The organism is Nostoc sp. CCY 9925 (assembly GCF_963920935.1).
Lineage (GTDB): Bacteria > Cyanobacteriota > Cyanobacteriia > Cyanobacteriales > Nostocaceae > Nostoc.
Genome location: NZ_CAWUDO010000043.1, coordinates 1 through 57,671 on the forward strand (window position 1 = coordinate 1; position 57,671 = coordinate 57,671).

General features: G+C 41.5%; 46 protein-coding genes, 2 tRNA genes and 1 pseudogene (1 of these 49 running past the window's edge). 21 read left to right on the forward strand and 28 right to left on the reverse strand.

Features of this window, described 5'->3' with window-relative positions; genetic code table 11:
* From ACM0OY_RS20980 to ACM0OY_RS21010, 7 genes are all read right to left on the reverse strand, one after another.
* On the reverse strand, positions 1-769 hold a 769-nt coding region (locus ACM0OY_RS20980), incomplete at its 3' end, for a hypothetical protein (protein WP_414570782.1).
* Between the two features lie 159 nt (positions 770-928).
* The gene (locus ACM0OY_RS20985) at positions 929-1,807 is read right to left on the reverse strand and encodes a M48 family metallopeptidase (RefSeq protein ID WP_414570783.1); all 879 of its coding nucleotides are present in this window, start codon (positions 1,805-1,807) and stop codon (positions 929-931) included.
* A gap of 385 nt (positions 1,808-2,192) precedes the next feature.
* On the reverse strand, positions 2,193-3,569 hold the full coding sequence (murA, locus tag ACM0OY_RS20990) for a UDP-N-acetylglucosamine 1-carboxyvinyltransferase (protein ID WP_414570832.1): 1,377 nt from the start codon (positions 3,567-3,569) through the stop codon (positions 2,193-2,195).
* Positions 3,570-3,967: 398 nt separating this feature from the next.
* On the reverse strand, positions 3,968-4,879 hold the full coding sequence (locus tag ACM0OY_RS20995) for a bestrophin family protein (RefSeq protein WP_414570784.1): 912 nt from the start codon (positions 4,877-4,879) through the stop codon (positions 3,968-3,970).
* 420 nt (positions 4,880-5,299) lie between these two features.
* Positions 5,300-5,701 carry a VOC family protein gene (locus ACM0OY_RS21000; RefSeq protein WP_414570785.1) on the reverse strand — a complete coding sequence of 134 codons (402 nt, stop codon included), beginning with the start codon at positions 5,699-5,701 and terminating at the stop codon, positions 5,300-5,302.
* 710 nt (positions 5,702-6,411) lie between these two features.
* Positions 6,412-7,251, reverse strand: coding sequence for an SIMPL domain-containing protein (locus tag ACM0OY_RS21005; protein WP_414570786.1), 840 nt, complete (start codon positions 7,249-7,251; stop codon positions 6,412-6,414).
* A 230-nt stretch (positions 7,252-7,481) separates the two neighbouring features.
* Positions 7,482-7,859 carry a hypothetical protein gene (locus ACM0OY_RS21010; protein ID WP_414570787.1) on the reverse strand — a complete coding sequence of 126 codons (378 nt, stop codon included), beginning with the start codon at positions 7,857-7,859 and terminating at the stop codon, positions 7,482-7,484.
* 955 nt (positions 7,860-8,814) lie between these two features.
* Between ACM0OY_RS21010 and ACM0OY_RS21015 the strand changes: the two genes are divergently transcribed.
* The 8 genes from ACM0OY_RS21015 to ACM0OY_RS21050 all read left to right on the forward strand — a co-directional run bounded on the left by ACM0OY_RS21015 (position 8,815) and on the right by ACM0OY_RS21050 (position 19,117).
* Positions 8,815-9,657 carry a hypothetical protein gene (locus tag ACM0OY_RS21015; protein ID WP_414570788.1) on the forward strand — a complete coding sequence of 281 codons (843 nt, stop codon included), beginning with the start codon at positions 8,815-8,817 and terminating at the stop codon, positions 9,655-9,657.
* On the forward strand, positions 9,639-10,985 hold the full coding sequence (locus ACM0OY_RS21020) for an O-antigen ligase family protein (RefSeq protein WP_414570789.1): 1,347 nt from the start codon (positions 9,639-9,641) through the stop codon (positions 10,983-10,985). Before ACM0OY_RS21015 ends, ACM0OY_RS21020 begins: the two co-directional genes overlap by 19 nt.
* Positions 10,986-11,372: 387 nt before the next feature.
* Positions 11,373-11,597, forward strand: coding sequence for a hypothetical protein (locus ACM0OY_RS21025; RefSeq protein ID WP_414570790.1), 225 nt, complete (start codon positions 11,373-11,375; stop codon positions 11,595-11,597).
* Between the two features lie 185 nt (positions 11,598-11,782).
* Positions 11,783-12,304 (forward strand): Ycf51 family protein, encoded by a 522-nt coding sequence (locus tag ACM0OY_RS21030; protein ID WP_414570791.1) that lies wholly within the window; start codon positions 11,783-11,785, stop codon positions 12,302-12,304.
* 694 nt (positions 12,305-12,998) lie between these two features.
* Positions 12,999-14,192, forward strand: coding sequence for an iron-containing alcohol dehydrogenase family protein (locus tag ACM0OY_RS21035; RefSeq protein ID WP_414570792.1), 1,194 nt, complete (start codon positions 12,999-13,001; stop codon positions 14,190-14,192).
* Positions 14,189-15,400: an aspartate aminotransferase gene (locus ACM0OY_RS21040; RefSeq protein WP_414570793.1), complete on the forward strand. Its 1,212-nt coding sequence runs from the start codon at positions 14,189-14,191 to the stop codon at positions 15,398-15,400. Before ACM0OY_RS21035 ends, ACM0OY_RS21040 begins: the two co-directional genes overlap by 4 nt.
* Before the next feature lie 25 nt (positions 15,401-15,425).
* Positions 15,426-15,713, forward strand: a complete 288-nt coding sequence (locus ACM0OY_RS21045; RefSeq protein ID WP_414570794.1) for an ArsR/SmtB family transcription factor — start codon at positions 15,426-15,428, stop codon at positions 15,711-15,713.
* A gap of 449 nt (positions 15,714-16,162) precedes the next feature.
* Positions 16,163-19,117 (forward strand): lamin tail domain-containing protein, encoded by a 2,955-nt coding sequence (locus tag ACM0OY_RS21050; protein WP_414570795.1) that lies wholly within the window; start codon positions 16,163-16,165, stop codon positions 19,115-19,117.
* A 141-nt stretch (positions 19,118-19,258) separates the two neighbouring features.
* Here ACM0OY_RS21050 and ACM0OY_RS21055 read toward each other — a convergent pair whose 3' ends face one another.
* On the reverse strand, positions 19,259-19,519 hold the full coding sequence (locus ACM0OY_RS21055) for a MoaD/ThiS family protein (RefSeq protein WP_414570796.1): 261 nt from the start codon (positions 19,517-19,519) through the stop codon (positions 19,259-19,261).
* A gap of 398 nt (positions 19,520-19,917) precedes the next feature.
* On the opposite strand from ACM0OY_RS21055, the gene ACM0OY_RS21060 reads away from it, so the two are divergent.
* Positions 19,918-22,281 (forward strand): ABC transporter substrate-binding protein, encoded by a 2,364-nt coding sequence (locus ACM0OY_RS21060; RefSeq protein ID WP_414570797.1) that lies wholly within the window; start codon positions 19,918-19,920, stop codon positions 22,279-22,281.
* Positions 22,282-22,501: 220 nt separating this feature from the next.
* On the opposite strand, the gene ebsA is transcribed toward ACM0OY_RS21060, so the two are convergent.
* Positions 22,502-22,876 carry a type IV pilus biogenesis protein EbsA gene (gene ebsA, locus ACM0OY_RS21065; protein WP_414570798.1) on the reverse strand — a complete coding sequence of 125 codons (375 nt, stop codon included), beginning with the start codon at positions 22,874-22,876 and terminating at the stop codon, positions 22,502-22,504.
* A gap of 609 nt (positions 22,877-23,485) precedes the next feature.
* Between ebsA and ACM0OY_RS21070 the strand changes: the two genes are divergently transcribed.
* Complete coding sequence (locus ACM0OY_RS21070; RefSeq protein WP_414570799.1) at positions 23,486-24,892, forward strand: glycosyltransferase; 1,407 nt, start codon at positions 23,486-23,488, stop codon at positions 24,890-24,892.
* Between the two features lie 70 nt (positions 24,893-24,962).
* Here the strand turns inward: ACM0OY_RS21070 and ACM0OY_RS21075 are convergent, their stop codons facing one another.
* On the reverse strand, positions 24,963-27,068 hold the full coding sequence (locus tag ACM0OY_RS21075; protein WP_414570800.1) for a DNA polymerase III subunit gamma/tau: 2,106 nt from the start codon (positions 27,066-27,068) through the stop codon (positions 24,963-24,965).
* 23 nt (positions 27,069-27,091) lie between these two features.
* Positions 27,092-27,238 carry a hypothetical protein gene (locus ACM0OY_RS21080; RefSeq protein WP_414570801.1) on the reverse strand — a complete coding sequence of 49 codons (147 nt, stop codon included), beginning with the start codon at positions 27,236-27,238 and terminating at the stop codon, positions 27,092-27,094.
* A gap of 245 nt (positions 27,239-27,483) precedes the next feature.
* On the opposite strand from ACM0OY_RS21080, the gene ACM0OY_RS21085 reads away from it, so the two are divergent.
* Positions 27,484-28,182 carry a hypothetical protein gene (locus ACM0OY_RS21085; RefSeq protein WP_414570802.1) on the forward strand — a complete coding sequence of 233 codons (699 nt, stop codon included), beginning with the start codon at positions 27,484-27,486 and terminating at the stop codon, positions 28,180-28,182.
* Here ACM0OY_RS21085 and ACM0OY_RS21090 read toward each other — a convergent pair.
* A complete protein-coding gene (locus tag ACM0OY_RS21090) occupies positions 28,179-28,454 on the reverse strand; it encodes a hypothetical protein (RefSeq protein ID WP_414570803.1) in 276 nt (91 codons plus the stop codon). The genes ACM0OY_RS21085 and ACM0OY_RS21090 overlap by 4 nt on opposite strands.
* Before the next feature lie 266 nt (positions 28,455-28,720).
* On the opposite strand from ACM0OY_RS21090, the gene ACM0OY_RS21095 reads away from it, so the two are divergent.
* Positions 28,721-32,590 (forward strand): CHAT domain-containing protein, encoded by a 3,870-nt coding sequence (locus tag ACM0OY_RS21095; RefSeq protein WP_414570804.1) that lies wholly within the window; start codon positions 28,721-28,723, stop codon positions 32,588-32,590.
* Between the two features lie 129 nt (positions 32,591-32,719).
* Here ACM0OY_RS21095 and ACM0OY_RS21100 read toward each other — a convergent pair whose 3' ends face one another.
* From ACM0OY_RS21100 to psbZ, 7 genes are all read right to left on the reverse strand, one after another.
* On the reverse strand, positions 32,720-34,291 hold the full coding sequence (locus ACM0OY_RS21100; protein ID WP_414570805.1) for an alkaline phosphatase D family protein: 1,572 nt from the start codon (positions 34,289-34,291) through the stop codon (positions 32,720-32,722).
* A gap of 298 nt (positions 34,292-34,589) precedes the next feature.
* Positions 34,590-35,855, reverse strand: a complete 1,266-nt coding sequence (locus ACM0OY_RS21105) for a glutamate-5-semialdehyde dehydrogenase (RefSeq protein WP_414570806.1) — start codon at positions 35,853-35,855, stop codon at positions 34,590-34,592.
* A 4-nt stretch (positions 35,856-35,859) separates the two neighbouring features.
* Positions 35,860-36,267 (reverse strand): hypothetical protein, encoded by a 408-nt coding sequence (locus tag ACM0OY_RS21110; protein ID WP_414570807.1) that lies wholly within the window; start codon positions 36,265-36,267, stop codon positions 35,860-35,862.
* Positions 36,268-37,121: 854 nt separating this feature from the next.
* On the reverse strand, positions 37,122-37,277 hold the full coding sequence (locus ACM0OY_RS21115) for a hypothetical protein (protein WP_414570808.1): 156 nt from the start codon (positions 37,275-37,277) through the stop codon (positions 37,122-37,124).
* Positions 37,278-37,478: 201 nt separating this feature from the next.
* Positions 37,479-37,550, reverse strand: a tRNA-Gly gene (locus ACM0OY_RS21120).
* Between the two features lie 160 nt (positions 37,551-37,710).
* Positions 37,711-38,289: a 6,7-dimethyl-8-ribityllumazine synthase gene (gene ribH, locus ACM0OY_RS21125; protein ID WP_414570809.1), complete on the reverse strand. Its 579-nt coding sequence runs from the start codon at positions 38,287-38,289 to the stop codon at positions 37,711-37,713.
* A gap of 236 nt (positions 38,290-38,525) precedes the next feature.
* Entirely contained in the window at positions 38,526-38,714 is a 189-nt protein-coding gene (psbZ, locus tag ACM0OY_RS21130; protein WP_073640643.1) for a photosystem II reaction center protein PsbZ, read from the reverse strand.
* Positions 38,715-38,864: 150 nt separating this feature from the next.
* Between psbZ and ACM0OY_RS21135 the strand changes: the two genes are divergently transcribed.
* On the forward strand, positions 38,865-41,570 hold the full coding sequence (locus ACM0OY_RS21135) for a CBS domain-containing protein (protein WP_414570833.1): 2,706 nt from the start codon (positions 38,865-38,867) through the stop codon (positions 41,568-41,570).
* Between the two features lie 103 nt (positions 41,571-41,673).
* Here ACM0OY_RS21135 and ACM0OY_RS21140 read toward each other — a convergent pair.
* Positions 41,674-41,823: pseudogene (locus ACM0OY_RS21140) on the reverse strand (Uma2 family endonuclease); the annotation flags it as partial.
* A 420-nt stretch (positions 41,824-42,243) separates the two neighbouring features.
* Positions 42,244-42,867, reverse strand: a complete 624-nt coding sequence (gene pyrE, locus ACM0OY_RS21145; RefSeq protein WP_414570810.1) for an orotate phosphoribosyltransferase — start codon at positions 42,865-42,867, stop codon at positions 42,244-42,246.
* Between the two features lie 101 nt (positions 42,868-42,968).
* On the opposite strand from pyrE, the gene ACM0OY_RS21150 reads away from it, so the two are divergent.
* Positions 42,969-43,403 carry a hypothetical protein gene (locus ACM0OY_RS21150; protein WP_414570811.1) on the forward strand — a complete coding sequence of 145 codons (435 nt, stop codon included), beginning with the start codon at positions 42,969-42,971 and terminating at the stop codon, positions 43,401-43,403.
* Positions 43,404-43,501: 98 nt separating this feature from the next.
* On the opposite strand, the gene ACM0OY_RS21155 is transcribed toward ACM0OY_RS21150, so the two are convergent.
* Positions 43,502-43,574: transfer RNA gene (locus tag ACM0OY_RS21155), tRNA-Ile, on the reverse strand.
* A 297-nt stretch (positions 43,575-43,871) separates the two neighbouring features.
* On the opposite strand from ACM0OY_RS21155, the gene ACM0OY_RS21160 reads away from it, so the two are divergent.
* On the forward strand, positions 43,872-44,573 hold the full coding sequence (locus tag ACM0OY_RS21160; protein ID WP_414570812.1) for a hypothetical protein: 702 nt from the start codon (positions 43,872-43,874) through the stop codon (positions 44,571-44,573).
* A 100-nt stretch (positions 44,574-44,673) separates the two neighbouring features.
* On the forward strand, positions 44,674-46,065 hold the full coding sequence (locus ACM0OY_RS21165) for a hemolysin family protein (RefSeq protein ID WP_414570813.1): 1,392 nt from the start codon (positions 44,674-44,676) through the stop codon (positions 46,063-46,065).
* Between the two features lie 317 nt (positions 46,066-46,382).
* On the opposite strand, the gene ACM0OY_RS21170 is transcribed toward ACM0OY_RS21165, so the two are convergent.
* Positions 46,383-47,225, reverse strand: a complete 843-nt coding sequence (locus ACM0OY_RS21170) for a CHAT domain-containing protein (protein WP_414570814.1) — start codon at positions 47,223-47,225, stop codon at positions 46,383-46,385.
* Between the two features lie 288 nt (positions 47,226-47,513).
* On the opposite strand from ACM0OY_RS21170, the gene ACM0OY_RS21175 reads away from it, so the two are divergent.
* Positions 47,514-48,251, forward strand: a complete 738-nt coding sequence (locus tag ACM0OY_RS21175; protein WP_414570815.1) for a hypothetical protein — start codon at positions 47,514-47,516, stop codon at positions 48,249-48,251.
* Positions 48,252-48,270: 19 nt separating this feature from the next.
* On the opposite strand, the gene ACM0OY_RS21180 is transcribed toward ACM0OY_RS21175, so the two are convergent.
* From ACM0OY_RS21180 to queC, 5 genes are all read right to left on the reverse strand, one after another.
* On the reverse strand, positions 48,271-50,550 hold the full coding sequence (locus ACM0OY_RS21180; protein WP_414570816.1) for a pentapeptide repeat-containing protein: 2,280 nt from the start codon (positions 50,548-50,550) through the stop codon (positions 48,271-48,273).
* Entirely contained in the window at positions 50,547-52,193 is a 1,647-nt protein-coding gene (locus ACM0OY_RS21185; protein ID WP_414570817.1) for a hypothetical protein, read from the reverse strand. Before ACM0OY_RS21185 ends, ACM0OY_RS21180 begins: the two co-directional genes overlap by 4 nt.
* On the reverse strand, positions 52,183-53,124 hold the full coding sequence (locus ACM0OY_RS21190) for an AAA family ATPase (protein WP_414570818.1): 942 nt from the start codon (positions 53,122-53,124) through the stop codon (positions 52,183-52,185). The genes ACM0OY_RS21185 and ACM0OY_RS21190 overlap by 11 nt, the downstream gene beginning before the upstream one ends.
* Positions 53,109-54,137, reverse strand: coding sequence for a hypothetical protein (locus ACM0OY_RS21195; RefSeq protein ID WP_414570819.1), 1,029 nt, complete (start codon positions 54,135-54,137; stop codon positions 53,109-53,111). The genes ACM0OY_RS21190 and ACM0OY_RS21195 overlap by 16 nt, the downstream gene beginning before the upstream one ends.
* A 164-nt stretch (positions 54,138-54,301) precedes the next feature.
* The gene (gene queC / locus ACM0OY_RS21200) at positions 54,302-54,979 is read right to left on the reverse strand and encodes a 7-cyano-7-deazaguanine synthase QueC (RefSeq protein ID WP_414570820.1); all 678 of its coding nucleotides are present in this window, start codon (positions 54,977-54,979) and stop codon (positions 54,302-54,304) included.
* A gap of 172 nt (positions 54,980-55,151) precedes the next feature.
* Here queC and ACM0OY_RS21205 point away from each other — a divergent pair, with 172 nt between their 5' ends.
* The 4 genes from ACM0OY_RS21205 to ACM0OY_RS21220 form a co-directional block, all read left to right on the forward strand.
* Positions 55,152-55,313, forward strand: coding sequence for a hypothetical protein (locus tag ACM0OY_RS21205; RefSeq protein WP_414570821.1), 162 nt, complete (start codon positions 55,152-55,154; stop codon positions 55,311-55,313).
* A gap of 231 nt (positions 55,314-55,544) precedes the next feature.
* On the forward strand, positions 55,545-55,670 hold the full coding sequence (locus tag ACM0OY_RS21210; RefSeq protein WP_414570822.1) for a hypothetical protein: 126 nt from the start codon (positions 55,545-55,547) through the stop codon (positions 55,668-55,670).
* A 69-nt stretch (positions 55,671-55,739) separates the two neighbouring features.
* The gene (locus ACM0OY_RS21215; protein ID WP_414570823.1) at positions 55,740-56,822 is read left to right on the forward strand and encodes a Gfo/Idh/MocA family oxidoreductase; all 1,083 of its coding nucleotides are present in this window, start codon (positions 55,740-55,742) and stop codon (positions 56,820-56,822) included.
* Positions 56,823-57,319: 497 nt separating this feature from the next.
* Positions 57,320-57,671 carry the 5' portion of a DedA family protein gene (locus ACM0OY_RS21220; RefSeq protein WP_414570824.1) on the forward strand. It continues 272 nt past the right edge of the window, so the window shows 352 of its 624 coding nt (coding positions 1-352); its start codon is at positions 57,320-57,322; the stop codon falls past the right edge of the window.

Genomic DNA, 57,671 nt, shown 5'->3' on the forward strand with positions numbered 1-57,671 from the left:
CTTCTTGAATTCCTTCTTGAATTCCTTCTTGAATTCCTTCTTGAATTCCTTCTTGAATTCCTTCTTGTTTAGCTTGCGCTAATTTTTGCTCGTAAATAGGTGATAAGCGCATAATTAAATCTCTATCCTCATCGTCTATATTTTGATTTACTTCTAAGGTCGTCTTTAAACTCAATAATAAATCTATTGCTTTAGAACGCAAGGGATTATTTTGGGGAAGTGCTTCTAGTTCATCTATGGCTTGTTGCTGGACTCTGCCCTTACCTAGAATTCTCAACCATAATGTTTCTTCTGTCGAAGGTAATTGGTGAATAGCTACAATTGCTGTTCTCAAATAATCGCCAAGAAAATGTAATCCTACTCCCCAGTTATTTTCATCTAAGCTAGTCCTAAAACCATTCAAAATAGATTCAGAAGCTGTGGGTGACAAAATCCACAAATGTGGTAATTCTGATTCTGCAATTCGGTTTTTATCAGCTTTAGTTTGGCGCTTTATTTCAGCAAATATATCAAATAACTTATTCATGCAACTCCGAATTTCTGCAATTGTAGCCGCATTTCTAAATGGTTCAATTAAAGCAGGTTCGGCTGCAAATTTGCCTAACAACCCTAATTCTATCGTATCGCTTGATTGGGGTGAAGGTATAAAATAAACATCAATCTCTCGAATTTGTGTGGGAACTTTGCGACTTGTTTCCACTTCTCCTAGTGGTTGTAACAATTCTTTAAGATAGTCTTTTGCGAACTGGTAGTAGGGAAACCTGGTCATTAGGTGATTTTTTAGGTGTACCAGTACTTTACAATAGTGCCCAGACGCTTTTTTGGTGAGTTAAAATAGACACCAAGTGCGAGGGCACAATTGCTAAACTCCAGTCAAACTCAACTAAATCCTAAATGCAATTGCAAAGTGGTTGTGATTTAGGTGGATTTACCAGTTTCGCCAGCCACCTTTGGGTGCAACTTCATCTTTAGTAGACTTCAGTCCGCGATCTTGAATTAAAGATTGATATTCTGTGCTGCTTGCCCAACGGTCAATTTCTCGAGCCCGTAGCACTGGTACTGGATGAGTTAATTGGGCTGTGCGGGCAGCTTTGACCATTTCACCGAGTTCGGTCTTGCTAATATCATCATAAGCACGGGCTTGGGCAACAAAAGCATCGAGGTTCAGTTGCGGCGCTAAGGCAGGAGAACCACCAGCTAGTTTCATCAATACGGACATAACAACTTTGGGGTCTTGGGTTGCTAGCAATGCGGCGCGATCGCAGGTAAACTCAGCACAGCGTACCCATTCCAAAAGTTGTGCTTGTATCGCTTGGGCAATAAAGCCTCCGACATTAGGGACAATTGCCGCAGCCAATATCAATAAATTTACAGGCGTCAAGTAAACGCTATGGTCACACTTGAGATGTCCCAACTCGTGGGCAATTACCGCTTGGATTTCCTCTGGTGTGAGAATATCAATTAAGGATGTGTGCAAGACAATAAAAGGCTGCTTACCCCGCACAGCAAAAGTGTAAGCATTGGGAGCCGGATGCTGTCGCACGTACAACTCGGGAGGCTCCATATCCAAGATTTTGCAGGCTTCTAACAACAGCTTGTGTAAATCAGGCAGTTGTTTTTCACCCACCAGAATGCTTGAGGCAATATTTTCCACATAAAAAACCTGCTCTGCCATTGGGCCTAGCCAATTTCGCACCAACATATCGATGCCTGGTATCTGCTTAAGCGCATTAGTAGATTCTAGGTCTAATGGATGGCGAAATGAGTCAGCTTTTAAACCAATCAGGGGGGTTTTGAAGAAGGACATAGTGCAGCAAGCTATAAAAAATACAACTTATGGAAGCTGGTTGGTTAAATAAACAGCCTCCCACAGAATAGTATAGCGATTAAGTAGGGTCGGCATTACTCACTAAGATATGCATGGGCATGGGGGAGCCACTGCGGTCTTGGGGTTTCCCCAAGTGGAGCAAGTGGCGTCATGGGGCACTTGTACTGAGCGGATTCGAAGTATTGGGCATCCCTTCTCTACGAGACGCTACGCGTAGCTTGCTTCCCTGTAGGGGTGCGCTCAGGACAAGTGGGCATTGAGTATTGGGCATTGGTTATTAATTTATCTCTTTGCGTCCCCGCGTCCTTGCGTTCCCCCATCTCCCCATTTCCCCATCTCTCTCATAAGAGCATCAATTTCAACTTTACAGGCTACTGATGCTGGGAAGGATCTCTACATCTGCTGATACTTCATCTGCTGACACTTCGCCTATCCGCAGGATTTTAGCTCCTAATTGCTGCAACTTCACATCAAGTCGATCGTAGCCGCGATCGAGGTGCTGTAATCCCTGAATTGTGGTTTGTCCTTCTGCCCCTAGTCCTGCCAAGACTAGTGCTGCTGATGCTCGCAAGTCTGTGCCTAATACTGGTGCGCCAGACAGCTTCGGTACTCCTCGGACGAAAGCAGCATTGCCTTTGACGCGAATATCTGCCCCCAAACGATTTAACTCTGAGGCATGACGCAAGCGATTTTCAAACACAGATTCGTTAATTACGCTGTCGCCTTCGGCCAGTGCCAGTAAAGCCATGAACGGCGCTTGCATATCTGTGGGAAAACCTGGATGGTATTGGGTTTCAATATCTGTTGCTTTTAGGGATTCTGCCGGGAAAATACGTAAGTGTTCAGGCGCTTCTTCGATGATTGTCACTCCAATATCCCGCAGCTTAGCAATCACTGGTATGAGATGCTCTGGAGCCACTGGTGAGAGGCTGAGTTCTGAGCGGGTAATTGCTGCTGCCACTAAAAACGTCCCTGCCTCAATGCGATCGGGGATAATACTGTAGTCAACAGAATGCAACTTGGGGACTCCTTCGATAATAATTCTGCTAGTCCCCGCCCCACTAATTTTTGCTCCCATCGCGTTACAGAAGTTAGCCAAATCAACTACTTCTGGTTCTCTGGCAGCGTTTTCGATAATTGTTTCGCCGTCTGCCAACGTAGCTGCCATCATCAAGTTTTCTGTGGCTCCGACGCTGGCGATATCTAAGTAAATCTTCGCCCCTTTTAACCTGCGGCTGCTGCCAGGAACGTAGGCATTACAAATGCCATGTTCAATCTGCACTTCAGCTCCCATTGCTTGCAGTCCCCGCACATGCAAGTCAACTGGTCTGGCCCCAATAGCACAACCGCCTGGTAAAGGCATCTGCGCTACTCCTAGTCTTGCCAGAATCGCACCAATAGCGAAAAAACTCGCCCTCAACTGCGTAACTAGTTCGTAGGGAGCTTTTGATGTTTTAATTTCGCTGGCGTTAATGTCTAAGATGTCACCTTCTCGTGTCAAGCGTACACCCAAAGCTGATAACACCTGACCCATCCGCTCTACATCCGCTAATAGGGGAACATTACGGATGCGACAATCACCTGGACACAGCAAGGCTCCAGCCATGATTACCAATGCTGCATTTTTTGCCCCGCTAATTTTCACATGACCTCGTAAAGGATGCCCACCCCAAATTTGCAAGACTGAGGAGTCTGCTTTCGGAGCAAATTTGGCATCTGGTAAGCTGCTAGAAGGATTAATAATCCTACCTCCAAAAGTAATACGTATTTTATATGTTTGAAGTTGGTTTTGATTCTACAGTAAAGATTCAATTTGTCCACGTTTTCGGACGAGATCTTTGATTGAAAAATTGTGTTTTTGTCCAGAAATGAAGACTAAAAACCAGTATTGGCAAGCTTTTCAAGATTTTGTTAAATCTAACAAAAAGCAACAACTAAGTAGTACTTACAAGTAGCACTTAATACTCAATGATTTAACTTACGTGCCCAATAAAAATCAATACTCCAATCCATAAGTTAAGTCTTGTCAACTTAAGGTAGACTGAGAATTGAATTAATGACTCAGTTAATTAGTATCTTCGTTGTTCAAAGGTTTTGTTTGTGTGAGGTTGCAAATATCAAACAAATTATTAAAATTGCTTAATAAGTGGCATTGTTTTCAGGCGATCGCGCACTTGGAGTCAAGCTGATTAAATCGTCAATGTTGGACTTCATTGTCTTGCAAATTGTATCTAGGGGTAAGTCATTGGTGTCATAACCAAACGGATTTTCTATTTCTAAACCGATGGCTTCAATTCCAAATACTGTAAAACCAACTAAAGCAGTAATCAAACCCGTCCACCAACCCAGTTCTTTCACAATTTGAAACGGCAGCAGAAAACAATATAGTGCCAGTAATTGCTTCAAATGAATCGCATAAGCCAGTGGCATTGGCGTTTTTAAAATCCGTTCGCAAGAACCTAAATTATCCACAAGATTATTCAATAATTCTTGCATTGCTGTTAATTGGTAGCTATTGATACAATTACGATAGTATTGCTGCTGTAAATAATCCCCTATCCAAAAAGCCACTTCTATGGGAGGATTATTCATAATCTTCAGCTTGATGTATTTGCTAGATGGCATTAATTCTTCTAATTCGTTATTGACGGCTTCTCCGCGCAAGTGTCTTTTGGTTGCCACAGCAAAAGCTACTAATAAATTTAATGCTGCAATTTTATTATCTTTATCATCTGGAGAGATTTCGTCAACCGATACCCAAATCTGCCGCGCTAGATTTCGGACATTATTTACTATAGAACCCCAACATTTTCTCCCTTCCCAAAATCGTTCATAAGCAGTATTTGTCCGAAAGACAAGTAACAAGCCCAAAACAATACTAGGGATAACGCTACCTAAAATAGGTTGAGATACAGGCTTATCCAAATGATGAAGGATAGAAACAAAAAATCCAAAAATTCCACACCATAAAACATTTTTGTAAATGGCTTTTACTACTGAACCTTTAAGTTGTAATGTCGTGTCTACCCATTTCAGGCTTACGGCACTCATGTAGTCATCCTAAGAAAACATCTTAATAATTACTTAAAAATAATAGCTCTACAATCAGCATTATTGCCAAGGAGGATACCGTAAAAAGTAGCGCTAACAACCCATGAAATATGCTTAGAGCAACGACCGTATAGCAATCCTATTTGATTTATCAGCGAAGGCGGGAGGCAGTCCCGATGAAAAAATTTCAAAATGATACCTAAGGCTGGCTATGTCTACACATCTAATTGTAAAGAAATGTAAAAGTTTTAGGCTGGCTGCATAAACCTCGCAAACTGCCCTGATAACTCTATAGAAGAAAAGGTACATACCTATCGATGATGACCATAGGGCATTAATCGCTATCATGTACCCTAGTAAATCAGCAAGTTCTAACCTGTACAAATCCTGCCCTGTAAATTCAGTGTCTAGACATAACATTTAGTTATGTCTTTTTTCGTAATTAGTCTCAAAACGTTGAATTTCGATCAAATAACCACTGGGATCACGTAAAAAACAATGATAAATATTATACTTTTCATTTATTGTAGGTGGCTTTTCAAACTTGATGCCACGTTCTTGGAGATATTCAAACCACTCATCCACCTGCTGTGTGACCAAGGTAAAAATAACACTTGATTGGTTTTCAGGTGAAAGAATTGATGTCTCGCTTGCTTGGCATAATCCCAGGTATCCAGAGCCAGTAACACTATAAATTCGACATGTGCCTTGGTCAAGCCACAACTCCAAGCCTAGCTTTTGTTCGTAGAATTCTGTAGATGCATTGAGATCGTGGGTATAGAAGAAGGTAATCTGTTGATCGATTTGTGGTTTACGAGACATAAAATACATTTGAGTATATACCCTAACGACATCTGGCGATCGCATAGGTAAAAATTTATTTATGTTAGAAACCTGTTACTACTCCAGAACGCTTTAGGCGTATCTGGAGTTTCTTTTTGATAAAGCTATCAAAATGTTCTAAATCATCCGGATATGCCAAAACAAGGTTGAAAAGGGATGCATACCGAATTATTTATATCTAACACGGAGCATCACTTGTTGATGTACTCCTCTGCCAAACAACTCTCGCAAAATAGCCCCAGTTTAACTGGGGCTGTTTTGCGTTGAAGGTGTGTAAACCAGAAGCAGAATAAATATGGAGTCAAGGGAGATAATCTACCACATTTGGGTGTATACCCTGATGACATAGGATTCACTCATGGAAAAAATTGATATAGGTAAATGCGTATCTTTCCTGACTCCAGATTTGTCATTAGCATATCTGGAGTTTTTTCATTATTGGACCTTAAAATTTCCCATTGAGTCTCAACTCTAGCGAATATTTGATTTTTATATAAATTCGGTGGAATTAAAAAATGGAATAATAGAAGATTCGCATATTTTATTTTTGGAATATACCGCGATGCAGCTAAATTTATTAAACTTATAACAGTGCAACTATAACTACTCACTGAAAATCCCAAATAGTTAAGCGATCGCACTTTACCCTTTAAGGCTGACTTGAATGCGATCGCACTTAATAAGAATACTTATTTCACTGTATAGGTTACAAAAATATCCTTTTTCATCTCAACTTCCGCTGGGGCATCTGGATCGTAAGTTGGTGTTAATAAAAAGCTAGCAAAAGACGGTAAAGTAACGCCAGATTTGGAATTACACGAAGGATAGAATAAGGTATAAAATGGCTCGGCTACAGAAGCAGCACCAAGTTTAACACCCATAGCGGTCGCTAAAGCCTGAGCACGACTTTGAGCGTCTTTCATTGCTGATTGATAAACTGAACTCTGCAAAGCTTGACAATCATTAACTGCATACTCGACGCCCACGCTATTGATAGCTAAATTTTCAATTTTGCTCGTTGCTTTATTCGCTGTCCCAACAATTTCCTGAATGCGATCGCGGGTTGGTTTTTCCACTTTTACTAATATCTTGGCATTATTTTCACTGGAATTAGTATTAATTTGCACTTGAATTTTATTAGCACTAATTCTATTAGCAACTAGGGTATCAACTATTGGCTGGAGAGTTGCTTTAGTTAAGGATTTTTTGTTTTCCACAGGTGTAGGTGGAATTTGTCCTATTGGTGTTTTGTCATTTAAGAGGAGAGTTTGTAGGGTTTTGCGGCGGGCTTGCGATAGCGTTGATGGTTGCGTTTGTAACTCATCATTACTATCTTTGCTACTGAATACCAATTCAATATCCGCTGTATCTGCTGGCACTCTTGCTACCCCTTGACCCATTACCATTAATGAATGGCGATCGCTTGCTGGTGGATAAAATAATTGGGCATTAGCGACTTTAGGTCTTAACGCTTCCATCCCAACAGTCATAGTTATACTTACCAGCATCACAGCAGTTATTTTTCTCATGTTCTAGCAATGTCCTTTGAACATAGTATTTGTCAAAGTTTACACTTCAAGAACAATATACTTAATCTTTGATCTAAATAATTTACTAAAAAAAGACTGGGGAGTGGGGAGATGGGGAGGTGGAGGGAATAACCTATGCCCCATACCCCATATCCTCTACACCTTAGCTAGACATCAGGCTTGTTTTTTTATTTCTGAATTCTGAATTTTGAATTCTGAATTCTAGAGTATTAACCAAACCAGTGAGAGGGTTCACAACCAGGTTGAACTATTTCACAAAGGTGATGGCTGATCCAATCTGACTTTTCTTGAACGATTGAGCAAATACCTTGGTGAATCAAATTTTGTAAATGTAGTTGCTGCTCTAAGCGTTTACGAGGCAGCTGATAATTTAGCAAGCTTTCTTGTTCAGCCTCAGCTAGCGGAATATGTCTGTCGGATATCACGCTATAAAAAGAGGGAATGCGGTTGAGGACGAAAGCAATTAGCTCTTGGCGCAAGTCAGGAATCGCAAAGGCTTGTTGATATGGATGATATGGATATGTATCCAAAACACTTTCAATCTCTCCTATTACTGATTGCTGAGTCAAATTAACTACAGTTTTCATAATTTTTTAAACTCCTTTTTTAATTTAGCCAAAGATTAGCGAAGTAAACAACTTTTTAGATGGTAAGGTTGTCATGACAATCAGTTATAAATGATTCAACTGATAGATGCAATAGACCCTTAAACTAGCGTTTTATTAGGGTAGAATATCAAAATTTTTGCTGTGCTAATTTGAGTTAAAGCTGATACTGGCATCACAGTATTTTGCATGGAAACAGCACTGACTAAACTGATAAACTGCCGACATTTTATATTTATAATATTTATTATTTCCAATTCATGCCTTTTTGGCAGAAATCTACATAAAACGCAGCATAAAGTTTAGGGGATCAAGATTAGCAACAAGAAGACAACTTCTATTAGTCAGACCTTTTTAGTCAAATTCAACCTTTTTGGTAGCTAAGATTACTTTCGGATTTACTAGACAATTTACTGTTTCATAGACAGAACTTATTTGTTGCACATTGATTTTAGTAATACAGAAAAATACTGAACTGGTAGACTGTCAAATCAGTCTAGCGACAGATGAAATGATTGAGTAAAAACGTTTAAAAAGTTCACATTATTGCAGAGTATGTTTTAAAAGTCAAAATATATACCCGAAATCTTTCTCGTCGCAGGAGATAGGGTTTCAAACCTCCATTCCTTTCTGGGGAACAGGGGACGGGGGGGTAAGGAATATTGAGGTTGATTGAGAACAGTTTTTAAGTATTTAGACTACTACTGAGATGGAAAGGTGAGGAGTATATATTAGTGTAATTTATTACTGAAAAGCGCTGTAACTACTAAGTGCAAACTAAACCTGCTATTGAGGCATCAATTAGTGCAATATCAGTCATGAGTCCTCGATCATTGGTTATCATCAAATGACAAACGACAAAATTACTACTAATGACTGCTGAAAGCTAATAGTAGAATAAGGTACAGGAAAGCTGCACGGAAGGGAGGAAGGGAAATTGGATGAGATGAGGGCGGCGCTAGAGTTAGCGACTGAAGAAGAATTACAAGACTTAACGGCAATTTTATTTAGTCGTAAGTTCAATCCCCTAGATTACGTTCACACACCCGAACCCATCGAAGTGCAAAGTCAAGACCGCAAAGCTTGGCTAGATGCACTAGAAGGTCGCTTCCGCTTTTTAGCGGCAGATGGGATGACGGTATTGCGGGGACGCACAGAACAAGTAACTTACCGACAAGCGCTAGTGCAAGTATGTAAGTATCTCAAAATTCCTTATTCTAATCAGTTGACAACTGTTGATTTAGAAGCAGAAGTATTTTTGCATTTGCTAGGACAGGTGTGGAAAAAATTGCCTGAGCAGGAAAAACAAAAATTGACTCTACGGATACAGCGTCAGCTCGTCAAATCAGACCTCAAACAACCTTTACCACTTTTATTGCAACGCGATCCCTTAGGGCTGCTTTTTAAAGGGGGTAGTGCATTGGCTGTGACTTCCATGCTGCAACCACTTGTACTCAAACAAATTGCCCGCCAATTTGCCATACACCTTGCTACCTACGAAGTAGCCAAACAAGCGGCGATTAAAGGCTCACAAGCGGCAACAACCCAGTTTCAAAGCTATGTAACTATGCAAATGGCCAGACGGGGTATGACTGTGAGTGCAGCTCGTTATGGAGCAGTCCGCAGTATATTTACCGTGATTGGGCCGATTATGTGGACTTGGTTTTTTGCCGACTTGGGGTGGAGAGCGATCGCTACTAACTATGGTCGCATCATCCCTACCATCTTCGCCCTAGCTCAAATTCGTCTCACTCGTGCTGAATGTTGGGAGCCAGCTTGAACAAAGCTTTTGACCATTTCCACTCCCGTTGGAACTACTCTTTATTGGCACTGTTAATCTTCCCCTTGAGTCCTTTAATCGGGGCTGTGACTATAGGTTTTGTATCATTAATCACTTGGATAAAACAATACCGCCAAATTAGCTGCCGCCCCCTCAACTGGGGATTTGCTCTTTTGAGTCTTTTGTTGATTATCAGTGCTGGGTTTGCCCAGAATAAAACAGAAGCTTTCCTCGGTTTATTTAATTTTTTACCATTCTTTTTAGTTTTCGCCGCCTTCAGCACCTTGATTCAAACAACTGCCCAATTGCGGCAAATGGCTTGGGCTTTTGTAATCAGTTCCATGCCAGTGGTGACTCTCGGTTTGGGACAATTATTTTTGGGCTGGAATTTTAAGTTCGAGTTTATCTGGGTTGTGTTGAGTTGGACAATTAGACCAGGAGGAAATCCACCAGGCCGCATAGCTTCATTCTTCTTGCACGCCAACACCTTCGCTGCTTATCTAGTAATAGTTTTCATCCTTAGTCTAGGGTTATGGCTGGAACAATGGCGATCGGGCATGGGGCATCGGGCATGGGGCATCGGGCATTGGTTATTTCCCCCATCTCCCTCATCTCCCCCACTCCCCTTCCTCTTCCTTACCTTGGCGGTGATTACGAATTTCATCACCTTGATTTTCACTAACTCACGTAATGGATGGGCGATCGCTATTTTTGCTTGTTTAGGTTATGCAATCTACCAACGTTGGCGGATTCTTGTCGGTGGCGTTATCGGCATCGTCACTAGCATACTTTTAGCGGCTTTTGCTCCCTCACCAATCGCTCAATTTTTTCGCCAGTACGTTCCTGCTTTCTTTTGGGCAAGGTTAAACGATGATATGTATCCAGGTAGGCCAGTGGCTTTGATGCGAAAAACTCAGTGGGAGTTTGCCTGGTCTTTGGCTTGGCAACATCCTTGGACGGGTTGGGGTTTACGTAGCTTTACTGGACTCTACAAAGCACATACGCAAATTAAGTTGGGTCATCCCCACAATTTATTTTTAATGTTATCTGCTGAAACTGGTTTTCTCACTACTTTGCTATTTTGTGGCTTACTCGGTTGGATTTTAATTACAGGAGTCCAATTACTGCGAAATTCAAAATACATGTATGCACAAGATAGATTGCTAACTTTCAGCTATCTTCTCGCCTGTGTGGGGTGGATTCTATTGAATAATGTAGATGTAACCCTATTCGATTTTCGTTTGAATACGCTTTCATGGTTAATTTTGGCAGCTACTTGTGGAGTAGTACATCGCTATAGCCAACAACAAAAGCTTGCATCTTATTGAACTGGGGGCTGGAGATTAGGGATTAAGGACTGGGTATCGATGGGATTATTAGGGTGCTTTAGTTGTATTATTTTCTTACCAAGACTATAAATTGGATATTTTTTTAAATGGAAGTCTCTTGGTTGTTTTTCAGTGTATGCACTGGGGACATCTAAAGCTTTAAGTTAATAATATAACTATATTCACGTCTGTGACTGTGAGTGTGACTAAGACCTAATTAGTCACTGTTGCTGATTGTTGGGAAGGTGTAGGGACAACCCTTTGGGGTTTTCCTGCATGACGGGCATCTCTTGTAGATGCCCTTTTGTATGTTTGTTATTTTCCTCAATTAAATACAATTTTCAAAAATTTTCAATTAATAAAAATTGGGAATAAGGAACTTCAAATATGGTGGCTGAAATCAAATTAGGTCTTTGCAATCCGCCAGAGCCTATTTATTTGTATGTGAAAAACGGAGAATTAAGCGGAGAACCTTACCTTTGGTATAATTACGACATTAATAAGAAAACAACTATTCCTGTGCAACAAACAGGGCTGACAGAGTATATATCTGAACTCAAGCAGATATCTAAAAATTCTCATATCGTCTCTGGTGATGCAATACATTTCTGAGGGATTTCCAAGAAATAAATTATCCAAATAAACGAACCACATTCCGCACCCAATATTCTCATTGAGATTCAAAACTAATGTAGCGCTGACAGTGATAACTGCAATAACCCGTATTCTTTAGGTGTAAGCTCTCGGTAAAATGGGTGTGTCGCTAACTAAAAAAAGACGCCTTGTTAACCAACCTTATGCTCACAACAGCTGACTTTTTTCAATACACCCAATGGTCGGGTATTGCCACCTTGGTATTCGCTGCCTTAGCAGCGTTGGGTTTTGTTTTCAAATGGGGCATCCGCTTTCGGTTGGTGGGGACGACTGGCTTTATGGTGGTGCTAACAGCTGGGTTATTTGCACTCTCTATAGTCCCCTTGAGTCGCACTGTAATTCCAGGAGCAGTGCGCTACAGTCTAGTTTATGACAATGGCTCAACACAAGCGGCGATCGCCGTCTCACCCGAAATTACTCCCACACAATTAGAAGCAACTTTACGTCAAGCGGCTAGCAATCTTTATTCTTATGGTCGTTCTGGTACACTCCAAGACGACAAGTTAACAGTTCGTGCCCGTACTATTCTTCACCCAGAGGCAGGGATTTCAGTACCAGTTTACTTGGGTGAAATCAAGCGATCGCTCGTCTCTCGTGGCAACTCCCCAATAACAGTGGAAATTTATCAAGATAAGTTCGCTCAATTGCCGAAATCCAAGGCTTAAGGGGAGTAGGGAGTGGGAAAGTGTGGGGAGTGTGGGGAGATGGGGAGTAAAGGGGGAAAGATTTCTTTCCTCCCACACCTCCCACACCCCATGCCCTACGCCCCATACCAATGCTTGTTATCAGGATGACATAATTTATTTTGTATTTACCGATACTTGAAATATTATTTTTAGATTAAGATATTCACACTTTAGTCATTGGGCTATAGCAAAAGTTAATCAGCGTGCGGGTAATGGGTACTGGCAGTTGTGATTTGTCAGTTGTTTTACTAGTTACCAGTTTTGCCATTTTTAAAAATATTGGCAGCAAATGAATTGGCTGTAGGGACGTATAGATGTACGCCCTAGCTTATGTACTCTGTAGCTGCAATTGCTTGAAGGGTAAGACTACAAAGAAATTCTCGGCTGCCGATCGCTTTTTTTGGGAATCTGAGAGTGCTAATGTTATTTAATTATACGGTTGTTCAAAACTTTGATAGTTCGGAATTTTAGATCGATGAGCATTATAGATTCAAGCAAGGTCGTCAAATTACTTAACCAGTGGGCAACAGGCTTTGTCTATTTCATGGTTCCGCTAAAATCCAGTTGAACGGGTTAAAATTTGTTGCCATCTTTAAATCAGCTTGGCAACAAGTATCTCTAAGCAAAAGTCAATTTGATTAAGAAATATCAAAGTTTTGGCAAACTAGTTTATATGTCTAATAAATTTTCTACTCAACCTTCTTTGTCTACTCAAACTTCTAGTTCATTATTTACGCTCACAGTTGCCCCAGCAAAATTAATCCGTGGTTCTGGTGTGTTGCAAGCAGCGGCAGCAGAAATCGCTTCTTTGGGAAATCGTCCTTTAATTGTGGCGGGAGAGCGCACTCTGGCTATCAGCCAAGAAAATCTGCAACCGATTTTAGAAACGCAACAGTTACATCCTGCCCAAGTTTCCTATGGTGCAGATTGCTGCGAAGCTAGTTTGGAAAGTTTACGCAAGGCAGCTAAAGAACATAAAGCTGATGTGATTATCGGTGTTGGTGGCGGCAAAGCTTTAGATACAGCGAAATTAGTCGCGCAACAGCTACAGCTACCAGTGGTGACGATTCCGACTTCCGCAGCTACCTGTGCAGCTTGGAGTGCCTTGTCGAATGTTTATTCAGAAGACGGGGCATTTCTTTATGATGTGGGGCTGTCTCGTTGTCCCGATTTATTGATACTCGACTATGACTTGATTAAAACAGCACCACAACATACTTTAGTAGCTGGAATTGGTGATGCGATCGCCAAGTGGTATGAAGCCTCAGTTAGCAGCGGGCATTTACAAGACACTTTAATTATCGCCGCAGTTCAACAAGCACGAGTTTTGCGAGATATTCTCTTACAAAAGTCACCCACAGCCCTTAAAGAACCAGGTAGTGAAGTTTGGCGAGAAGTTGTAGACGCGACTGTATTACTCGCTGGGGTAGTTGGTGGACTTGGAGGGGCGCAGTGTCGCACTGTTGCTGCCCATGCGGTACATAATGGTTTAACGCACATTTCGGGACACGGCAGTATTCACGGCGAAAAAGTTGCTTTGGGAATTTTGGTGCAACTGCGTTTAGAAGAAATGCTACAAAACAATCAACTAGCAGCATCGGCACGACAGCAGTTGTTAAAGTTCTACGCAGAAATTGGACTACCCCAGAAATTAAGTGATTTGGGATTGGGCAATATTACATTAGGTGAGTTGCAAACAGCCGCCGAAATTGCCCTAGCTCCTAATTCTGATATCCATCGACTACCTTTTAGAGTCGCGCTGGAACAGTTGATGGCGGCAATGGTTTCTACCACTGCACCTATAGATAGTAGAGATATGATGAATCGAGTTTCGCCCAAGGGAATGAGTGACGAGGTTGAAGCATGAGTTTGAATTGGATAGTGCCAGCAGAACGTATACAAAAACTCCCACCTTATGTATTTGCCCGTTTAGATGAACTAAAAGCTAAAGCACGGGAACAAGGGTTAGATTTAATTGATTTGGGCATGGGAAACCCTGATGGTGCAACACCACAACCAGTGGTAGAAGCTGCGATCGCCGCTTTGCAAAATCCCGCCAATCACGGTTATCCTCCCTTTGAAGGCACTGCGAGTTTCCGCCGAGCAATTACTAATTGGTATCGTCGGCGTTATGATGTCATTCTTGACCCTGATAGCGAAGCCTTACCGCTACTCGGTTCTAAAGAAGGATTAACCCATTTAGCCATCGCCTACATTAACCCTGGCGATGTGGTTCTGGTTCCTTCTCCCGCTTATCCCGCGCATTTTCGCGGCCCAGCGATCGCCGGGGGGAAAATCCACAGCTTGATTCTCAAACCAGAAAATGACTGGTTAATCGATTTAGCTGCCATTCCTGATGAGGTTGCCCGACAAGCCAAAATCCTCTATTTCAACTATCCCAGCAATCCCACCGCTGCCACCGCCCCCCGCGAATTCTTTGAAGAAATCGTCGCCTTCGCCCGCAAATATGAAATTTTGCTGGTACACGATCTGTGTTATGCCGAGTTAGCCTTTGATGGTTATCAACCCACTAGCTTGTTAGAAATTCCCGGCGCCAAGGAAATTGGTGTGGAATTTCACACCTTATCCAAAACCTACAATATGGCTGGTTGGCGCGTCGGGTTTGTGGTGGGTAACCGACATGTCATCCAAGGTTTGCGGACGCTGAAAACTAACTTGGATTACGGCATTTTTGCCGCCTTGCAAACAGCAGCCGAAACCGCTTTGCAACTACCAGATGTGTATTTGCATGAAGTACAACAACGCTATCGCACCCGCCGCGATTTCCTGATTGAAGGATTAGGACAGCTGGGTTGGGATATTCCTAAAACCAAAGCGACGATGTATCTTTGGGTGAAATGTCCTGTGGGCATGGGTTCTACAGATTTTGCCTTGAATGTGTTGCAGCAAACTGGCGTTGTAGTTACTCCTGGTAATGCTTTTGGGGTTGCGGGTGAAGGGTATGTGAGAATTAGTTTAATTGCAGATTGCGATCGCTTGGGTGAAGCTTTACATCGTTTCAAGCAAGCTGGCATCCGCTATCAACCGGAAGCTGTAGTCTCTATTTCACAATAGAGATAACCTTATCAAAATCTGATTCATGCAAACTCCCGCTGCCACTATTCCTCATTTAATTGCTGCGGGCTTTCATGCCCTTTCCGATCCACTGAGGATTAAGGCATTGGAACTGTTACGACAGCGAGAATTATGTGTGTGTGATTTGTGCCAAGCCTTGGGGGTAAGTCAGTCGAAATTAAGCTTTCATCTGAAAACCCTCAAGGAAGCTGGCTTAGTTCACTCCCGTCAGGAAGGACGCTGGATTTATTACAGTTTGAACTTGTCGCAATTTAGTGTTTTAGAAGAATATCTGGCAGATTTTAAGCCTTAAGTTTAACTTGCACATCAGATAGGTTGCTGGTAAACGCAGTGCAGATTACTCTGCCCTGGGTGAAATTATTAGCATCAAAAATAGTTGTTGTGTAAGACGAGAAACGAAATCAACAAAATCGCTATCTTGAATTTGAGAATTGCAGAGCGAATGTGAATCAAGATGGTAGATTTTCGTACAACTTGGGTAACCTAAAAGCAGCCATCGCCTAAGTGCATAAGAGTTTTGGCGTTGCTGAATATAGGTATGAATTGTTGATGTAGAAACGTAAAATTTTACGTCTCTACAAGGGTTTTGGTTGCACAACTAATGATTTTCATACATCAAATCAGCAACACCAGAATTTTTATTCTTTTTTATAAGTGTTTTTTAAATCTTGCCTAGAAACAGAGTGGCTGATCGCAGATATGGCACTCATTCAATTAAAATCAGGAGCTAGTGAAGCATAAATGAGTCTAGTTTTAAAATGTCTTTTAGCGGTCAAGAAAAACCACCTCAACCGTTATAAAAAAGTACTAACTGGCCTTGCTCTCTCACTGTGCTACCTAAATTTTGGCATACAATCTGCTCAAGCTGAAGGTAGTCGCACCCTATATCCCAGTACTGCCCCAGCCAGCAGTAGCAGAGCTAACTTAGAGTGGCGTACTGATACTTATGGCGGTCTGGTGCTGCGACGAACTTTACTAAAAGTCTATGCCAACAAAGATGAGTATATTCTTTTGGGTTCCAGCGCAGTTGGGGTAAATAATGGTAATATCCGCGTTTACAACCCCGGTCGTGTCAGTGGAAGTATTGGCAGTGAAAGCGTTCCCAACACAGCAGATTTTGTGTGTACTTCTCAACCTGGGCGAGGCTTTATTTCAACTCGCCAACAGGAGTTAAATGGCCCCCGTGCTATTTCTGGCACAGGTAATCCCAACGGCTATCTTCCCTGCTACTACCAGGCTCCATCCACTGGAGTTTATGACATCGTTTTCTATGGGCCTGAAGGAGGTAACTCTGCAAATAATGGCGCTCCTACTGGTGAAATTAATTTGAGTAATGGGAGCAACTTTGGCAATCAACAAGGAACTAGTGTTGCAGCTTGGGATGTAACAGTACGCAGTAGCGATCAAACTTCAACAACTGACTTGAACGGGCGATTATTCAGCTATTATCTGGCCTTATTTACTGGTAATAATGGTCGATATCTCAACTTCCCAGTCTATCCAGTAACCACAGATGGTTTCCGATATAAAGTAGAACTCAGAGGTACAGATCCTAATGGATTCGTTCTCTATGGTAATCAAACTGGCTTTTTTGACAGTGACGGGATAACGCCTCTGTACCACGACATACTGGGGGCGGATAGTCAGCTGGCAAATCCCCAAGGCGGTGTTAGCTTAGCTCGTCCTCAATACGCTACCTTTTTTAACTCCATCGATGCCAGCGTACTTCCATACGTTGACCGCTACAAACGAGATGGCACTTTAGAAGGGACTGGCATTCCTCTTAGCCCAATTATTCCTGTTGTTAGTAATTTACAATTCAACGGCACAGCTGGAGGAAATAACAGTTCTTACAGCACAGGTGGTACTTTGAGCTTTGACAGCAACGTAGCAGGTACTTACGAACTGATTATCAGCCGAGACGGCAGCAATTTTGATCCCACTAACTCCCAAAACCGCCTTTTGCGAGGAATCATGACTACAGCGGGACAGCAAGCAATTAATTGGGATGGTAAAGATAACAGTGGCAATTTTTTCCCGGTTGGCAGTAATTACAAAGTTAGTGTCAGAACTTATGGAGGTGAATATCACTTTCCATTGCTAGACGCAGAAAACAATTTTACTGGTGGTCCTACGATTACAATGCTGAATGCCACTAATCCTATAGGCAACAGTAGAGGATTTTACGACGATCGCGGTTATAAAACCATCGGTGGCACTCAAATCGGTACTTCTGGTCAAGTACTATGTGGTAGTAACCCACCAAACCCAGCCTTTAGCGACCCACTTAATGGCTTTGACACCGCCAGCAATAACCGGAAATTTGGTCAAAACGATCTCAGTAATAATAACGGTGGTAACGCTGGGTCATCATGCAACGGCTCTTTTGGAGATACCAAAGGGTTGGATTTATGGACTTATTATCCCGGTCAATCTGTACCAACTCCATTGAACATTGTTGATATAGTTTCACCGAATGCTGGCAAAGTCATAATCAACGAAGTTTTGTATAACGAAACTGGCACAAATACTAATACTAACGATGAATTTATTGAACTGTATAATGCTTCTTCATCATCTGTAGATTTGAGTGGTTTGAAGTTAGGAGATGGACACTTGACTGCTGATGATAATGATAGTACTAACGGCTTTACTTATACATTTCCTAACGGCACAATCTTACAACCAGGGCAATATGCTGTGATTTGGATTGGGGATAACAACCCCAATCATCAAGCCACAGGAGCAGCTTTTCAAACTTGGTTAGGACAAACTCCCAAACTCAACAATTTGGGTGATGATGTTTGGTTGTACGATAATCAAAATAAAATTATTGACTATGTTGCCTATGGCAGCGGTAATGAAATTAATACACCTCCGGCGAGTGTTCTCAATCTCTGGGACAACACATATCAGTCTTCTTTAATTGGGGCTAACATTGGGCAATCTATCAGCTTAACTCCCAATGGACAGGATACCAATACCAGTGCTTGCTGGGAAGCAGCTACGAGTGGGAACGCCAGCACACGATGTCCAAATTATCTACCAACTAGAGACACTGATACCATAGGTACTCGCGTTAACAGCGTCGGCGAAAACAATAACGGTGCTACTGTTACCAATGCAAAACTTTTGTTAGTCAAACGCATCACTCGCATCAATAATCAAGATTTAACCGACATTGTAGATGGTCGCAGCGACGTTGCTAGTACTGCTACCAACTATCTACCAGAACCCTATGCTTCCGAAGATAACGATGCAAAATGGCCTGCTGGCTATCTGCGGGGAGTGATTAATGCTGGGACTGTGAAGCCAGGAGATGAGCTGGAATATACTATCTACTTTCTTTCCAAGGGGCCGAATGATGCTAGTAACGTTAAATTCTGCGACTTAGTTCCTAGTAATGCTAGTTTTATTCCCACTGCGTTTAATGGTAATACTCCTAATGATGGTGGTTTATCAGGAGCAGATCGAGGTATTGCCCTTGCAGTTAGTTCTAGTAATCCTACAGTTTACTTTAGCAATGTAGAGGATGGCGATCGCGGACGTTATTATCCTGCTAACGAGTTAGCCCCATCATCCTGCGGTACTAACACCAATGGCGCTGTGATGGTGAATATCACCCGCAGTCCAGATTTACCGACTCTAGTCAAAGATGTTTACGGCTTTGTCCGCTTCCGCGCCAAGGTGAAGTAGAGACGCGATTAATCGCGTCTGTACAAGAGAGACGCGATTAATCGCGTCTGTACAAGAGAGGCGCGATTAATCGTGTCTGTACAAGAGTTATTTTGCTTGTCCCAGCGTCTTCCCGTCTTCTCGTCTTCCCCTAGAAGTCCTTTAGCCGCCGCTAACTGGCGGAATTAATACAACTTCATCGCCATCTTGTAAGAGGGTATCTGGTTCGACGAATATCAGATTAACTCCAAAGCGGGTGACATCACGCCATTGGGAGAGTTCAGGGTGTTCGACTATGAGGCGATCGCATACTGCTCTCACCGGCGTACCATTGGGAAATTCCAGTACTAATTCTGAAACCTGAAAAGCTTCTTGATAAGCGGCGAACAATTTGACGGTAACGGTAATTGCAGATTTAGACATACAAAATGCTTTGGCAGCGCCAGCAAGTATTTTAATGCTTGAGAAGCGCCCTGAATTTTTGAAATTTATTATACATTACTAAGCAGGTGGGCACAAATCAAGGTCGAATAATATTGCACACTCAAGTAATACCCTTAGTTCTACAGGAATACGATTTGATTTTTGAAAAAACTCGCCCTCAACTCGAAAAGCCTGATTCCCTATTGTCGCACAGACAAGGGTTAATTGCGTCTGTCTCTACTCCCCATTACCTGACTACGTAGATAATTTCAAAAATTAAATACACCGGATTTTTAGGAATGTAATGTACGCACTCGAAGTCTCAAACCCTAGTGCCAAGCCTGTTTTACTTCCCAATCCTGACTCCTGAATTTTGAATTCTGCTGTATGATTCCTATATGAGTTATTGCCTCAATCCCAAGTGTCCAAATCCTGCCGATTTAATGAATGCCAACGGTAACACTTTCTGTCGTAACTGTGGGGCAAACTTGTTACTAGAAAACAAGTACCGAGTAATTAAATTATTGGGTAGCGGAGGCTTTTCTCGAACTTTTGAACTAGAAGATAACGGCATAAAAAAAGTTCTCAAGGTTTTGAATTTATCTTTATTTAGTGATTCAGACAAAAAATCTAAAATAGTTAATTTATTTAAGCGAGAAGCTGAGGTGTTAATTCGCTTAAATAATTCAGGAATTCCTCAAGTTGAGCCAGATGGATATTTTGAATTGAACTTTCCAAATTGCCCAGAGCCATTATACTGCTTGGTAATGGAAAAAATTGAGGGTTTAAATTTACAACAATGGTTAAAAAATCGGGATAATAAACCCATCACACCAGAACTAGCGATCGCTTATTTAAAACAAATACTACAAATTTTAGAGCAAGTTCATGCTCAGGGCTATTTTCATCGGGATATTAAACCAGCAAACATCATGGTTAAACCAGATGGACAACTTGTGTTAATTGACTTTGGAGCAGTACGCGATTTAGCACAAACTTATGTGCAGCAACAAAATGAAAATACCATAGTTGGTACAGTGGGTTATTCATCACCCGAACAAATGAAAGGCACAGTAGTAAAGCAATCAGATTTTTTTGCTTTAGGACGAACTTTTGTGCATTTACTAACTGGAAAGCTGCCATTGAATCTGGAAGAAGACCACCAAACAGGTAAGTTAATTTGGCGCGACCAAGTTTTATTTAACTCAAATTCTTGGAGAAACTGGTTAGAGAAGTTGAGGTGGCGATCGCTTTTTGATTTGCTCGATGAAATGATGGAGCCATATTGGAAAAATCGTCCAGAAAATACTCAAGTAATTTTACGACGCCTGAATCATCCAATTACTTTACCAGGTATTTCACCTTGGGTAGCTGGCACGGCTATTTTATTTGGAGTTGGATTACCTAGCGCTTATTGGTATTTTAACGGAGTAAATGGATGTTCAAAAATTTGGCTGAGGAGTTTTCCTTTAGAGGATAATATCAGTTGTGGGGAAGAAATTCTGTTACCAAATATCAATATGAGAGTAACAGAAAAAGAACGAGGAGTAAAGGCGATCGCTGGAGGGAATTACCAAAATGCGATTATTTGGTTAGACAAGGCATGGCAAAAGAATCGCGATCCGGAAACCTTGATTTATCTTAATAACAGCCGCTTAGAAGTTGAGAAAATTAATGCCTACACCATCGCTGTTGTTACACCTCTCAGCAATAATAATGATAACATTAACTCCAGCAAAGAAATATTACGTGGTGTTGCACAGGCACAAAATGAATTTAATCAAAAATATAAAACCCAAAAAATCGGTTTGAAAGTTTTGATTGCTAGTGATTCCAATCAAGAAGAAGATGCTCAAAAAATAGCAGAAAGTTTAGTAAATAAAGCTGATGTTTTAGCGGTTATTGGTCATTTGAGAAGTGACACCACTCTAGAAGCTATCAAAATTTATCAAGCACAGCATCTCTTATTAGTTTCTGCAACAGCCACATCAGAATCTTTATCTACATCCTGTAAATCAAATTATCCTAATTGTTTTTTTCGTGTTGTTCCTAGCAATCGTGTTATTGCCGAAACTTTAGCTAACTACCTGAAAAAAGAAAATAAGCTAAAAGCGGCAATATTTTTCAATCCTAACAGTACTTACAGTAAATCTCTGCAAGCACAAATGAAAGGTAGACTTTCTGAATTAGGTGGAGAAGTAGTAGCAGAGATACCTTTATATGACAATATCGAATCTACTATAAACCAGGTGCAAGAGCAAAAAGCAAATGTAATTGTTTTATTTACAACTACCGATGGTCTAACTTCTGATTCCGCAGTTCAGGTAATTGAATATGCGAAAAAACACAAATATTTAGTAGTCGGTGGAGATAGTATAGACAATAATAAACTTCTCAAACCATTAGTAGACAATCAAGCAGGTGCAGTAGTAGCTATACCTTGGCATTCGAGAAGTAATTTAAATCGAAATTTTCCCAAACAAGTAGAGAAATTTTGGGGAAAAACAGGGAATTGGTACACTGCATTATCTTACGATGCAACTCGTGTATTGCTAACAGCCTTGGAAAAAATACCATCACCCAGTCGTGAAAATGTGCAACAAGCGATCGCTGAAACTAATTTTAAAGCAAGTGGCGCCACAGGCTTAATTTCTTTTAAACCAAATGGCGATCGGCAACAGGATAATATTCATTTAGTAAAAATTATACAAAACCCCAATACAGGACAAATTGAATTTCTACCTTTGGATTTATCAAAGTAATTTCCAGGTGATTAAATTCTAGGTTAAAGGTGAATCTGCAAGTTTCTTGTTACAAACCCTTGATTTTTAAATTCAACTGAGTGACCTTTATGAGCAAGTAAACTTTGATGACAGCGATGAATAAATTAATATTTTGTGGCAGAGATTTCCGACCTTTTTAATATATCGGAAATCTTCTTTTTAGGATAAATCAAACTGGTATAAATCCGGCTGAGTTACATCAATCATCTATGCGTAGCAACTTGCGATAGAACGGTTGTGAAAAATCGGTGGTGCGATAACGTTTATAGTTTTCCATAAGTTCAATTAAATAATTAATAAACTCGAAACTCGCCATCATCAGTTCGTAGCTCAGTTCAGCATTGCCATCAAACTGTACTCGGCAACGTGTTAAATCTGAAGGTAGAGTAGCAACATTCCAGGAGGCAACGAAAGGGACATGTTCACTAGCTTCTATTTTTCGATGTCCCTCCAAAACGCCTTTTTGATAAAGACTAATGGCAAAAGGTAAAAAATTCCTTTTAGCGCCTTGAACGTAAGGTAAGTAAACATTGGCTTGTTGTTGAGTGGCTGGTTGAAGTTGCTCAATAGACATTATTAGATATTCCTCAAGTTAGTTGGCAACTGGCGATAGGCTCATAGTAGTATTCCCAAAAAATGTGTCTAAAGCACATAGTGGGGAGGTGGGGAGATGGGGAGATAAGGAAAATAATTAATCCCTAATGCCTAATGACCAATACCCAATAAATGAAGTTACTGCTAAGAAATATTAAAATTTCGGTTACAATAAGGCTGCGTTAACTTTTATCGAAGTTGGGGCAATACACTAAAAAATCCCTGCTCTAAAGTGGTGGATGCGGTTATTGCTGTTTCTTCCAAGGACAAGCTGCTGATGCCTTGCTATCAAATCGCCTAAACTGGAGTTTCCGTTGGTGAAACTCTCTACTCTACAAGCTTCCTGGCCAAGCGGCTATCAAAGGAATCCAGCTTGTGTCTAGGAGTGGTAAATGTGGTTAATGCAAGGTAATTAAACACAGTGGCAGTGACAACAATGGTAGTCCCAGAAGCTCTTGGCTTAGGGATAGCGGGTATTACAGTTTGCCCATTCCGAATTAATTTCGGGAAAAGTAGTTAGGGATATTTCTCCGTAAAATTACTAACTGTAGATAAGATATAGTGGTTTTTGAATCAAGCAACCCAACCTATGCCAGCGAATTCCTGGCCCGAAAAAGATTCTTATCAAGAGCTCGATCCACTCAACTCCTTGTTGTCTGACCTCTCAGTAGATGAGGAGTCTGTGTTAGAGACAGAATGTGTGTCTCTACCATCCCGGTTTCAAGGTCGTAGACGTAAAGCAGCTCTGGTCTTGACTATCGTCTGGAGTGGCACGATCGCTCTGCATTTAGTTTCTTGGGCATCCATATTCATTCTAGGATTAACCACCGTTCTAGGCCTTCATGCTTTGGTGGTAGTGTTTACCAAACCTCGTCGCTCACCAAAAGAAATGCAGGGAGATTATCCCTATGTCTCTGTATTAGTGGCTGCAAAAAATGAGGAAGCGGTAATTGCTAAATTAGCCAAAAATCTTTGTAATCTAGATTATCCAGAGGGCAAATACGAAGTATGGGTAATTGACGATCGCAGCACCGATAATACACCCCATTTATTAACAGAGCTACAGCATAAATATGACAAGCTGAAAGTACTCACGCGCTCAGCAGACGCTAGTGGTGGTAAGTCGGGAGCTTTGAATCAAGTCCTACCCCTGACAAAGGGCGACATCATTGCCGTGTTTGATGCTGACGCCCAAGTGACACCAGATTTATTATCACAGGTAATACCTTTATTCCAAAGAGAAAATGTGGGGGCGGTGCAGGTGCGAAAAGCGATCGCCAACGCCAAAGAAAATTTTTGGACTAAGGGTCAAATGGCCGAAATGGCACTTGATACCTGGTTTCAACAACAGCGCACAGCCCTTGGTGGAATTGGCGAATTACGCGGCAACGGTCAATTTGTCAGGCGTTCAGCCCTCTTAACCTGCGGTGGCTGGAATGAAGAAACCATTACCGATGACTTGGATTTAACAATCCGCTTACATCTGGAAAAATGGGATATTGAGTGTGTTTTCCATCCAGCAGTGCAAGAAGAAGGAGTGACAAAAGCAGTTGCACTCTGGCATCAGCGCAACCGTTGGGCAGAAGGCGGATATCAGCGCTATTTGGATTATTGGGATTTAATTCTCAAAAACCGCATGGGAACCCGCAAAAGCTGGGATTTGCTGATGTTTATGCTGATTATGTATATTTTGCCAACAGCAGCAGTACCAGATTTATTAATGGCGATCGCTCGTCATCGTCCACCAATGTTAAGTCCCATTACAAGCTTGTCCGTCACCATGTCGATGGTGGGCATGTTCACAGGCTTGAGGCGGATACGTCAAGATCGGGAATTCTCATTTTCTACGTATTTTACCTTACTGCTACAGACTGTACGCGGCAGTTTATATATGCTGCACTGGCTAGTAGTCATGAGCAGTACTACCGCCCGCATATCTGTCAGACCAAAGCGGCTGAAATGGGTGAAAACCTTACATACTGGGACTGGAGAATAGCCCCTAAGGGGAATTTAAAATTCAAAATTTAAAATTTAAAATGCAAAATTACAAATAATTTTGCATTTTTTTATTCATCATCAACCTCTGATTCTTCTACCCATTCAGGTGTAGTCATGGAATCAGAAAATTCTGTTGAATCATCTGTGAAACGGATAACTTGACCGTTAAAAAATTCTGCTAAACGTTGAGCTGCGATCGCTACTTCATCCGGTTCCCAATTAGGTGGAGGTGTTTGGGTTGGTGGTGGAGGCAAAGTTTTTACCCCATTTCCATTCACCCCATTGCCATTCCTTGCTGACGATTCGGTTTTTACTGGTGGTGTTGGTACTGGTTGTGGTGTGGCTGGCTGTGGTACTGGTGCTGGAGGCGGAATTTGCCCATTGGAAGTGGGAGTAGCTGGTTGCTGAGGACGAGTAGAATCTTGCCGTGCAGGAGCTTTTTTGCCTGGGGTAGAGTTTAATGAAGTTCCTTTTTCCAGATTTACCTTAACTTCATGTTGGAAAGTCTGCTGGAAAGCCGTGACAATTATAGGTAAATCGGATTTAACTTTTTCATACCATGCCGGTTTGATAGCAATATGAGCCACTGCACCATCGAACTCGATGAGTTGGCACATTTGACGTAGGAGTTCTCGCCTTGAGATTGGTTGGAAGTTAGCAAGTACTTGTTGCCAAACTTGAGTTAAGTCGTATTGTGGTGTCTCAACAACTTCTAAGGTTGCTGCCTCACTGTTGGCAGAAGGTACGGGTTCTGGGGTTGATTGTGAAACTGAGTTAATGGCAGAACTGTGATTTGTTTGCTTCTCGTTTGGGGTAGATGATCTGACAGAGTGATTTTGGGCAGCTGCTAAATGATGGGTTCCAGAATTGTGGTTTGTTTGCCGTTCATCTGGAGAAGATGATGTGATGGGGTGATTTTGGGCAGCTGCTAGATGATGATTTGCTAAATTGTGATTTGTTTGCCCATTAGTTAAAGGTACGGAAGAGACTGGATGATTTTGGGCGGTTACTAGATGGTAGTTTGGAGATACAGCAGGTGTATTAACTTGCAATGGTAAATTTGGGGCTTGTGGCTGAATATTCGTTGCACTGGGTAACAGTCCTAATATTGTTACCTCCAACCACAAACGTGGCTGGGTGCTGTTTTTGATTTGCACTTCAGCTGTTCGTAAGTGTTCCTGTCCTGCCAAAATCATGGTCATGTGCCAGTTTTGGGCAAACTCCACCAGCGCTTTCCAAGTTTGCTGAGTACAAGCAACCAAATCGTGGCGATTGGGTGCTGTTTTGGCAATCAGTAAATCGCGGTAAAAACCGGCGAGATTTTGCAGAATAGTCAGCGGTTCTCGACCACGATCTAAAATGTAGTGGGTACAGTCCAGAACTGCTTCTGGTTTATCTTGAGCGATCGCTGCTAAAAGCCCTAGTAAGTCTTGTTCGCTTACCGTCCCCACCAAATCCCAAACTTTATCTGGTGTCACTTCACCCGCTAATAAAGCCAATTGGTCAAGCAAACTTTCGGCATCCCGTAACCCCCCTTGAGAAAGTTGGGCTACCAAAGTTACAGCATCGGGTGAAATATCAATGTTTTCTTTAGAGGCGATCGCACTTAAATGCTTAACCATCGCTTCTAGGTGAATACGTCTAAAATCAAACCGCTGACAACGTGAAATAATTGTTGGTAACACCCGTTGCGGGTCTGTTGTCGCCAAGACAAAAACTACGTGCTTTGGTGGTTCCTCTAATGTTTTTAATAACGCGTTGAATGCCTGATTACTGAGCATGTGGCATTCATCAATCACATAAACCTTGTAGCGGCACTGCACAGGAGCAAACTGAGCTTTTTCAATCAACTCTCGGATATTATCGACACCAGTGTTACTGGCAGCGTCGATTTCAATTACGTCTAAGGAATAGCCTTTGGTGATTCCCTGGCAAACATCACAGACACCGCAGGGGTCGGCGGTGGGCTTGTCACTTTTGAGACAATTAAGAGATTTAGCTAGAATTCGAGCACTAGAAGTTTTCCCCGTACCTCTAGGTCCGGTGAATAAATAGGCGGGGGCGATTTTGGATGTGCCGATCGCATTGGTGAGGGTGGTGGCGATCGCCTCTTGACCTACCAGTTGAGCAAAACTCTTGGGGCGATACTTGTGGTGCAGGGGTTCGTAAGACATGGAAATATAGACTTCAATGCCTTTTAACGTTGATTAATAGCACCGAGTCGAATTTGGGATTCAATTATTTTAATCTCTTGCACCTGCTTTGTTTGTTGATGTTGCCATACCAATTGCACTAAATTGACTCTGTAAATTTTGGCACTAAGAGAAGCAAGCCAAGAGAACATATTTTTAACTATGATTTCACCATCGATGCATCCGAATTATAGCATACCATTTAGTACATTTGTTCTAAAATTGGCGAGTGGGGATTGGGCACTAGGGACTGGGAGTGTGTCAAGGATGAAAATGGGAAACTTTTTATAATCTCCCCACACTCCCCAGTCCCCAGTCCCTAATCCCGAATTTTCTTGACGGAACTAACGCCATAGCGCAATGCGATCGCTACAATCTTAAGGATAAACAACACTCAATGGTGCAGCAGATGCTCAAGCGGCTAGTTCAATGGCTCAAAAAGCTTTTTCAAAGCTTGTTTGGTGGAAAACAGACTATCTCAAAAGCTAGGGGGATTGTGCAAAAAGAACCAGCACCACCTCTGGGCGATACGGATCTGGAATTTCTCTTCAACGAACTGTTGCAAGGAGTAAATCAAGCACGGGGTGAAGCTTGGGCACGCAAGTGGTTGCATAATATTGAACATCGGATCACAACTGAACGCTGGGTTGAGTGGTTGAGACGCTTTGGTGAAAGGTTGCTAGCATCACCCACGCCTAATAATGAAATGGCTGCGCGGTTGGTACAACTGGGTGAGTTGGGCATCGGAGAAATGACAGATGTTGCTTATAATATCGGGATGCAGTTGTTAAAACGCAATCAAGGCGAACCAATTTTGGAATATGAAGGGCCGGATGCTGTGAACACTACTTTACCATCTAAACCAACCGCCCCAGTGTCTGAGGAAGTATATGAAGGAGAAAATTTACCAGAAGGAGAATACCAAACAGTCACCCTAGAAGAACTATTTGTTATGTTGCAGCACGATGAAAATTTACGCCATCAGATTGCCCAGCAGTTGGCTGTTGAAACTGACGATCCGGAACTTCTAGTGCAGGCATTAATTAGTCAATTATATTCCGGTGGTCAATCGGCTACAGAGCAAACAGAAAATTAATCATTTTCCAAAGTCAATCTATTTTGGATTTTAAATTTTGGATTTCGGCTTACCTCGACTTCTCTACGAGACGCACTCGCGTTCGCTACTTCGACTACGCTACTTCGGCTTGCTTCTCTACGAGAGGCTGCGCCAACGGCTCTGCTCAGGACAAGCCACTCAGCACAAGTCAGTACAAATCGGCACAAGTCGCTCAGTCGAACTATTTTGGATTGAAACAGATTACTCTGGGTAAGGGCTTGATAGCGTGGCGTTAGCGAGTCTTCAAGCATCGGATTTTAAATTTTTTATTTTGGATTAATTCCCACCTATAGTAGTGGAGCATATAGCTTGCTTCTGTGCAGGAGTAGCGAAATAATCTAAAATCTAAAATCTGAAATTAGTAGCGTTTTAATGCTGTAATCTTGACCTTTTGTGTATTTTTTGCTAGCCTGCCACAGAAACACTGTACGGATATAATGGGTTTTCACGTAATTCATGACTTTTTTAACACAACGATGGCTACAATCTAGAAAAACAAAATCCAAGAGTGTGGCAGATGCTCAGGCGGATATCTCAGTCGCTTAAAAGGTTTTTAAAGCGCCTCATTGAAACTAAGCAGACCAGTTCTTTCAAGGGTGCAAGAGGACACAATCTGGTAGAGATTCTACCAGAACTAACCAATGCTGATTTGGAACAATTGTTTATCCAATTGCTAGAAGGCGTGGATCAACGACGAGGACGCCAGTGGGCATTGAGGTATCTGCAACGAATCGAAAATCGCATTCCGGCTGAACGCTGGATAGATTGGTTGGTGATGTTTGGCGAAAGCTTGCTAGCTTCACCCACACCAAATCCGCAGTTAGCAATACAGATGGTACAGCTGGGAGAACTTGGTATCGGCAGAATTGGAGATGTTGCCTATGAGATTGGCATACGGCTGATGCAAAACTTACCCACAGAAATAGAAACAGAAATAGAGGATGAGGACAATCAGGCACAAAATCTAGTTGAATTGACTCCTGGGCAAGAACTGATCCGCGACTTAGGGGAACAGTTATGGGAGTATGATGAGCCAGATGTCACAGAAGCTACTCCTGGGCAAGAACTGATCCGCGACTTAGGGGAACAGTTATGGGAGTATGATGAGCCAGATGTCACAGAAACTACAGCTGATGAAGAAATTGCCATAACTTCACCTGGACAAGAGTTAATCCTTAATTTAAGCGAAGAGTTATGGGAATATGATGACCTGGATACCCAAACAATAACGCCAGTACCCGAAAATACCTCTGTTGAAGAAGTATTCACCGAGGGTTTAGAGGAAGTGATATTGGAGTATCAAGCAGAAGATACCCAAAGCACAATACCCGAAAATCTCCCTCTCCCGCCAGCAAGAGATTCAATTACTACATTAACTCAGTTGAGGTGGGACGACCAAGAGGAAGATACTCCAACTCAAACAGCAGCAAATCTCCTTCCTGCTAGGCAAAAGACTGAATTAGTAACAACTGACTCAGAGAAAACCTGGGATAGCACTTTAGCGAATTTAGAGCCAAATGTAGCTAATACTTTAGATGAGTTGTGGGTGAGGTTGGATCAAAGTAGTAACTTAGTACAGCAACTTGCTTCCAATTTGGCAGTTCAAAGCAGCAATTCTTCAAGTATTATTGAGCGATACGGCAACGATCCTGTTAACCAAGCTCAAGCGTGGTTTTACCAAGGTCTTCAGCAAGCCAAAACAGGTGATTTGTTAGGGGCGATCGCATCTTATGATCGAGCCATTGAACTGCAACCGGAATTTTGGGAATATTGGTTTAATCGCGGTTTGACACTGTTTCATTTAGAACGTTTTGAAGAAGCGATCGCAGCTTATGAAACAGCCATTGAACTTAAACCCGACTTCTACAAAGCCTGGTACAACCGGGGTGGAATTCTGGGAGAATTAGGATACTTTGAAGAAGCGATCGCTTCCTTTGACAAGGCGATCGAAATCAAGCCAGACTACCAAGAGGCTTGGTCTAGTAAAGGTTTGGCACTGCTGAAGTTAGGCTGGCTACGGGAAGCAATTTCTAGCTATGACCAAGCCCTCGATTTGCAGCCACAAGACCAAGAAAATTGGTATCACCGAGGCATCGCCCTAGCCGTAGGCGAACAATTTGAAGAAGCGATTACATCTTACGACAGGGCGCTAGAAATTGATCCAGACTACCACGAAGTGTGGATAGACCGGGGTGTAGTATTGTTTAACTTGGGACGGTGGTCAGATGCCATCGCTTCTTGGGACAAAGCACTTTCAGTTCAAGCTGACTTCTATTTGGCTTGGTACAACCGGGGTGTAGCCTTAGATAACTTAGGACGCCGCCAAGAAGCCATCGCTTCCTACCGCCAAGCGATCGCCATTAAACCCGACTTCCACTTAGCCTGGTATAATCAAGCAGTAGCATTGTTTTATTTAGAACAATTTGCCGAAGCGATCGTTTGTTATGACAACGCTTTGCAAATTAAACAAGATTACTGGGAAGCCTGGATTGGGCGGGGAACCGCCGTTGGTAATTTAGTTGATGCTGATTTATTGCGGAATTTGTCGAGTATTATCACAGCAACAAATCCCGCATTGCAACAGGTAGGCTACGAAGGTAAATTAGCCACCTACGAAGAAGGGTTAAAGCATCTACGTACAGATACTCACCCAGAAGGATGGGGAAGATTGCATGTAGCGATCGCTAATACTTATTATGAGCAAGGTAAGAAACAGCCGAATCCCCGTGATTATTGGCGTAAAGCTGCATCCGAATACCATCAAGCACTTTTAACCCTAACATTAGAATATTTTCCCCAATTGCATTTAGAAGTTTTGCAATCCCTAAGCAAAGTGCTGATGGGTTTGGGACAAACAACACAACTTCAAGAATTACTGCAACGAGGCAGAGATTTATTACAACAATTACTAAGTGAAGAAACTCGTTCTGAAGAAAGTAAAAAACAGTTAGCTTTGAAATTTGTAGGCTTCGATCAATTGGCAGTTGATTTAGCTGTAGATTATGGTGATGTGGTAGAAGCCTGGGAAATTGCCGAACAGGGCAAAAATGCTTGTTTAAATTCGCTGCTTTTTGGCTGGAACGATCATATTTATTCACCCCATTATGGCGCAATTCAAGAATTATTTAATCCCACAACAGCAATTATTTACTGGCATATTAGTCCAGTTGCCCTACAAACTTTCATTCTCAAAGACCAAGCGCCATCACCGATTTTACTCTTTACACCCATTCAAGATGTTGGGGCGATCGCTTTAGGAGAAGAGACCATCCGTCTCAATGAATTGCCCCTACCCGAAGCAGTCCGACGCTTGATTGAATTTGAAAATTGGCTAGAAGATTGGCATCAACAATACCAAGAATATCGCACCACAGCCCAAGATAAAGAAAGTAAAACTCAGCATCCTTGGCGAGTGGATATGGAACAAAAGCTGTTGCAGCTTTATGAAATCCTGAATATTTCCACAATTGCTCAAGAACTTGAAGGCATTACCCAACTGATTTTAATTCCTCACCGCGATTTGTACAGATTGCCTATTCATACCCTTTTTCATATATCTTCTCAATCAGAGGAACATTTACCAAATATCGAGCCAAATTTCACCGTTACTTATTTGCCTTGTGCCCAAATAGGTTTATCAATCAAAAATCAAGATATTTTGCTGTGGCAAAATCAGTTATTACTCACTGTCGAATATCCTGAAAGTGCAGGTTATCCTGGACTAAAATTTGCCAAACTTGAATCGGAAATTGTCAGCGAAATTTTTGATCGTAACCAGCGAATCCAGGGTTCACAAGCTACGAAAGATATTGTCAAAAATGCATTATTTGATAATTACAATATTTTTCATTTTACTGGTTATGTAACTAATAATTTAAGTGATCCTAAAAAATCAGAATTGGCATTAGCAGGTGAAGATAAACTCACTTTAGAAGAAATTTGTCAACAAAGTCTAGCAAGTTATAATCTTGTTACCCTCTCTGCCTGTGAAAATGCCACTACCAGCACCTACATTACCAGCAGCGAATATGTGAGTTTAGTTAATGCTTTTTTGAATCAGGGCGTTCCTCATGTAGTGAGTACTCTCTGGACTGTAGAATCTTCTGCTAGTGCGTTGGTAATCATAGAATTTTACCGAAGATTACAGCCGGATAAATCAGCAGTTACAGCCTTAGCTGAAGCAACACTATGGCTCAAAGAACTAACTGCTGGAGAACTAACGAAATGGTATGAAGATGTACTCAATAATTTGCATCCTGAGGAAGTACGAATTAGAGCTTATTTAGCAACACAATTATATAGAAATAGCAAAATGGCATCAGATAAAAAGCTTTATAATCATCCTTACTATTGGGCAGCATTTACGATTACAGGGAAGCCAAATTAACAATTCAAAATTCAAAATGACGCTCGCGGACACGGCTTAGCTGCGCTAACAAAATTCACGCATTAAAGACATTTTAAGTCGGGGATTTATAGCCCGACTTAATAATACCCAGTACCCAGTCCCCAGTCCCTAAATTGAATGCGCTCCTGGTTGTCCGTTTTGGACTACAAAGGAAGCTAGGGTTTTGACAGAGGCATTCAAATCAACGATGCTAGATACAACCCGGTAGTCACTTTGCCAAGTTTGTGGAGTAAGCTGGCAGCGAACATATCCCCGGAAAGCACCGTCAAAGAACTTCGTATGAGGATTATTCGGTAGGGAAGCTTTAACTGGAGCAATAAATCCGGTGGGAAAGTCAGAGGTAATTGAGGTTCCTACGAACTCGGTGGCTACCGTTGGTGATTTTGGGTTATTAAAATCAAGTTTCAGGTCATGTACCCAACTAGAGTGGATGTCTCCGGTAATTACCACTGGATTAGAGGGTCGGCGCTGGTTGAGAAAACTCAAGAGCCGATTACGTGCAGCCACATAGCCGTCCCACTGATCTACATTGAACACACCAGCACCGGGATTACTATTAAAATTGTACTCAGCCAACATGGTCTGTTGAGCGATCGCATTCCAACGCGATCGCGATTTGTCTAACCCTTTTAGTAACCACTGCTCTTGTTCTGAGCCTGTCATCGTCGCATTGGTATCAAAAGCTTGAGGACAACGTGGCTTGAGTCCATCGTCACAAGGTTGGTCACTGCGATACTGTCTGGTGTCTAATACGTTAAACTCAACTAAATTACCGAAAGTGAACCGCCGATAAAGCAACAAATTTGCCTCATTAGGCAGGGAAGACTTACGTAGGGGCATGTGTTCGTAGTAAGCCTGGTAAGCATTGGCTCGGCGTTTCTTAAAAGCCTCTTGGGTTTGGTTGTCTTCAGGAATTAAATTGGCGTAGTTGTTATCAACTTCATGGTCGTCCCAAGTGACAATCCAGGGAAAAGCAGCATGAGCAGCTTGAAGATTTGGGTCTGTTTTGTACAAGGCGTGGCGATCGCGGTAGTCGGCAAGAGTTATAATTTCTGGACTATTATGCTGACGTGGGCCACCAGGTTGTGGCCCGTATTCGTAAATATAATCACCAAGATGAACCACAAGGTCGAGGTTTTCCTCAGCCAAATACCGATAAGCCGTATAGTAGCCATTTTGCCAGTCTTGGCAAGAAACAAAAGCAAAATTTAGTTGTGAGATATAGCCATAAAATGCTGGTGCTGTGCGAGTCCGCCCAATGGGGCTAACTTCTCTACCCGCTTGAAATTGATACCAGTACCAACGGTCAGGGTCTAGTCCACGGACATCAACGTGTACTGAGTGTGCTAACTCTGGTGTAGCTAACACTGTTCCTCGACGCACCACCTGTCTCATGTTTTCATCAAGGGCAACTTGCCACCGTACTGGGACATTTACGAAAGGCATCCCACCTCCATTGAGAGGATTAGGAGCCAGTCTTGTCCAAATCACAACCCCATCCGGTAAAGGATCGCCAGAAGCCACACCCAGACTGAACGGATAGCCAGAAAACCTAGAATTAGCGAGTACTGGATGCCATTGGCTAGCTACTGTTAGCCCCGTTAAGAATCCTGCACCCAGCAAAAAACTCCGCCGTCTGCACCGATTTGCCAGCAGGCGATCGCAATCCATAAGTTCCATATTCACCTTTACCCAGATCTAGATACAGTTGGCAAACTTGGTGGAGTTCAGCTGCCAAAAGTGCAAGCAATGGCTTGATTTGACTTCTCTCCCACTTGCTGCTCAACCAAACATAAGAAACCTAGCAATCCAGGATCAAGCAGAAATTAAGATTGTGTTAAGTTTAAAATTTGATTGGGGCACAGGGCATTGAGTATGGGGAAAGGGAAAGGGGTAAGGGGAAAAGACTAAATTTATTCCTTTTCCCTTTTCCCTTTAACCTTTTCCCCTGCTTCCTTATCCCCATGCCCCATTCAATTTAAAACCTGCCATTCCCCTGAACAATGTGCTTAACGGTGGTCAAGGTTTCCAGGCTGATAAATCCTCGGCGATGACCTTTTTGGTTAGACATGCCGAGAAATACTGAATCTCCCCGTGAGGGGTTGCGAGAAAAACGCGGGGAACTGTTGATGTAGGTGGAGGCGCTGTTGACTCCTAAAGCAAACTGCCGACTTTCCTGGTAGGATTCAGTAACGATGCAATCTGCATGACCACTGCTGTATTGATTAATCCAGGCGATCGCAGCTTCTAAGCTATCCACCAGTTTAAAAGCTACCGTCCTAGTTAAATAAGGGTTTGCCCATTCGCTTTCTTTGACCAATTGCAACTGGGGAAAGGCTTCTACTAGTTCTGCATCGCCTTTAATTTCAAAGCCTTTTTCCATTAAGCTGTTCCACAGCACTGCTAAGGATGATGGCAAGGCTTGACGATGAATTAGCACTTTTTCAATGGCATTAACTGGATCTGGTTCGCTCTGATGGCTATCGAGAATCATCCAGCGCACCATCTCTAAGCTGGCATTTAGCGACCAGTAGAGGTAAGAATTGCCCATTGCTGATTTTAATACTGGGCAAGTTGACTGTCTTACCACCTGCTGCACCAAGCTCGAACGTCCGTAGGGAATCACTAAATTCACATACTCGTCTTGGGTGACTAAATCCCGAATTGAAGCACCGTGTTCTGCTGTGATCAGTTCTAGGCAGCCCAGGGGTAAACCAAGTTCCGTGATCGCAGTTTGCAATACTGAAGCAATGGCCGCGTTAGAATGGCTCGCTTCAGTACTGCCTTTGAGAATGATACTATTACCAGTTTTGATACAAAAACCCGCTGCGATCGCCCCTAAATCGGGAAATGCCTCATAAATAAACCCAATCACTCCTAGGGGCATTAACTGGGAGTAACTCTGGGAATCTTCCAATTGATAATCAGCATTCCTGACGCGCCGCAGCGGATCTGATAGTTCCCCCAACCGTTGTAAAATGTCCACGGTCGTCTCTAGCCTTCTGGGAGTCAGCTTTAGCCAGTCTAATATCAACTCTGGCACTGCCATTTCCCGACTGGCTTCTAAATCCAAAGTGTTGGCTTCAAGAATGTCGTCAAATGAGCGCTCAAGCGCCTGTGCCATCGCCAATACTGCGCGGCTGCGGTCTGCTCCCTTTGTGATCCCCAATTTTAGGGAAGCTTGATACGCTCGTTGAGCAATACTAATCGGTTCGGGGCGTTCGTCCAAAACTTCAACAGTCATTGAGTTAACGTCTGTAAGTAAGCCAGACCATTAGTGCTGGTAGGATAGCCAGCAGCACTGCCACCATCGCCCAAGCAATAATGCTGGAACTATTTGCCAATCGCAGTGCTAATGGCAGCCATATAATCACTAGCACGAATATAATGCCAAGTGCTATAGGCAGATAGCTTTCTCCCAAACGAGGATGGACAACATGCCAACTATTTCCCATCCAACGCCAAGCTCGCTTGTAAGGATAGGTCGTAGAAAGCTGTTCTAGGACATGACCATTATCTTCTACTACAAAGATTTGCTGACAGCGATCGCAACCAAATGCTTCTGTCAACGTAATCGGAATTAACTGACCCCTACGACGACAGGGACAGGGGTATTCGCTATTGAAGTCTATTTTTTCAGGTTTTTGAGATTGCACAAGCGTTCTAATAACTTGAGCGTGTTTTTCACAAATGCTGGGAATACGATCCCGTGGTAAATGCCTTGAGGGCTTTTCTCTTTATACTTTATATAAATTGGCAGACGAAACAAACATTGCCATAATTGCAAATAGTGAGAAGCCACAGCAGCAAAAGCCGCCGCTCCGAACTTCGGTAGATGCACTGAACTCTAAGTAGCGTAATTGCCTTCTAAATCGAGGATTATCTCTTTGCGGTCTTTCCTCGTAGCTGGCAATCCTGTTTAAAAATCTCCTTCTCTCCATCTGTTGCTTTAAAGGTAATGTGGTTGCGTTTGTGGGCATTCATTAGTGCTGACACACCTGGTACGATTTTAAGCCTACGTAGCTACCACTCTTAAAACAAATCATTTGGGAACGCTACGCTGATAAACAACACCCTAATAATAAACCCTCATTTTCCTTGGGGTCACTATATATTAGTATGCAGTTATCAAGTTTAGATCGGGATCGCTCCCAATTTTACTCGTTGCAATTTACAAGGGTTTCCAGAGCGGCAATTGCCAAAACACCTATGAGTGCGTGACTATTTCTCTGTAGTACATACACTGCCTTTTAGTAACGTGTATGTTTAGCCTCTCAGTAGCCCTTGCCTCCTTGCACAAATGGAGGTTAGTCTTACACAGTGTCTCTAGCCAAAAGACGTTTACTAGTTCAAGCCTAGACCCAGGCTTCCACCTATTTTCTATAGGCGAATAGCTATTAATTTAGAAGCTCTGTCTTGCGGCAGACTACAGTATTCACCTGATAAGCTTCTGGTGTGGTCTTTAGCTTTTTTGTTTTCCGCTTTGACAAGTTTGCTGACTACGGCTACTCTAGTCCGCCAAATAGCGGTTTAGACTACTACTAGAGTACCACGGAGATAAGCAAAAACTCAACTCTCGTCGCTCCTTCATCAACTCTAGGTCAACGTTAGTGGAAGGAGGTTGGATTTTTGTCCGGTCATAAGCTACTCTGCTTTGAAGTTGCATAATCCTTAGCCTAAGAAAGACGCGAGGACGCAAAGAAGGGGAGACAAGGGGATGCTATTTGAAAGATTATTAGCTTACCGCAATGTGCAAGTAAGCTATATTTCATGTCGTTACCTTTGGGGTGAGACAAGAAGCTTGTGTAAGAACAAGCTAGCAATAGAAAAAGCCTTAGAGTTTCTCGCTCTAAGACTTTTACTTGGAAGCGGGTAACGCGATTCGAACGCGCGACATTCACCTTGGCAAGGTGACGCTCTACCACTGAGCTATACCCGCAATCATCAACCATGTATTAATATCTCAGATTTATTCTGAATTGTCAACCCCTTAATTTGAATTATTGGGCATGGGGAGTGTGGGCAGATGAGGAGAGAAAGGCGAAAGATTTTTCTCCATCCTCCCACACTTCCAATGCCCAATGCCCAATGCCCAATAACTAACTTAGTTCTTCTGACTCCACTGTTAAATTGCCAACGCTGCCACTTGGAAAAGAGGGTGGCAAAGACTGGCTATTAAGAGAATATGGTTCTGCCAAGTTAGAACGCAGTTGCCGCATCAGACTAGCCATTTCTAGGGCATTCAGAGCATAATCCCAACCATGATTACCTTTGATACCTGCCCGCTCTAACGCTTGCTGCATAGTGTCTACGGTCAAAATTCCAAAAATAACTGGCACCCCAGTTTGAAAGCTAGCGGCGGCAATGCCTTTAGAAACTTCAGCAGACACGTAATCGAAATGGGGTGTTTGCCCTCGAATCACTGCCCCAAGACAAATTACAGCATCATAACGATGGGAAAGTGCTAATTGGCGAGCTACTAAAGGCACTTCAAAACTTCCCGGTACCCAAACGTAGTCTACCTGATTACCGTGGGGGTTGGGGTCTACGCCGTGGCGTTTCAAGCAATCTTGACATCCCTCTAGCAGCTTTCCGGTAACTAGGTCATTGAATCGACCAATTACCACTGCAAAACGCAAAGGTTCCGTTTGAGTAAAAGTTCCCTCAAAAACTGCCATGACTGCCTCTTAATCAATTATACTTCTGGCCAAATATACATTTATGTGAACTACCCACACGCTCCTTGACGGAGAGCGTGTGGGCTTCCAATTAGTTAAATCTAGAGGAGCAGGAAAGCAGGATCAAAAAAAAGAAGGTGGAAAAAATTTTTCCGTTTTTTCCTTAATTTTTGACCTTGGCTTTTCTGCCCCTCTAATTTTTATATTAAGTGCCTGCGCCAGAGCAAAGCCGTTGCCTAGACAACAAAAAAGTTTAACAAACCAACTAAAAGTACCAAAGCAATCCAGACGCCAGAACCCAGCCAGAGCAGCTTTTTAGATTCAACCCAATTTTGGGGGGTGGCGTAAGCAACAGGAACGCCAACAACTAAAACAAAAGACAACAGGACTAGGCCAATCAAAGCAAATTGGAATATTATGGTCATTTTTGCTTCTCCCTATACAGCTAAATACTAAAGATAGAATATCCTAAAGGGCGACACCGACACTTTCTTCTTATTTTTAACCTACCAGAAATTACAACATTTTAGTCATTTGTCCTTTGTCTAAGTACTGATGACTAATGACTATTGAGTATGGATTTAATTCTTTGCCACACAACAGCTGATTTTGACGCACTAGGAGCAGCGGTAGGATTAACGCGCCTACTACCGGGAAGCAAGATTGTGCTGACTGGCGGCTCTCACCCTCCTGTACGGGATTTTTTAGCGTTGCATCGGGATGAATACCCGTTAATTGAGCGTCGTTCGGTGAATTCAGAAAAAATTCGTTTGCTGACTGTAGTGGATACGCAACAGCGCGATCGCCTGGGTAAAGCTGCCGAGTGGTTAGATTTACCTAATGTCACAGAGATTATAGTTTATGACCATCACTTGGGGCAAGAATCAGATATTCCCGCCACACGATCGCATATTTCTTCGGTAGGAGCTACAACTACTCTAATCGTGGAGCAATTGCAACAACAGCAAATCTCTTTGACTCCTGCTGAAGCTACAGTCATGGCTTTGGGTATTCATGTTGACACCGGGTCATTGACCTTTGACCAATCTACACCACGTGATGCCTTAGCTTTGGCTTGGTTGATGCTACAAGGTGCTAGTTTATCAGTAATTTCCACATACCGTGACCCTGCTTTGTCTCTTCAATTGCAACAGCTATTAACTAAAGCGCTGGAAAATTTAGAATATCTTTGTGTACGCGGATATACAGTTGGTTGGGTAACTTTAAAGACAGATAATTTTGTGCCTGGTTTATCGAGTCTGGCTTCAGAACTTGTGGAATTAACTGAAATTGATGCCATCTTGTTAGCTAATGAATATCCTTTGGGTGATGGTGATTCACGGTTAACAGTAATTGGGCGATCGCAAATTCCCAAAACAAATCTTAACCTATTATTCCAACTCTACGGCGGTGGCGGTCATTCACAAGCTGCATCGCTGAACTTAAGAGGAGTAGATTCACAGGCAACATTACAACAGATCCTTAACGGGTTAAAAGCTCAAATTCCCCACCCCCCCACTGCCAGAGACTTGATGTCTTCTCCTGTCCGGACTATTCTCCCTGAAACCACAATTGCTGAAGCCCAACGCATTTTATTGCGCTATGGACACTCTGGTTTATCTGTAGTCGATACCCAAGGGCAATTGGTAGGTATTATTTCGCGGCGGGATCTCGATATTGCCTTGCATCACGGGTTTAGTCATGCCCCAGCTAAGGGCTACATGACGACGAATCTGAAAACGATTACACCAGATACGACACTGCCACAAATTGAGGCGCTGATGGTAACATACGATATCGGGCGGTTACCAGTATTAGAAAACGGGCAATTAGTTGGTATTGTCACACGTACTGATGTGTTGCGGGAATTACATGAAGAGGACGCTCTGACGCGGGAACATGGGGATGCTGGGACTAGTTTACTCTTTGCATCAGAGCGTCTTAATCTCTCTGTGTCATCTTCTCTAGCTCCTCAATTGTCGCAATTACTGACTACAGCAGCACAAGAGGCAGAAAAACGGGGTTGGCATCTTTATCTTGTCGGGGGTGCCGTGCGGGACTTGCTGTTAGCTGATGCAGTAGGCAACTTGATGATTAAAGATATTGACCTTGTAGTTGATGGCTTCCATAAATCAGCAGATGTTGGTGCTGGTGTGGAATTAGCAAAAGCACTCCAACAACTTTACCCGACGGCTCGCTTAGAAATTCACGGGGCTTTTCAAACTGCGGCTTTGCTGTGGCACAAAGACCCAGAATTAGATTCTCTATGGGTGGATATTGCTACCGCTAGGACAGAATTTTATCCTTATCCAGCGGCGAATCCAGAAGTTGAGGCCAGTTCTATTCGTCAAGATTTATATCGTCGAGACTTTACCATTAACGCCCTAGCTTTGCGTCTGACTTCCCCCCGTGCTGGTGAATTACTGGATTTCTTTGGTGGTTTACTTGATTTACAAGCTAAGCAAATTCGGGTTTTACACGCCAACAGCTTTATCGAAGACCCCACCCGTATTTATCGCGGCGTCCGCTTTGCTGTACGTTTCGGCTTTGAAATTCAACCACAAACACAAGAGTTTATCCGCTATGCCATCAACAGTGGTGTTTACGATCGCACTGCTCAAGAGAATAGCAAAACTCCAGCTCTGCAAACTCGACTGAAAACAGAATTAAAACACATCTTAGAGGCCCCCTACTGGAAATCAGCTTTACAGTTACTTGATAACTTGGGAGCATTGCAATGCATCCATCCTACCCTGAAGCTAGATGCATTACTACTGCGGCAATTACGCTTACTAGAACGCTGTTTGCGGCGATTTGACCCCCAACAAACCCTAATTCACTGGGAAATGCGATTAGAGACAATAATCGCCCACCTAGAACCACAATATCGGGCGAAAGTGGCAAAAAATCTGCAATTACAAGAGGATGGCATTAAACGCTTACAAAATCTAGCTACGGCTGAAGCTGAAGTTTTAGAATTTTTACCTGGCTGTCAACGCCCTAGTCAAGTAGTTCAATTTCTACGGCAGTACGACTTACCAATGTTAGTTTTAATCGCTTTACAAACCCAGCGAGTAATCAGGCAGCAGATATGGCATTACTTGACAGTTTTGGCTAACATTAGCCCGATTTTAAATGGTCATGACTTCAAAAAATTAGGTTATAAACCAGGGGCGCAGTATCGACAAATGTTAGATGATTTACTTGCTGCAACTTTAGATGGAGTGATTAAAAATAAAGCAGAAGCAGAGGAGTTTTTAACCCAGTCTTATCCTCGGTAATTGAGATTGGAATCATGTGATTATTATGCAAATCCAAACATCAAAAGAAGAATAACTATAATGCGATCGCAGTAGTCTAAATTGTATCTGGGTCTATATTTAATTACCGCAATTTTGCTGCCAAACGTTCTGCTTTTTCTTGTGGTTGTGTAACAGTTTCTTCAGGTATCGGTACTAACTGCCCATAAATTCTGAACCAAGGTAATAATTGCTGATGAATTCCTAAATATAGCCCTAATTGTTCACTCCACAAAGGGTAAATAAACTCTGTAGCTTTAAAAAATGAGTAGGAAGCAGGGGAGAAAACATTTTTTGTGCTTGATTGTGGCATTTTCTCATGATTGACTGAACAAGACAAAAGTAAACAATTAAAAGACACTCATAAAGAAAAATAAAAATCAAATAAGCCCCTTTCTTAAAAAGTTCAGAGCGACAGCTTCCGCCGCTCTGGCACAAGCACTAAATTTATTTATGCAGATTTATGGGGATTATCCTTTTACTTCTTAACGTGCTTACTGTAATTCTTTCTTTACCTCATCTAGTAATGCTAGCTAGAGGCGAAACCAGCAAATTACAGCATCTGTGCTTCACAAATATCCTCTAACTAAACGTGATTATTTTAGATTCAAGACTTATGTCATTCTTAATCAAGAATCAGTCTCAGTCCTGTTGTTCATGAATTTGCCAACTGTCGGAATCGTTCCTGAATTTCCTGAATCGAAAATAACGCTTCAAACTTCAACCCAGCTGACTGGTACAATTCCCCTCCACCTTGGTGTCGGTCTATCAGTGCAATTAGTTGATTAACGGTATAACCCGCTGCTTGAAGACGCTCAACTGCTTTGAGAGCAGATTGCCCAGTTGTAACAACATCCTCCAAAACCACTATCTTTGCACCTTCTGGTAAAGTTGGGCCTTCTATATAAGCTCTCGTCCCATAACCCTTGGCTTCCTTGCGAATAATCAGCGCTGGTATCGGTCGATTTTCATAAACAGAAACCATGCTTACTGCTGTGACAATTGGATCGGCTCCCATTGTTAAACCTGCTACAGCCTGCGTATCTTGAGGTAGTAAAGGAAACAGTAACCGTCCGATCGCCAAAGCTCCTTGGGGGTGGAGTGTTACCTGCATCTTATTGACGTAATAAGAACTACGTAACCCAGAAGCAAGAACGAAATCACCCTCTTGATAAGCCACTTGAGCAAATAAATCTAATAGCTTCTGGCGCAAGTGAGTCAAATCAGGGGTAGTTGCCCAAATATTTGAGTGGGTAAGAGTTTCAGTAGGATACGTCATTACAAAACATTAAAAGTTGTGCTACACCAAAGGTTGAACTGATAACAGTTCTGAAATTAAGCATAAATTAAGATTCGCCACAAATTTGAGGAGTAAGGAACGTGGGTCTAAAATTAAAAACCTTTGGTGGTTTATTAATGGTGCTTGCTGCTAGTATTGCTTTTCCCTCTGTTGTAGCCGCCCAAACAGAAACACCCAAAAGTGGAACCACAAGTGATGTGTTTGAACGGGCATTTTTTCGCCACGATCGCAATTTTTATGAAAACGGCGGCCTCAAGCGTCAACTAGACTCATTCTTCGGATCTGGTCCCAGTTTTGGTGGTTCCTTCCCAGAAAATGAAATTGCCCGTGACGCTCAATTGGTTAATACTCTATATCATGATGTCCTGACTCAGCAAGCAGGCAACGATCCCTATATTCGCACTCCTGATTTACCAAATCCTTACGACACATCACTAATGATGTCTCCTCGCCTGAATGCCAACAAGCTTAGAGTTGGAACTGAATTTAGGTTTGAAACTTTACCATCTCGTTAGGAGTGGGGACAAGGAGACGCAAGAAAACAATCAAATGCTATCTCCGTGTCCCCGCGTCTTCTTTTCTGTGCCCCTTTATTTATTTTTTGACAATTTAGTGCGCCCTGCTGGAATCGAACCAGCCTGAAGACGAATTATGAGTTCGTTGCCTCCCCAATCGGCCAAAGGCGCTTATTTAGTTGGGTTTAGGGTTGCTATAAGCCAATTACTTAAACCCTTAGATCAAGTTTATTTGCTAATTTTAGAGTGAGGTACACTACCTTACGTACTTAATTTTAACAAACTCCCCTATTTTATCACAAATTTACTGCCTGTGAATACTCGACAATGGTTTATCAGATTTTTATACTACATAATCTAATCATGAAATAGTGCAAACTAATATTGATTAAGTTCCTTTAAGGATTGAGGTGTAAAGCTTCATTCTTCCTAAAAAAACCAGCATTATTGTGCATTAGCTTGTCAGCGATGAAAATAAATTCTACTGTACTTCTTACTTTGATTTTGTTAATCCTGATGTTGGGAGCAGGTTCTGTGAGCGCGTTTTTGGGGTTTGAACTAGGAAGTTCAGCACTCAAAGGCGTTGGCACACCGGATGGGCGTCCTACAACTAAATTTGCCAGCAGTAAAGGAAATAACTCCCAACAGGGAGCAGTAGCGCTATTAAAAGAGGAAGAGATTCTGAAAATTGTCAAGGCGCGAATTGAGGGTAAGACCAAGGCTGCTAAATCGGAAAAGCTAGAGGAAGATGATGAAGAAACCAATAGCAGCAAGCAGAAGCCAGAGGAAAAACCTCCACAAGTAGTTGAGGAAAAACCCCAGCCAGGTTTTCCAGTAGTTGCCCAGAGTGAAGGCGTAACTATGTCTGTGCAATCTGCCCGTTACTCTGGTGGTGATTTACTCCTGAAAGTAAAAATGCAGAACAAAGGTAAAGATTCTGTGCGCTTCTTGTATAGTTTTTTAGATGTTACCGATGATAGAGGGCGAACCCTGAGCGCTAGTACAGAAGGTTTACCAACAGAATTGCCTGCCAATGGGCCAACATTTTCAGGTACAGTCAGCATTCCCACGGCTTTACTAGATGATGTCAAAAAAATATCACTTGCTTTGACTGATTATCCTGCTCAAGAATTAAAGCTAGAGGCGTTGAATATTCCTGTAGAAAGGTAGGAAGGGTATTGGGGACTAGCGACTAGGGACTGGGTACTGGGAAAGAATTGTTCTAATCCCTAATCCCCAATACCTAATACCCTATCCCCAGTCCCCCTAAATGGAGGGCGTGAATTTTACACGAGCTTTGGCGGTGAGTGGTTTTCCTAATTTAATTTGGACGGAGGCAGGGCTGCGATTGTTGTCAGTTTTACTGCTGATTGCCATAAATGCCTTTTTTGTGACGGCGGAATTTTCAATGGTGAGCGTGCGGCGATCGCGTATTCACCAGCTAGTTAAGGCTGGGGATGTTCCAGCCAGAGCTGTGGAGATGCTACAACGCAGTATTGACCGACTGCTATCTACTACCCAGTTAGGTATCACTCTCTCTAGTTTGGCTCTGGGATGGATTGGAGAAAGTACGATTGTCGTCCTGGTAAAAGCGTGGTTAAAATCCTGGCCTCTACCCAGTGGAATGACTAACTTCATCGCCCATTCTTTATCGATTCCTATCGCCTTTTTCTTAATTGCTTATTTGCAAATTGTTTTAGGCGAATTATGTCCTAAATCATTAGCGATGCTGTATTCAGAACAGCTAGCTCGATTTTTAGGGCCTTCGGTAAAAGCGATTGTGCGTTTTTTTGGCCCCTTCATTTGGATTCTCAATCAATCAACTCGTTGTTTGTTGCGAATTTTTGGCATTGAATACACTGGTCAAGGTTGGAGACCGCCTGTAACTCCCGAAGAATTGCAAGTGATTATCTCTACAGAATGGGGGTCTACTGGTTTACAGCGTGCGGAGCGAGAACTGCTCAATAATGTTTTTGAGTTTGGGGATGTGATGGCTCAAGCTGTGATGATTCCCCGCACCAGTATTGTCGCTTTGCCAAAAGACGCTACTTTCCAGGCATTACTCAAAGAAATGGCTGCTACTGGTTATTCACGCTATCCTTTGATTGGTGAATCTTTGGACGATGTTCGCGGCATTGTTTATTTTAAAGATTTGGCACAACCTTTAGCTGTAGGCAAGCTAACTTTAGAGGCACAGATCCAACCTTGGATGCGTCCCGCTCGGTTTGTTCCAGAACACACGCCCTTGAGTGAACTTTTGCCGATGATGCAGCAAGAAAAGCCAGCTATGGTCATGGTCGTCAATGAATTTGGCGGTACTGTGGGACTCGTGACCATCAAAGATGTCATTGCCGAAATTATTGGCGACGCAAGCGTTCCTGAAAACAACGACGATTTGCTAATCCAGATGTTAGGCGAAGATAAATTTCTGGTGCAGGCACAAATTAACCTCGAAGACCTTAACGAGGTTTTACATCTCGATTTACCTTTGACAAGAGAATACCAGACACTGGGAGGCTTTTTGCTTTATCAGTTACAGAAAATTCCTGCCAAAGGCGAAATCTTCTATTATCAAAATCTGGAATTCACTGTGGTGTCAGTTGTTGGGCCGCGCCTGCATCAAATTCAACTGCAACGGCTGGAGGGGGAGATGGGGGAATGAGGCGGAGGGGCAGAAGGAATAATAACTCTTAACTTCTAACCCACATTCTGCATTTAATAGTGTCACAATCGTTAATTACGGAAAATAGAAAATATAGAAACTATCAACTTCTGGTAATGCGAAGAAAACTTATTGCTCAATACGGTTCGGCTAAGATGGAAATTCTAGATCCAAAGACGCGATAAATCGCCGTCTCTACAAGGATCAATTTTTCGTAGAGACGGCGATTTATCGCGTCTGTTGCCTTAATCGAACCTTATTGACTTATTGCCAACAAAAAGCAATCTTTATACATGGATACTACTCGCAGCTTTTATTTAAAGTTTTCTTTTCAAAACTGGTATCAATCCCTGTGAAAGATTTTCCAATTGAATAGCAACCATAGCTTCATCAAAGGCTCTTTCAAATGAATCTTGATTGCCTAAGTTTTTATAACCCAGTCCATCATAAAATCCTTGAGTAAATGCGATCGCGGCTTTATCTTGAATTGGGTTATTCATCCCGATAACATAATTAATGTACTGGCTAATTGCCACAGCAGGTTGTTCTGAATAACAAGCATTCAGTAGTACGCATTTAACATAATCAGCGTGCAATTTAAATAGAAATGCTAAACTTTCTGGCGAAACTGGTTTATCATTTCCCCCATCATCCTCTAACAGCAAGCTGCCATCTTCTAATCCATGTCCACAAAAATGAACAATTTGAGGCTGTTCTTCTGCAATAGCACGACGAATATCTTGAGGACGTACAGCAGTTCTAATGCGTATTTCAAATAAATCCCGATTAGCTGCTCTTCGTATAGCTTCCTGTATTTCTCGAATCTCTTTATCCAAGCACAGTCCGCGAGGAACTGCTGCCAAAATCAAGATTTTTTGCTGCTGAGTTAATTTCATCAGAGATTCAGGTAAGGAAGCAGATACATCTGTTACTGCACTAGAATTTGAATTTCCTTTAACATTTGTTGATAACTTCGCTTCCTGTTTTTCGATTTCCTGCTGAATTTCTTGAATTTGCGTTTTAACTTCCTTAATTTCCTGCTCTAATTGAAAACGAGTAGCTGCATCAGCTTTAATGATTTTTTCTCGCTGTAGAAATAAGAGCTTATTTTGCAACAAATCATAATTATCTTCGAGTTGTTTGTGAATATCTTGCGTCATCGCTCAGTTACCTATACTGAGTATCTAGGATACCTGATAATCGGCAAGGCGATCGCAGATCTGACCAAATATATCGAACACCATTTTAGTAAAAACTTATTAATTCGTTACATATAACGACTTTGTTAAGTTTTCGGTTCTGCTTGAAACTCTTCATTCAAAGCCTCGATAAAAAACGAAATAACACCAAAGCAGAAGTTATTTATAAAGACAATATTAAAAAAATAACAAAGATACTCATAAAGTGAGAATCTTTATTACAAGTATGAATATACATAAGCAATAAAGATGAATGCTCAATCTATAAATCCCATTCGTTTATTAAAAGATTCGCGTACTTTACTTGCTCCAATATATAAATCAGTTTTATTACTATTTATTCCCTATGGAATATTTATCATAATTTCACTATTTATTCCTAATAAATTCTCTTTTTTATTAGGTTTTTTGTATGGAATATCTATTCAGATTGTCTCTAGATTCTCAGCTTTCTTTTATGTTTATCAGCATCTTATAAATAGTGATACTACTATTTATAATTCTCTTAAATTTGTGATTGGTAAGTACCTCCAAATACTTCTTTCTTACGTTTTAATTAATTTAATCACTTTACCAGCTATTTTATTATTAATAGTTCCTGGAATATATGTTACCAATCGTTTAGCATTTGCTCCCTACGCAATTGTGATTGAAAATTGTTCAGCAGCAGATGGAATTAGACAGAGTTGGCAATTAGTTAAAGGAAAATGGTGGTCTGTTTTTTGGGCTTTATTACTCATATCGATACTTGTATCGATACCCATAATACTTATTCCATTTGTTGTTGCTAATGCTTTTGGTGTTTCCGGCTGGGAGGTTTTGTTAGGAACGTCACTTTCACTTTATGCCAATATTATATCTTCATTACTTGTTGGAGCATTTATACTAATGTCAAATCCAATATTGATAGCTTATGAATTACTTTTGTATATGAATTTGAGAGCTTTGAAAAGTGGAGAAGAAAATATGCTCATAGGTATTGAGTGAACAATAAAAAATAATCAGGCTAGAAATTTTGTACCCACTCAGCGAATTCTCCGATTTCAAATATTTCATTATGGTCAGATGGTTGGCGATCGCGCTCAGGATTTTGTAGTGTTGGTAATCGCGTATAAATATAATCACACTCTATCCCATCCAATTTGGTCTGTTGTGTAATTTTCCAATCTTCAATGCAAGCACCTGTTAAACAACTGCCTGTTAAATCAGCTTGGTCAAGTTGTGTTTTAATTAACTTTGCCCTTGATAAATCAGCGTCTTGTAAATTTGCATCTCTCAAATCTGTGCGAGTTAGATTTGCGTCTGCTAAATTAGCTCCAGATAAATCTAATTTTTGTAATGAAAAACCTTCAAGGTTTTTTCCTTGTCCCATTCTTGTAACTAATAATTCTCGAATTGGGTAATTCTTCAGATAGCTTTGCCTAAAGTTAACTTGATACAGTTTCTTACATTGAAACCAGTTAGTTCGCGTGATATTAGCTTTTCTCAAATCAGTGTTGTTAAGTATTGCATGAGAGAAGTTAGCATCCGTTAAATTAGCTTTTCTAAAACTAGTTCCTCCTCTAGTCGTAAAGAAAACCGCAGTTCTCCAAATAAAAGAATATTTCTCATCTCCATGTGATGCACGCCAACCGATATAAGCACCAGGGATAGCTAAAGGTATAACTGCGATCGCTGCTTCAATTCCAGTTCCCAAGAATGTCATTAATAGAGCTATCAGCCATAGTACAATCCCAACAAAACTTATTGTCCAAACCCAAGCCTTACCAATTGTTCCTGCTATAACCCAAAACAAAGCCTCGACAATTGTTATGCCTACAGTTGTTAGTCCAAATAAAAATATCCCAAAAAACCAAAACATACTCGAAAACCAATCTGGAAAACCAGGAGGTAGATTAGGTTCAGATGTTGCTATACTCACAAACATAAAACACCCGGCGGCAGAAATCAAACCAGCAGCAATAATCCACAATCCAGACCAAACTCCCATAAAACCTAATGCGCTATTACCAGAAGAACTTACAGCGGCAATTAGAGTTAAAATTCCAGAAGTGCCAAAAATCAAAACTATTATCCAGCCCCAACCCCCAGCTATCAGAGTTACAGAAAGAGTAAAAAATAGAATCAAACTGCCAAAAGTTGTAAGAGCGATCGCTCCTATGGTTGCTTCAATACCCTTCTCAAAAATAATGATATGAAACAATACAAAAACTATCAAACTAAATAAAGTAAATGACAATAAAATTTCATTACTTGGCTTAAATAGAAAATCATGTAAAGCAAGCCCAAAAAGTATGAAAGTAGAAGCTAATAGTATTGATAAAAGTAATGAAAACAGAATTAATATAATTATATAGTAACGTCGTAATCCGGTAATTGTATAATTAAAGTTTGCACCAATCAGATTAGCATTAGTAAAGTCTGCTCCTCGAATATCGGAATAGGAAAAGTCGGCATATCTCAGGTCATTACCTTTAAAAGAGCGACCTCGGAGATTTGCACGACGATAATTTTTATATGCTTTTGAGGGTAAAGCGTCAAGCTTGTCTTTGACTTGTTTAGGAATCGGTAAATTAACTCCAACAACCCTTATAATATTTTTTCCTGGTTCAACTAACTTGCCGAATTCATCTGTTGCACTGTCCAAATTTCCCCGAGCAAACATTACCATTCCTTGAGCATAATTAGATAGTGCTGTGAATTCGTTGGCGAAAGTCTTTCCAAATGTTTTTAATAGCGATACCATTCGGATAATTTCAGATTTATCATTATGGTTCAAGTTAGCAAAAATCAAAGCCAATTCATGGGCTGCTTGTCTGGGGCGTATCTGAGCTAAAGCTGTCAACCATTGAGCTTCAGCTAAATCTCGAATATATGAATCATCGCTATAAAGGTCTTGATGAATGTAACTGATAATAAATTCAGATAATTGCTTGACTCTTTCTTGTCCAAAGTTGTCATGTTTTTTCAACTCGCTCAATAGCTGATTTCGTACCTCGACATCCATCTCGTAAAGTTCGTATCCCACTTCATGACAAAATCCAGAAAGAAGAACGTCTGCAACAGCTTCCCAAGGAACATTGAGTGATTGACCATGAATATCTTGCCGAAAGTATAGCCGCAAGCGATACAGTAAATCAGGAGAAAGTGCAGCTGCAATAGCAGCATGATAAGCAAAAAACAAATGTGGCTTACCAAAACGTTTCTCAAAATATGCAATACGTCTGGTAGCAATTTCCGATTTCATTTCACCAGCTAATTTAGTTGATGAATTTATTTCACTCATTGCCTATATCCCCCAGATGAATTGCCCCGCAATATGCTAATGGCATTATCTAAACCATGACGACTCAATTCAAACATTGGGACACTCTTGGCGATTTCATTAGCTGTTGTACCGAACCAACGCGAACGCGGCATCGGATTGAGCCAAGCAATATGTTTAACACGTTTTCTCAAAAAAATTAGAAAATTTTCTGTTAATTTAAGTCTTTCGGAATTAAATCTCCCTCGTGCTGCACCTGCATCGCTAAAAAACAGCACAACTATATTCTGAGATTGAAAACTACTGATAACATCATCAATTGATTCTGCTTCTTGAAAAGAAGAGTCTTGGTAAAGATATTCTATTGGACAGTTATGAAAGTAATATGTATTAGCTTGTTGTAAGCGTCCTCCTCTAACAGCTGTTTCAGTTAGTCGTTCTGAAAAAATATGAAAAGGTAACATTGAGCCATCGCGATCAATAAGTAATATCAAATTTGTTTTATTGAGTTTGGGTGGTACTAATATTGGTTCTAGAAATATACCTTGTTTGACAATTTTTTTAATTGTTGCATCAACATCTAGTTCCGTTGGCAGACCTTTTCTGATAATTCGACGTAAATAACGCCAACTTTGCTTCATCTGGCGACGAGTTACAGGAAAATATTCATCACTAACAACAAAACTATCAGGCTTTTTGATTTTTCTTGTTTTTTTTCTATTGTTAGTAGCTGTTAATGAAGAAAATAGTAACGTATCATCTGCTTGCAATTTTCTTTGTAAATATGGTTTGTAATTAGTTGGAGAGGTATTCTCCTGACGTAAAGATAGAAAACTTTTTATAATATTTTGAACATCTGCATTGAGTTCGGTAAATCTTCTCAAAATTAGATATACAAGAATTATCACAATCACAATCACAATCAATATAAATATCCAAATATTATATTCAATTGAAGACAGATTTATATTAAATGATTGTATATCCTTAGCACTGTGTTTGTCAGTGACTTTTAATTTCACAGAATAAGATTGATTAGGCTGTTGTAAAGCAGTTTTAGCGGTAAAAATCCCTTGTAAAACTGCTTTTCCATTTCCATTATCAGTTAAATTGAGCCATGAAGGTTTTTCTAGAGTCGTAATAGTCAAAACGTCATTTACATTTAAGTCTTTGGCTTCAATATTATATACATATAACTCGCCTAATTTTGCCTCTCTTACAGGTTGACTTACAAATTTTGGAGGAAGATTTATTAACAAAAACAAAAAATACTGCCCAATAAAAATAGTAACTATAATTACTAGGATTAAAAATCGTCTTCTAAAAATTAAATTAACAAGTAAACGAATCTTAATTAGCCATCTTTTATAAGAAGAATTTGGTAAATTTTCTGATTCAGAAACAATAGGACTTGATGAATCTGAATTAAGATAGTTATTCTCGTTTAATATAATTTTTTCAAAATGATAATCGAATAACCGCTTTTCTTCTTCAGACTTCACCCATAAAGTCTGACATAACCTTTTCAAAGCAGCTTTGTCGCTAATTCCAAATCCACCTTGCAAAGACTTTAAAAGCAATTTATACTCATCAATCCCAAGTGGTAAACCAGCATCCTGTAACCTAGCAAATAGTTCCAGCAAGGGTAAATTACTAGCGTCCACGACTTTCCCTCAAATATCGCAGATGGTCATCCCAAGTCTTCAATAATACCCCAGCATAGGGCAATTTTCCATCCAATTCCAATTTTGCTAAAACCTCATCTTCGGGATACTTACGCAAAACGCGAAACCAATCAATTAACTCACTGGTACTGACTTTCTTTCCCGCTTCTCCCTTATCTTTGGTCATATCGTCACGCAATTTCAAAAATCTTGCCACAGCTTTATTTATCAACCCTTCTGGTGCTGTGGGAAAGTGACTGTTAACTATTTCTACTAACTTGGGGATGCTGGGAAATTCCACATAGTGAAACAGACACCTCCGCAAAAAAGCATCAGGTAACTCTTTCTCGTCGTTGCTGGTAATAAAAACTATCGGTGGTGCTTTGGCTTGAATATTTTCCCCTGTTTCATCAACAATAATCCGTTGCTCATCAAGTTCTAAAAGTAAGTCGTTGGGAAAATCAATGTCAGCTTTATCGATTTCATCAATTAAAACCACCGTGCGCTGTGTATTTTGAAATGCAATTCCCAATGCTCCCCATTTTATATAGCTTGCAGGATTGTTAATACGGGGTATATCCTCATCTTTAATTATTCTTCCCGTAGCAGCAAGTTGAGCATCTCTCAGTCTACCGACAGCATCATAGCTATAAAGTCCATCTTTGGCGCGGGTGGTAGATTTGATGTACCAGGCCTCTAATGGTAAATCCAATTCGTGGGCAACTGCACGCGCTAACCGAGTTTTACCGCATCCGGGATCGCCTTTAAGTAGTAATGGACGTTCCAAGTAAATTGCTAAATTTACTGCTTCTATTAACTCATCATTGGGTAAATAAGGATACATAATTTGTCCATTGTCATCCCGATCGCCCAATTTTGGCTGTATTTTCCCTGTGTACTCAAGTTGTTTAGAAGTCACAGTTTTAACCACCTATCTTTTACTTCATACCAGTTACATTTACAGCGATCGCATATCTCCGAAAATGTCAGTTCGGGAATGCCATTATCGCTATTGTCTAAAATTTCTTGTACCAGATCATCTTTTTGACTAATTACTTCAGTCAAAGGCAATTCATCAAATTCCATCTCTACCGTATCTAACCACTCGTTTAGCTCAGGCTGACGAAATTGATTGATAACGGGTAATTTTATCGGTATTTTGGCTTCCCAGTTGGGTTCAATTCTCTCAACAAATAGTGTTTCTCGCGTTCCTACACAACCTTCATAGTCTATAAGAAACATTAATAATCTGTATTTTTGCGTAGATGACGCTGTCTCTCGTGCCTGTGTTGCCAGTGGTAACCAAAATTCATGGATTAATGTCTGTAAATAATTTTCTGGCATACAATCAACGTCGTGAAAAATCAGGACAACGTTTTGTGTTTGCCAGCATTGATAAACGCGATCGATTATTTCTAAAGGTGTATTTTGTCTGTGCAAATGAAAACGTCCCCCAAGTTCGCGCCAAAGGGTAGAAATATCTGTTCTACGTCCGATGCGGTGGAGTTCTACGGGTAAGGGTAAGGTTTTGTTGGTCGTTCCGCTGTCGATATGTTGCGTAACTAGACGATTCAGCAGCCAGCGTTGTCCGTAGTCGGGACAGCCGTGGATTAGAAACGCACCAATGGATTGCGATCGCAGAAATTTTTTCAGCGCGAGAATTTGATCTTTATAGCCTAATTTTAATAAAGCAAGGTATAACTTTTGACTATTTACGTCGTAATTAATACTTTCGATTTGTTGCTTGAGAACTTCTCGTTCTGTTTGCGCTTGTTCAATTTCTTTACCAAGCTGAAACAATACTAAAGGGTTGGCTTCGGTAATTTTTTTACCCTTTAGAAATAAAATCTTTTCATCTAGCAGTTCAAGTAGTTTAAGTAATTGCTCAAGATGATTCATGTAAGTGTTGACACATACCGTAACAGTTAGTTCCGAGAGTGGCATCTCAAGACAACTTGATTTTATATAGTTACATTGCCAACACACTCTGTTACAGATATATACCAGAATTGTTTTATCAAGAAAAGCAGAGGGCAGCTATGTATACTGCTTCCTGCCCTCTAACTTGAAAGTGGGGAGTAGGGAGTGGGGAAAAGACTGCACTCCCTCTACTGAGCATACGTAAGTGGATCGACAAGTCCCAATTCGGCAAACGCCGCTAGCCGCAAACGACAAGAATCACAGACACCACAGGCGACATCGCCACCAGCATAGCAAGACCAAGTTAGCTCCCAAGGAACTCCCAATTGGTTACCTAGTTGAATGATTTCGGTTTTTTTCAGGTTAATCAGGGGTGCAACAATGTTAATTGGTTCTCCTTCGCGCCCTTGTTTAGTTCCCAAACGAAAAACTTCTTGCATGGCTTGGATATAATCGGGGCGACAATCGGGATATCCTGAATAATCTAAGGCGTTGACGCCGATATAGACATGCTCAGCTGCGATCGCTTCGGCGTAACTCAAAGCAAAGCTTAAAAATATTGTATTCCGGGCCGGAACATAGGTAACAGGAATATTTTGAGCCATTTCATCCAGGGAACGCTCCTGGGGTAAATCAATAGCGTCATCCGTAAGTGCCGAACCGCCCCATTGTCGTAAGTCAAAATTAACCACCTGATGTTTTATCACCCCAGCTTTTTGACCAACGAGTAGGGCTGACTGTAACTCTCGCCGATGTCGCTGCTGGTAATCAAAAGAAATGGCATGACATGAAAAGCCATCCATCTTAGCTTTGTACAAAATTGTGGAAGAGTCCAATCCCCCAGATAACAGAATTACAGCTTTCATCTCGGTTGCAAATTTGGGATTTCAAATCGCTAAATCACGCTTCAACAAGATACCAACAAGCAATGCCAAAGATACTCCTTGATTTCTGTGAGTGATTCTAAACACTTTTGCACCCTAGATATTCAAAAAAATAATCCATACCTGTTTCCAGTTTCTCTCAAAAAGCGGTGCGATGTCTTCTCTTCTCTACGAGAGGCTACGCCAACGAGACGCTCTTGCTACCTTACTTCGACCTGGTAGTACGACAAACCGCTTCTCTACGAGACGTTACGCGAATCTGTCTACGAAAGATGATGCAAATAATTATCCAAAAACTGTTTTAGTTAATCAGTAGCAGTAATTCCCAATACCATTTTTTTGGAAAAAAAGCATAGGTATTACTAGCTGATTATTTTGTAATTTTAATGCTGTCAATTGGATTGTAATTCATTGCCTAACTGTAGCCTTAAGGAAAATCCAAGCACAAGAAAGCGACCCTTAGAATTTTAGAGAATTTATACTTAAGTCTTACCTGATATTCTAAAGTTAATAAAAAGACACATATTTTTTTTGTAGAAAATGCAAAATGCCAACCAAGTCCGAACTATCTATACAAAAGATGGCTGGATTGCGGGAACCGATCGCAAACTTTGAAATTCTTCATAAACATAGCCTCTATGTTACCATCTGGATGGTTTTAGACGGATCGTAACTGGCTTTCTTTGTATAAACGCCAACGGCCGTAGCGTCTCTAAATTTGGTGGTTGAGGAGAGAATAATAGTGCAAAATAGCATGTCACTGGCAGAACCGAATCCATATACACAGCGCAACCAGCCACGACCAATCCGCATAGGCGTGATTGGAGTGGGTAACATGGGACAACACCACGCTCGCGTCTTGAGTTCAATGAAAGATGTTGAACTAGTAGGTGTAGCAGATATTAACGTCGAACGAGGGTTAGAAACTGCCAGCAAGTACAAAGTGCGTTTTTTTGAAGACTACTGTGACTTGCTACCCCTGGTGGAAGCAGTTTGTATTGCTGTTCCCACCCGCCTGCATTATGCCGTCGGTATTAGCTGTCTCTTGGCGGGAATTCATGTTTTGATTGAAAAACCGATCGCAGCCAGTATTTCTGAGGCAGAATCCCTTGTAAATGCCGCAGCTGAGTCTCAATGTATCCTGCAAGTAGGTCACATTGAGCGTTTCAATCCAGCATTTAGGGAACTTAGCCAAGTCCTGAAAACGGAAGAATTACTGGCATTGGAAGCACACCGCATGAGTCCTTACTCAGACCGAGCAAACGATGTTTCGGTTGTCCTGGATTTAATGATCCATGACATTGACCTACTTTTAGAATTAGCAGCTTCCCCAGTAACCAAATTGACCGCTAGCGGTACTCGTGCCCTAGACTCCGGTTATTTAGATTATGTAACTGCCACTCTGGGCTTTGCTAACGGTATAGTCGCTACGCTGACTGCCAGTAAAGTCACTCACCGCAAAATTCGCCGGATTGTTGCCCACTGCAAAAACTCATTAACAGAGGCAGATTTTCTTAAAAATGAAATTTTGATTCATCGACAAACAAATCCTAACTCTCTTGCCGACCATCGACAAGTACTTTACAGGCAGGATGGCGTGATTGAAAAAGTCTACACCAGCAATATTCAACCACTGAGCGCAGAATTAGAACATTTTGTCAACTGTGTACACGGTGGCAATCAACCCTCAGTAGGTGGTGAACAGGCTCTTAAAGCCTTGAGATTAGCCAGTTTAATTGAGCAGATGGCGCTGGAAGAAAGAGTTTGGAATCCTTTAGACTGGCAATCGGAACCAAGAGTACAATCATTGACCCCGACAGTCTAGAAGAAAAGGGGTAGGGGAGCAGGGAGCAGAGGGGCAGGGAGCAGAGGGGCAGGATAATAACTCTTAACTTCTCACCCAGCTCATTGCCCCGCTTTTGCTAACAGCAATCCTAACTCCTCACTCCTTATTCAGCACTGGCTCAACGCCCCGTTGGCGCAGCCTCTCGGAGAGAAGAAAGCTAACACTACTCAGCAGTCTCAATGCCTAATGTCCAAATGATCGAGAACTCTAGAGTCTGTTTTCCAATTTGTCATCAAATCTTTAGATCCTCCCTAGTTCTTTAAAAAGCAGACTAAGGGGGATCTAATTATTTAGAACACAACCTCTCCTAAAAATGGGGAGTTGGGAATGGGGAGTACACCAGACAGGAGGAGAATAACTCTTAACGCGGCTCAACGCCCCGCTACCGCTAACAGCATTCCTAACTCCTAACTCCTGACTCCCAATCCCGTATTCCGAATAAAAAACTAGTACAGTAATTTTTAGGAATTGACTCAATGCTTGAATGGATAACTAATACTATCAACTCTTTGGGATATTGGGGAATCGCTCTAATGATGTTCTTAGAGAACCTCTTTCCCCCCATTCCTTCAGAATTGATTATGCCACTGGCTGGATTTACAGCAAGTCCATATCAACCAGGAGGGGCAAAGCTCAATATCATTGGCGTGTTTTTTGCAGGACTTTTGGGTTCTGTATTGGGCGCACTTGTTTGGTATTATCCAGGTAAGCTTTTGGGCGAAAAGCGCTTGAAAGCTTGGGCTGATAAATATGGTAAATGGTTAGCTATATCCAGTAAAGATATTACTAAGGCTAAAGGCTGGTTTGACCGACAAGGTAACAAAGCAG

What these genes read in the sequence shown, in the direction of transcription:
- ACM0OY_RS20985 (WP_414570783.1), bottom strand. Translation starts at nt 1,807, where the DNA reads ATGTCCTTCTTCAAAACCCCCCTGATTGGTTTAAAAGCTGACTCATTT.
- ACM0OY_RS20995 (WP_414570784.1), bottom strand. Translation starts at nt 4,879, where the DNA reads ATGAGTGCCGTAAGCCTGAAATGGGTAGACACGACATTACAACTTAAA.
- ebsA (WP_414570798.1), bottom strand. Translation starts at nt 22,876, where the DNA reads ATGTCTATTGAGCAACTTCAACCAGCCACTCAACAACAAGCCAATGTT.
- ACM0OY_RS21010 (WP_414570787.1), bottom strand. Translation starts at nt 7,859, where the DNA reads ATGAAAACTGTAGTTAATTTGACTCAGCAATCAGTAATAGGAGAGATT.
- ACM0OY_RS21160 (WP_414570812.1), top strand. Translation starts at nt 43,872, where the DNA reads ATGAAAATAAATTCTACTGTACTTCTTACTTTGATTTTGTTAATCCTG.
- ACM0OY_RS21050 (WP_414570795.1), top strand. Translation starts at nt 16,163, where the DNA reads ATGAGTCTAGTTTTAAAATGTCTTTTAGCGGTCAAGAAAAACCACCTC.
- ACM0OY_RS21075 (WP_414570800.1), bottom strand. Translation starts at nt 27,068, where the DNA reads ATGTCTTACGAACCCCTGCACCACAAGTATCGCCCCAAGAGTTTTGCT.
- ACM0OY_RS21115 (WP_414570808.1), bottom strand. Translation starts at nt 37,277, where the DNA reads ATGCAACTTCAAAGCAGAGTAGCTTATGACCGGACAAAAATCCAACCT.
- ACM0OY_RS21180 (WP_414570816.1), bottom strand. Translation starts at nt 50,550, where the DNA reads ATGAGTGAAATAAATTCATCAACTAAATTAGCTGGTGAAATGAAATCG.
- ACM0OY_RS21165 (WP_414570813.1), top strand. Translation starts at nt 44,674, where the DNA reads ATGGAGGGCGTGAATTTTACACGAGCTTTGGCGGTGAGTGGTTTTCCT.
- ACM0OY_RS21175 (WP_414570815.1), top strand. Translation starts at nt 47,514, where the DNA reads ATGAATGCTCAATCTATAAATCCCATTCGTTTATTAAAAGATTCGCGT.
- ACM0OY_RS21040 (WP_414570793.1), top strand. Translation starts at nt 14,189, where the DNA reads ATGAGTTTGAATTGGATAGTGCCAGCAGAACGTATACAAAAACTCCCA.
- ACM0OY_RS21005 (WP_414570786.1), bottom strand. Translation starts at nt 7,251, where the DNA reads ATGAGAAAAATAACTGCTGTGATGCTGGTAAGTATAACTATGACTGTT.
- ACM0OY_RS21045 (WP_414570794.1), top strand. Translation starts at nt 15,426, where the DNA reads ATGCAAACTCCCGCTGCCACTATTCCTCATTTAATTGCTGCGGGCTTT.
- ACM0OY_RS21030 (WP_414570791.1), top strand. Translation starts at nt 11,783, where the DNA reads ATGCTCACAACAGCTGACTTTTTTCAATACACCCAATGGTCGGGTATT.
- ACM0OY_RS21085 (WP_414570802.1), top strand. Translation starts at nt 27,484, where the DNA reads ATGGTGCAGCAGATGCTCAAGCGGCTAGTTCAATGGCTCAAAAAGCTT.
- psbZ (WP_073640643.1), bottom strand. Translation starts at nt 38,714, where the DNA reads ATGACCATAATATTCCAATTTGCTTTGATTGGCCTAGTCCTGTTGTCT.
- ACM0OY_RS21035 (WP_414570792.1), top strand. Translation starts at nt 12,999, where the DNA reads ATGTCTAATAAATTTTCTACTCAACCTTCTTTGTCTACTCAAACTTCT.
- pyrE (WP_414570810.1), bottom strand. Translation starts at nt 42,867, where the DNA reads ATGACGTATCCTACTGAAACTCTTACCCACTCAAATATTTGGGCAACT.
- ACM0OY_RS21070 (WP_414570799.1), top strand. Translation starts at nt 23,486, where the DNA reads ATGCCAGCGAATTCCTGGCCCGAAAAAGATTCTTATCAAGAGCTCGAT.
- ACM0OY_RS21060 (WP_414570797.1), top strand. Translation starts at nt 19,918, where the DNA reads ATGAGTTATTGCCTCAATCCCAAGTGTCCAAATCCTGCCGATTTAATG.
- ACM0OY_RS21135 (WP_414570833.1), top strand. Translation starts at nt 38,865, where the DNA reads ATGGATTTAATTCTTTGCCACACAACAGCTGATTTTGACGCACTAGGA.
- ACM0OY_RS21170 (WP_414570814.1), bottom strand. Translation starts at nt 47,225, where the DNA reads ATGACGCAAGATATTCACAAACAACTCGAAGATAATTATGATTTGTTG.
- ACM0OY_RS21020 (WP_414570789.1), top strand. Translation starts at nt 9,639, where the DNA reads ATGTTGGGAGCCAGCTTGAACAAAGCTTTTGACCATTTCCACTCCCGT.
- ACM0OY_RS21205 (WP_414570821.1), top strand. Translation starts at nt 55,152, where the DNA reads ATGTCTTCTCTTCTCTACGAGAGGCTACGCCAACGAGACGCTCTTGCT.
- ACM0OY_RS21100 (WP_414570805.1), bottom strand. Translation starts at nt 34,291, where the DNA reads ATGGAACTTATGGATTGCGATCGCCTGCTGGCAAATCGGTGCAGACGG.
- ribH (WP_414570809.1), bottom strand. Translation starts at nt 38,289, where the DNA reads ATGGCAGTTTTTGAGGGAACTTTTACTCAAACGGAACCTTTGCGTTTT.
- ACM0OY_RS21025 (WP_414570790.1), top strand. Translation starts at nt 11,373, where the DNA reads ATGGTGGCTGAAATCAAATTAGGTCTTTGCAATCCGCCAGAGCCTATT.
- queC (WP_414570820.1), bottom strand. Translation starts at nt 54,979, where the DNA reads ATGAAAGCTGTAATTCTGTTATCTGGGGGATTGGACTCTTCCACAATT.
- ACM0OY_RS21105 (WP_414570806.1), bottom strand. Translation starts at nt 35,855, where the DNA reads ATGACTGTTGAAGTTTTGGACGAACGCCCCGAACCGATTAGTATTGCT.
- ACM0OY_RS21195 (WP_414570819.1), bottom strand. Translation starts at nt 54,137, where the DNA reads ATGCCACTCTCGGAACTAACTGTTACGGTATGTGTCAACACTTACATG.
- ACM0OY_RS21000 (WP_414570785.1), bottom strand. Translation starts at nt 5,701, where the DNA reads ATGTCTCGTAAACCACAAATCGATCAACAGATTACCTTCTTCTATACC.
- ACM0OY_RS21080 (WP_414570801.1), bottom strand. Translation starts at nt 27,238, where the DNA reads ATGTTCTCTTGGCTTGCTTCTCTTAGTGCCAAAATTTACAGAGTCAAT.
- ACM0OY_RS21055 (WP_414570796.1), bottom strand. Translation starts at nt 19,519, where the DNA reads ATGTCTAAATCTGCAATTACCGTTACCGTCAAATTGTTCGCCGCTTAT.
- ACM0OY_RS21210 (WP_414570822.1), top strand. Translation starts at nt 55,545, where the DNA reads ATGCCAACCAAGTCCGAACTATCTATACAAAAGATGGCTGGATTGCGG.
- ACM0OY_RS21090 (WP_414570803.1), bottom strand. Translation starts at nt 28,454, where the DNA reads ATGCTTGAAGACTCGCTAACGCCACGCTATCAAGCCCTTACCCAGAGT.
- ACM0OY_RS21095 (WP_414570804.1), top strand. Translation starts at nt 28,721, where the DNA reads ATGCTCAGGCGGATATCTCAGTCGCTTAAAAGGTTTTTAAAGCGCCTC.